At 57.9% G+C, this 57546-nt stretch carries 49 protein-coding genes and 2 pseudogenes (2 of these 51 running past the window's edge); 29 read left to right on the forward strand and 22 right to left on the reverse strand.

Going from position 1 to position 57546, the window contains the following annotated elements; translation table 11 throughout:
- Positions 1-254: the end of an SDR family NAD(P)-dependent oxidoreductase gene (locus ACZ9IM_RS11210; RefSeq protein WP_427623882.1), read on the forward strand. 514 nt of this gene lie to the left of the window's left edge; 254 of the gene's 768 nt are visible here — the last part of the coding sequence; the start codon falls outside the window, past its left edge; its stop codon occupies positions 252-254.
- A gap of 35 nt (positions 255-289) precedes the next feature.
- Here the strand turns inward: ACZ9IM_RS11210 and ACZ9IM_RS11215 are convergent, their stop codons facing one another.
- Positions 290-1168 carry a LysR substrate-binding domain-containing protein gene (locus ACZ9IM_RS11215; RefSeq protein ID WP_476223914.1) on the reverse strand — a complete coding sequence of 293 codons (879 nt, stop codon included), beginning with the start codon at positions 1166-1168 and terminating at the stop codon, positions 290-292.
- A gap of 181 nt (positions 1169-1349) precedes the next feature.
- Between ACZ9IM_RS11215 and ACZ9IM_RS11220 the strand changes: the two genes are divergently transcribed.
- The 13 genes and pseudogenes from ACZ9IM_RS11220 to ACZ9IM_RS11280 all read left to right on the forward strand — a co-directional run bounded on the left by ACZ9IM_RS11220 (position 1350) and on the right by ACZ9IM_RS11280 (position 17204).
- Positions 1350-2627 (forward strand): ribulose-bisphosphate carboxylase large subunit family protein, encoded by a 1278-nt coding sequence (locus ACZ9IM_RS11220; protein WP_476223915.1) that lies wholly within the window; start codon positions 1350-1352, stop codon positions 2625-2627.
- A gap of 3 nt (positions 2628-2630) precedes the next feature.
- Positions 2631-4019: a four-carbon acid sugar kinase family protein gene (locus ACZ9IM_RS11225; protein WP_476223916.1), complete on the forward strand. Its 1389-nt coding sequence runs from the start codon at positions 2631-2633 to the stop codon at positions 4017-4019.
- A gap of 67 nt (positions 4020-4086) precedes the next feature.
- Positions 4087-5430, forward strand: a complete 1344-nt coding sequence (locus ACZ9IM_RS11230) for an MFS transporter (RefSeq protein WP_427623888.1) — start codon at positions 4087-4089, stop codon at positions 5428-5430.
- Positions 5431-5585: 155 nt separating this feature from the next.
- Positions 5586-7052: a pyruvate kinase gene (gene pyk, locus ACZ9IM_RS11235; RefSeq protein WP_476223918.1), complete on the forward strand. Its 1467-nt coding sequence runs from the start codon at positions 5586-5588 to the stop codon at positions 7050-7052.
- A gap of 34 nt (positions 7053-7086) precedes the next feature.
- Positions 7087-7779, forward strand: a pseudogene (locus ACZ9IM_RS11240) (diaminopropionate ammonia-lyase); the annotation flags it as partial.
- Positions 7780-8501: 722 nt separating this feature from the next.
- Positions 8502-9911, forward strand: a complete 1410-nt coding sequence (locus tag ACZ9IM_RS11245) for a circularly permuted type 2 ATP-grasp protein (protein WP_007902297.1) — start codon at positions 8502-8504, stop codon at positions 9909-9911.
- Between the two features lie 3 nt (positions 9912-9914).
- Positions 9915-10865: an alpha-E domain-containing protein gene (locus ACZ9IM_RS11250; protein WP_007902296.1), complete on the forward strand. Its 951-nt coding sequence runs from the start codon at positions 9915-9917 to the stop codon at positions 10863-10865.
- The gene (locus tag ACZ9IM_RS11255) at positions 10862-11659 is read left to right on the forward strand and encodes a transglutaminase family protein (RefSeq protein ID WP_008013249.1); all 798 of its coding nucleotides are present in this window, start codon (positions 10862-10864) and stop codon (positions 11657-11659) included. Before ACZ9IM_RS11250 ends, ACZ9IM_RS11255 begins: the two co-directional genes overlap by 4 nt.
- 80 nt (positions 11660-11739) lie before the next feature.
- Positions 11740-12477, forward strand: coding sequence for a proteasome-type protease (locus ACZ9IM_RS11260; protein WP_476223919.1), 738 nt, complete (start codon positions 11740-11742; stop codon positions 12475-12477).
- Positions 12478-12670: 193 nt separating this feature from the next.
- Entirely contained in the window at positions 12671-13978 is a 1308-nt protein-coding gene (locus tag ACZ9IM_RS11265; RefSeq protein ID WP_008013247.1) for a dicarboxylate/amino acid:cation symporter, read from the forward strand.
- Between the two features lie 234 nt (positions 13979-14212).
- Positions 14213-15178, forward strand: a complete 966-nt coding sequence (locus ACZ9IM_RS11270; RefSeq protein ID WP_476223920.1) for a tripartite tricarboxylate transporter substrate binding protein — start codon at positions 14213-14215, stop codon at positions 15176-15178.
- Between the two features lies 1 nt (position 15179).
- The gene (locus ACZ9IM_RS11275; RefSeq protein WP_476223921.1) at positions 15180-15671 is read left to right on the forward strand and encodes a tripartite tricarboxylate transporter TctB family protein; all 492 of its coding nucleotides are present in this window, start codon (positions 15180-15182) and stop codon (positions 15669-15671) included.
- 24 nt (positions 15672-15695) lie between these two features.
- On the forward strand, positions 15696-17204 hold the full coding sequence (locus tag ACZ9IM_RS11280) for a tripartite tricarboxylate transporter permease (protein ID WP_427623899.1): 1509 nt from the start codon (positions 15696-15698) through the stop codon (positions 17202-17204).
- 190 nt (positions 17205-17394) lie between these two features.
- Here ACZ9IM_RS11280 and ACZ9IM_RS11285 read toward each other — a convergent pair whose 3' ends face one another.
- Positions 17395-17826: a nuclear transport factor 2 family protein gene (locus tag ACZ9IM_RS11285; RefSeq protein WP_427623901.1), complete on the reverse strand. Its 432-nt coding sequence runs from the start codon at positions 17824-17826 to the stop codon at positions 17395-17397.
- Positions 17827-18175: 349 nt separating this feature from the next.
- On the opposite strand from ACZ9IM_RS11285, the gene ACZ9IM_RS11290 reads away from it, so the two are divergent.
- Genes ACZ9IM_RS11290 through ACZ9IM_RS11300 form a run of 3 tightly spaced genes read left to right on the forward strand, consistent with a single transcriptional unit; the run spans position 18176 to position 20072 of the window.
- Positions 18176-18817 (forward strand): hypothetical protein, encoded by a 642-nt coding sequence (locus ACZ9IM_RS11290; RefSeq protein ID WP_427623902.1) that lies wholly within the window; start codon positions 18176-18178, stop codon positions 18815-18817.
- A complete protein-coding gene (locus ACZ9IM_RS11295) occupies positions 18817-19260 on the forward strand; it encodes a phage holin family protein (protein WP_008072202.1) in 444 nt (147 codons plus the stop codon). The genes ACZ9IM_RS11290 and ACZ9IM_RS11295 overlap by 1 nt, the downstream gene beginning before the upstream one ends.
- Positions 19257-20072: a DUF3618 domain-containing protein gene (locus ACZ9IM_RS11300; protein ID WP_476223922.1), complete on the forward strand. Its 816-nt coding sequence runs from the start codon at positions 19257-19259 to the stop codon at positions 20070-20072. Before ACZ9IM_RS11295 ends, ACZ9IM_RS11300 begins: the two co-directional genes overlap by 4 nt.
- 86 nt (positions 20073-20158) lie before the next feature.
- Here the strand turns inward: ACZ9IM_RS11300 and ACZ9IM_RS11305 are convergent, their stop codons facing one another.
- Positions 20159-20716: an ATP-dependent Clp protease proteolytic subunit gene (locus tag ACZ9IM_RS11305; protein WP_427623904.1), complete on the reverse strand. Its 558-nt coding sequence runs from the start codon at positions 20714-20716 to the stop codon at positions 20159-20161.
- Positions 20717-21003: 287 nt separating this feature from the next.
- On the opposite strand from ACZ9IM_RS11305, the gene ACZ9IM_RS11310 reads away from it, so the two are divergent.
- Both ACZ9IM_RS11310 and ACZ9IM_RS11315 read left to right on the forward strand, forming a co-directional pair.
- Entirely contained in the window at positions 21004-21303 is a 300-nt protein-coding gene (locus tag ACZ9IM_RS11310) for a con-10 family general stress protein (protein WP_476223923.1), read from the forward strand.
- 236 nt (positions 21304-21539) lie between these two features.
- Entirely contained in the window at positions 21540-21881 is a 342-nt protein-coding gene (locus tag ACZ9IM_RS11315; RefSeq protein WP_476223924.1) for a hypothetical protein, read from the forward strand.
- A 143-nt stretch (positions 21882-22024) separates the two neighbouring features.
- On the opposite strand, the gene ACZ9IM_RS11320 is transcribed toward ACZ9IM_RS11315, so the two are convergent.
- The 3 genes from ACZ9IM_RS11320 to ACZ9IM_RS11330 all read right to left on the reverse strand — a co-directional run bounded on the left by ACZ9IM_RS11320 (position 22025) and on the right by ACZ9IM_RS11330 (position 25671).
- Positions 22025-23446 (reverse strand): amino acid permease, encoded by a 1422-nt coding sequence (locus tag ACZ9IM_RS11320; protein ID WP_476223925.1) that lies wholly within the window; start codon positions 23444-23446, stop codon positions 22025-22027.
- A gap of 112 nt (positions 23447-23558) precedes the next feature.
- Positions 23559-24584 carry an ornithine cyclodeaminase gene (locus ACZ9IM_RS11325; RefSeq protein WP_476223926.1) on the reverse strand — a complete coding sequence of 342 codons (1026 nt, stop codon included), beginning with the start codon at positions 24582-24584 and terminating at the stop codon, positions 23559-23561.
- A 52-nt stretch (positions 24585-24636) separates the two neighbouring features.
- Positions 24637-25671, reverse strand: a complete 1035-nt coding sequence (locus ACZ9IM_RS11330; protein ID WP_476223927.1) for a histone deacetylase family protein — start codon at positions 25669-25671, stop codon at positions 24637-24639.
- Positions 25672-25791: 120 nt separating this feature from the next.
- On the opposite strand from ACZ9IM_RS11330, the gene ACZ9IM_RS11335 reads away from it, so the two are divergent.
- The gene (locus tag ACZ9IM_RS11335; protein WP_427623913.1) at positions 25792-26289 is read left to right on the forward strand and encodes an Lrp/AsnC family transcriptional regulator; all 498 of its coding nucleotides are present in this window, start codon (positions 25792-25794) and stop codon (positions 26287-26289) included.
- A 57-nt stretch (positions 26290-26346) separates the two neighbouring features.
- On the opposite strand, the gene phaC is transcribed toward ACZ9IM_RS11335, so the two are convergent.
- The 3 genes from phaC to phbB all read right to left on the reverse strand — a co-directional run bounded on the left by phaC (position 26347) and on the right by phbB (position 30117).
- Positions 26347-28047 carry a class I poly(R)-hydroxyalkanoic acid synthase gene (gene phaC / locus ACZ9IM_RS11340; RefSeq protein WP_476223928.1) on the reverse strand — a complete coding sequence of 567 codons (1701 nt, stop codon included), beginning with the start codon at positions 28045-28047 and terminating at the stop codon, positions 26347-26349.
- Between the two features lie 87 nt (positions 28048-28134).
- On the reverse strand, positions 28135-29313 hold the full coding sequence (locus ACZ9IM_RS11345) for an acetyl-CoA C-acetyltransferase (protein ID WP_123722767.1): 1179 nt from the start codon (positions 29311-29313) through the stop codon (positions 28135-28137).
- Positions 29314-29370: 57 nt separating this feature from the next.
- On the reverse strand, positions 29371-30117 hold the full coding sequence (gene phbB, locus ACZ9IM_RS11350; RefSeq protein ID WP_427623916.1) for an acetoacetyl-CoA reductase: 747 nt from the start codon (positions 30115-30117) through the stop codon (positions 29371-29373).
- Between the two features lie 257 nt (positions 30118-30374).
- Here phbB and ACZ9IM_RS11355 point away from each other — a divergent pair, with 257 nt between their 5' ends.
- Positions 30375-31412, forward strand: coding sequence for an AraC family transcriptional regulator (locus ACZ9IM_RS11355; RefSeq protein ID WP_427623917.1), 1038 nt, complete (start codon positions 30375-30377; stop codon positions 31410-31412).
- A 25-nt stretch (positions 31413-31437) separates the two neighbouring features.
- Here the strand turns inward: ACZ9IM_RS11355 and ACZ9IM_RS11360 are convergent, their stop codons facing one another.
- Positions 31438-33903: a DUF3141 domain-containing protein gene (locus ACZ9IM_RS11360; protein ID WP_476223929.1), complete on the reverse strand. Its 2466-nt coding sequence runs from the start codon at positions 33901-33903 to the stop codon at positions 31438-31440.
- 255 nt (positions 33904-34158) lie between these two features.
- On the opposite strand from ACZ9IM_RS11360, the gene phaP reads away from it, so the two are divergent.
- A complete protein-coding gene (phaP, locus tag ACZ9IM_RS11365; protein WP_038983296.1) occupies positions 34159-34728 on the forward strand; it encodes a TIGR01841 family phasin in 570 nt (189 codons plus the stop codon).
- 91 nt (positions 34729-34819) lie between these two features.
- On the opposite strand, the gene ACZ9IM_RS11370 is transcribed toward phaP, so the two are convergent.
- The 10 genes from ACZ9IM_RS11370 to ACZ9IM_RS11415 all read right to left on the reverse strand — a co-directional run bounded on the left by ACZ9IM_RS11370 (position 34820) and on the right by ACZ9IM_RS11415 (position 47980).
- A complete protein-coding gene (locus ACZ9IM_RS11370; protein WP_427623920.1) occupies positions 34820-36841 on the reverse strand; it encodes a nitric oxide reductase activation protein NorD in 2022 nt (673 codons plus the stop codon).
- Entirely contained in the window at positions 36842-37657 is an 816-nt protein-coding gene (locus tag ACZ9IM_RS11375; protein WP_427623922.1) for a CbbQ/NirQ/NorQ/GpvN family protein, read from the reverse strand.
- Positions 37657-39027: a cbb3-type cytochrome c oxidase subunit I gene (locus ACZ9IM_RS11380; protein ID WP_403140962.1), complete on the reverse strand. Its 1371-nt coding sequence runs from the start codon at positions 39025-39027 to the stop codon at positions 37657-37659. Before ACZ9IM_RS11380 ends, ACZ9IM_RS11375 begins: the two co-directional genes overlap by 1 nt.
- 15 nt (positions 39028-39042) lie before the next feature.
- Positions 39043-39903 (reverse strand): c-type cytochrome, encoded by an 861-nt coding sequence (locus ACZ9IM_RS11385; RefSeq protein ID WP_476223930.1) that lies wholly within the window; start codon positions 39901-39903, stop codon positions 39043-39045.
- A gap of 378 nt (positions 39904-40281) precedes the next feature.
- Positions 40282-40824, reverse strand: a complete 543-nt coding sequence (phaR, locus tag ACZ9IM_RS11390) for a polyhydroxyalkanoate synthesis repressor PhaR (protein WP_427623925.1) — start codon at positions 40822-40824, stop codon at positions 40282-40284.
- A 178-nt stretch (positions 40825-41002) separates the two neighbouring features.
- Positions 41003-42271 (reverse strand): OprD family porin, encoded by a 1269-nt coding sequence (locus ACZ9IM_RS11395; protein WP_476223931.1) that lies wholly within the window; start codon positions 42269-42271, stop codon positions 41003-41005.
- Between the two features lie 127 nt (positions 42272-42398).
- Positions 42399-44171: an acyl-CoA dehydrogenase C-terminal domain-containing protein gene (locus ACZ9IM_RS11400; RefSeq protein ID WP_476223932.1), complete on the reverse strand. Its 1773-nt coding sequence runs from the start codon at positions 44169-44171 to the stop codon at positions 42399-42401.
- Between the two features lie 65 nt (positions 44172-44236).
- Positions 44237-45907, reverse strand: coding sequence for a cation acetate symporter (locus ACZ9IM_RS11405; RefSeq protein WP_476223933.1), 1671 nt, complete (start codon positions 45905-45907; stop codon positions 44237-44239).
- Positions 45907-46233, reverse strand: a complete 327-nt coding sequence (locus tag ACZ9IM_RS11410; RefSeq protein ID WP_008146418.1) for a DUF485 domain-containing protein — start codon at positions 46231-46233, stop codon at positions 45907-45909. The genes ACZ9IM_RS11405 and ACZ9IM_RS11410 overlap by 1 nt, the downstream gene beginning before the upstream one ends.
- 124 nt (positions 46234-46357) lie before the next feature.
- Entirely contained in the window at positions 46358-47980 is a 1623-nt protein-coding gene (locus ACZ9IM_RS11415; protein ID WP_476223934.1) for an acyl-CoA synthetase, read from the reverse strand.
- A gap of 230 nt (positions 47981-48210) precedes the next feature.
- Between ACZ9IM_RS11415 and ACZ9IM_RS11420 the strand changes: the two genes are divergently transcribed.
- From ACZ9IM_RS11420 to ACZ9IM_RS11430, 3 genes are all read left to right on the forward strand, one after another.
- Complete coding sequence (locus tag ACZ9IM_RS11420) at positions 48211-50487, forward strand: PAS domain-containing sensor histidine kinase (protein ID WP_476223935.1); 2277 nt, start codon at positions 48211-48213, stop codon at positions 50485-50487.
- 4 nt (positions 50488-50491) lie between these two features.
- Positions 50492-51127: a response regulator transcription factor gene (locus ACZ9IM_RS11425; protein ID WP_074876618.1), complete on the forward strand. Its 636-nt coding sequence runs from the start codon at positions 50492-50494 to the stop codon at positions 51125-51127.
- Positions 51128-51324: 197 nt separating this feature from the next.
- On the forward strand, positions 51325-52509 hold the full coding sequence (locus ACZ9IM_RS11430; protein WP_427624008.1) for a patatin-like phospholipase family protein: 1185 nt from the start codon (positions 51325-51327) through the stop codon (positions 52507-52509).
- Positions 52510-52518: 9 nt separating this feature from the next.
- On the opposite strand, the gene ACZ9IM_RS11435 is transcribed toward ACZ9IM_RS11430, so the two are convergent.
- Positions 52519-53172 (reverse strand): MliC family protein, encoded by a 654-nt coding sequence (locus ACZ9IM_RS11435; protein WP_427623931.1) that lies wholly within the window; start codon positions 53170-53172, stop codon positions 52519-52521.
- 86 nt (positions 53173-53258) lie between these two features.
- Positions 53259-54236 (reverse strand): AraC family transcriptional regulator, encoded by a 978-nt coding sequence (locus ACZ9IM_RS11440; protein WP_476223936.1) that lies wholly within the window; start codon positions 54234-54236, stop codon positions 53259-53261.
- A 181-nt stretch (positions 54237-54417) separates the two neighbouring features.
- On the opposite strand from ACZ9IM_RS11440, the gene ACZ9IM_RS11445 reads away from it, so the two are divergent.
- The 4 genes and pseudogenes from ACZ9IM_RS11445 to ACZ9IM_RS11460 all read left to right on the forward strand — a co-directional run.
- Positions 54418-56199 (forward strand): alpha/beta fold hydrolase, encoded by a 1782-nt coding sequence (locus tag ACZ9IM_RS11445; protein ID WP_476223937.1) that lies wholly within the window; start codon positions 54418-54420, stop codon positions 56197-56199.
- 185 nt (positions 56200-56384) lie between these two features.
- Entirely contained in the window at positions 56385-56840 is a 456-nt protein-coding gene (locus ACZ9IM_RS11450) for a hypothetical protein (protein ID WP_476223938.1), read from the forward strand.
- A gap of 46 nt (positions 56841-56886) precedes the next feature.
- Positions 56887-56961 (forward strand): annotated as a pseudogene (locus tag ACZ9IM_RS11455) (hypothetical protein); the annotation flags it as partial.
- Between the two features lie 28 nt (positions 56962-56989).
- Positions 56990-57546 carry the 5' portion of a DUF3300 domain-containing protein gene (locus ACZ9IM_RS11460; RefSeq protein ID WP_476223939.1) on the forward strand. Its footprint extends 922 nt past the window's final position, so only the first 557 of its 1479 coding nucleotides appear in the window; it begins with the start codon at positions 56990-56992; the stop codon falls past the right edge of the window.

Raw genomic sequence — 57546 nt, forward strand, 5'->3', positions numbered from 1 at the left:
TAGAGCTGAGTGAGTATGGCATCACGGCTAATGCTATTGCCCCTGGGCCGGTTGATACCCCCATGACCAAGGAGCTACACAGCGATGCTTTTCGGCAGGCATACAGCAATGCCATCCCGGCCAAGCGATACGGAACTACTCAAGAGATCGCAGGTGCGGTGAGTTATCTTGCGTCTGATGTAGCAGCTTATGTGAATGGCATCGTGTTGCCAGTTGACGGTGGATTCCTCGCATGGGGTGCGGGTGATCTTTAATCGCCGTCATCGCGAGCGCCCATTAGGGCGCTCGTTCAACTGTCAGACATTTCCTTCCTGATCCACTTTTCGAGATCTGCAGTGTCAGACCGCAACCTCGCGTTGGGAGAGACCCACAAAACCAGCTTGGCCTCGCCTTGAACGAAGCCAAAAGGTGCTACCAGTGCGCCACTCTCAAGCTCCGCCTCAACCAGCATGCGGGGTACGCAGGCAAATCCCAGTCCCACCTTGGCCGCCTGTATCAACAGATAAAAGTGTTCAAAGAACTCCATCTCCAGTAAGTCACTGGCATCTAGCTGTAGCGATGAGTACCAGTCTTTCCAGGCCTGAGGCCGGGTTTTGGTGGTCAATAGTCGCTCTTTACTGAGGTCGCTCGCATCTCGAACACCTGACGTAGCGAGGTAATCAGGTGAACAAATAGCTCCCACCCATTCATTGGTAAGCGCTATAGGCTCGATACCTGGAGGGGGTTCAATGCTATCCAATCTTATCGCGACACTAACTCCCTCCTGAGCGAAGTCAATTGGGCCGTGCCCCGTTCTTAGACCCAATTCCATGGTGGGAAAACTACTGTGAAGTTTTGCCAGCCGAGGCAGCAGCCAGTGCATCATGATCGACGCAGAACAAGAAAGCTCCAGGGGGCGTGGGCGAACCTCGTCAATGCTTTCCTGGATTAGAGAGAACGCCCTGCTTAGCCCAGCTGCAAGTCTGGCCCCCTCAGGTGTAAGTCTGGTGCCATGGGCATTCCGAGTGAGAAGAACGACGCCTAACGAGTCCTCCAAGCTTCGGATGTGTCGACTGATAGCACCATGAGTCACGCATAGCGCGTCTGCCGCATCACTGAAAGTTCCTTTGCGCGCGATCATCTCAAACGCCCTCAGGGCATTGAGCGAAGGCCTAGCGGGCGATGACATCTCCAGTACCTCTCCGAAGGCGAGGCGCTCTCGTTGGCCTCAGCGGTTATTGTGAGTTTTACTCACGCTCGCTGGAAATCATATCGATTGGATCGGCGTGGGGTCAATGTATATTGGTTTGAAACTGCTTAGGACATAGCCGAGCAGATTCACAATAACAACTAAAGTCGAGGCAACCATCATGGTCGATCATAAGGCCGGGCGAGAGGAATTTTTTGCCCGTTTTTTTGTGGAGAGCAGCTACCCAATTGAGCGGGTGAGTGAGGTGATCGCAGGTGAGCAGTCGAGCGGCACCTTCATTTCTCTTCCAGGTGAATCGGCAGAGCTCAAAGAGCGCTCCCGCGCGCGTGTTGTATCCATCGATCCCCTTCCAGAAACTACAGGTGCATCGCTTTATAGCGAATTTTTGTCCAGGCATAACCCTTCTGATAAGTGTTACCGTGGAGAAGTTACCATCGCTTTTCCAACGGCCAACATCGGGAATAACATACCCGCCTTGTTGACTACCATTGCCGGTAATCTATTTGAAATCGGCGAAGTAAGCGGTCTCAGAGTTCTCGACTTGGAACTCCCTGAGCGATTTGCAGCTGGGTTCCAAGGGCCACGATTTGGTATAGAGGGCACGAGGGCGTTATGTGGTGTGCATGACCGTCCCATTATCGGCACTATCATCAAACCTAGCATTGGGTTAACCCCAGAGCAAACTGCATCTGTGGCCGATGAACTCTGCGCAGGTGGCATCGATTTCCTCAAAGACGATGAGTTGCTCATCGATCCTACTTATGCCTCGTTTGACGCACGCTTGAAGGCTGTGATGCCGATCCTTCATAAGCATGCCGACCGGCTGGGTCGCATGCCAATGTACGCGATCAACATCTCAGGCAGCATCGACGAAATGTTACGCCGGCAAGATGCTGTGTTGGAGGCGGGCGGCACATGCGTGATGCTTTGCCTGAACTGGGTCGGTCATTCTGCGGTCGAGCACATCCGCAAGCATGCACAGCTCCCGATCCATGGTCATCGTGCCGGCTGGGGTGCATTAACCCGCTACCCTCAACTTGGCTTATCGTTTGAGGTCTATCAGAAGATTTGGCGACTGGCCGGAATTGATCATCTCCATGTCAATGGGATTCAAAGCAAATTCTGGGAGCCGGACGATTCTGTCATTTCATCTGCTAAAAGCTGCCTGGCGCCGTTCGCTGGCATGCAACCCTTGATGCCGGTGTTTTCCTCCGGTCAATGGGCAGCACAGGCGCCAGTGCTGTTCAACAAGCTGAAGTCAGTCGATCTCATGCACCTCGCTGGTGGCGGCATCATCGGCCATCCGTTGGGTATTGAGGCAGGTGTGCAAAGCATGCGTGAAGGCTGGGAGGCCGCCGTCCAAAACGTACCGTTGGAGCACTATGCAGAGGGTAAGCCTGCTTTATCCGCCGCCTTGCAAAAATTCGGAGGCGCGTAACTCATGGGCTCCTACCAAGCATCCAATCTTTCCCTGGTATTTTATGGAGATGATTTCACTGGTTCGACCGATGCGTTGGAGGTTCTCACGGCAGCTGGGCTCAAGTGCGCATTGTTCTTGACTCCACCTACCCCGGAACTGCTGGCCGAAATGGGTGGATTCGATGCTATCGGAATCGCCGGAGACAGCCGTGCGTTGTCCAACTCGGAGATGGATGATGTGCTGCCTGAGATTTTCCAGGCGATCAAGCGTCTGTCTCCATCGCTCGTTCACTACAAGGTCTGCTCCACATTCGACAGCGCGTCGACTGTAGGCAGCATCGGTCATGTTATTGAGCTGGCTGCACGTACCTTCGGGACAAAAGGCATCCCGATCATCGCGGGCAATCCGGCACTGGGTCGTTACTGTGTCTTCGGTAACCTGTACGCGCTGTCTAAAACTGATCATACGGTTCATAGGATCGACCGCCATCCGATTATGCGTGCTCACCCGATCACGCCGATGCATGAGGCCGACCTGAGTATCCATATCGGTCAACAAAAAAACTTGTCGATCAGCAAGATCGATATTCGTCAGATGGAGCAAAACTCCGACCTCCCCAACTTGGTGCGAGAACTGGCTGGCCAGCACGATGCCGTATTGTTTGATGGCACAACTGAAGCGCACATGACGACTGCTGGCCGAGTGCTAACTGAGCTGTCATCGAGCGATGCGCCTTTGTTTGTGGTCGGCTCTTCGGGTGTCGAATACGGGCTGACACAGCACTGGCGTTCAGCCGGCCTGATGGAGACGCGCGAAGCGAAGGTGGAGCCATTGAAGTCGGTGGAGCAGGTGCTGGTTATTTCTGGTAGCGCCTCACCCTTGAGCCAAGCGCAGATCGACGCCGCGATTGATTATGGATTCGTCGAACTTGAAGTTGATGCTGCTGCGTTGATTGTTGACGCTCGCCGAAGTGCAGCGGTACGTGACGTAGTCACTGCTGCAGTATCGCACCTTGAAAAAGGGCGATCAGTGTTGATCCATACGGCCAAGGGCCCGAATGATCCGCGAATTGAGCAGATGATTAAGGCAATGCTTCTCGAAGGCTTGCTTCGTGATGAAGCGAGAGTTCAAGGCGGCAAAAAACTCGCTGTAGAGCTCGGGCGCGTTGTGCTTGAGATTCTTAAAGCATTTCCGTTGAAGAGACTGGTTGTATCAGGAGGAGATACCTCTAGCCAGGTTACTAAGATCCTTGCCCCTGATGCTCTGGTCATCAAGTCTGACATTTCGCCTGGAGCTCCGTTGTGTCAGATGCGTTCTCAAAAGCCGTATCTCGCAGAGTTGGAGGTTGCCCTGAAGGGCGGTCAGATGGGAGATCGAGATTACTTCATTAAAACTTTGAGAGGCTCTTAGTAATTTATCTGAATGCTCACACCAACAAGAAAATACTTGCATATTTACAATAACAAAAGGTGAAATCATGCAAACCACTATATCGAGTCCTGTCGAACAAGATCTTGAATATTTGGACGATGGCGAGAAAAAGTCCATGAAGAGCGTAGTTGCCGGAAGTCTCTTCGGGACAGCGCTGGAAACTTACGATCTGTATCTCTATGGGACTGCCGCCGCACTGATCTTCGGCCCGCTGTTTTTCCCCGGTAGCGATGAGGCTGTTTCTCGTCTTGCATCGCTTGCGTCTTTTGCCATTTCATTTGTGGCTCGTCCACTAGGGTCGCTAGTACTAGGACATTTCGGAGATCGTATTGGCCGCAAGAAACTACTCTATCTCACCCTTATTATCATGGGGTTGAGCACTGTTGGTATCGGCCTTCTGCCAACTTATGCGAGTATCGGTATCTGGGCGCCAATCATGCTATGCGTACTGCGCTTCATCCAAGGCTTTGCCTTTGCTGGTGAGTATAGCGGGGCAGTATTAATGCTTTTGGAGCACGCACCTAAGCGGAGACGAGGGTTTTATGCTGCTATCAACAACATCGGCCCAGTGTTTGGTTTCATCGCCTCCGCAGGCATGCTGCTGATTGTTAGCGCGTTGTTGTCCAAAGAAGACTTCTACTCTTGGGGATGGCGCATTCCATTCGTCGCAAGTATCGTCTTATTGGCTGTCGGGGTCTTCGTGCGTTCGAAAGTGCCCGAATCGCCCGTGTTCGAGAAAACCGCTAAGAAGCGAGCAGTAACCTCGGAACCATCGCAGTCGCCTGCCATGCGGTTGTTCACCCGATATCCAAAGCAATTGCTGTTGGTTGCAGGTGCGAACATCTGCCATTTCTCCACCTTCTACCTCTTCACAGTTTTCGCACTCAGCTACGGTCAACGGGAGCTTGGATTGTCCAATGCTTTCGTGTTGTCGGTCGCGATGGTTGCTATTTGTACCCACCTGGTGGTGGTGCCATTTGCCGGTGCCATGGCTGATCGAATCGGTCGACGCACGATGATGCTCATCGGTTTTGCCGTGACCGCCCTCGCTGCGTTTCCATTCTGGCACCTATTCTCCACCGGCGAGTTTTGGCCGATGGTCGCAGGCTCCTGCCTATTCATGACTGGCTATGGCTTGGTCTACGGCGCTGTGCCGTCCTTCACTGGCGAGGCGTTTGGGCCAAGCGCCCGGTTCACCGGCTTTGCAATGTCCACCAACCTCGGTGGAATCATTGGCGGCGGCACTGCGCCAATCCTAGGAGCATTCCTGCTTAGCCACTATGGTACGCCCTACGCTATTTCCGTACTCACCATAGCGCTTGCAGCGTTCTCTGCACTTTGCGTTTTCCTGTCCGCTGAAACCAGGGACGTGGATATCGTGGACGAATGACAAGCATGTGTACGGCATGCCCGGCTGCGGCGTGTCGTACGTCCTCTGAAGTGTATTGAGCGGCTGTGCTGTTCCATCTCCAGCAAATAGCTCTCGAACTTTATTTATAAAGGGACGCTGAGAATTTGCCTCAGCCCCACTGGAAGGAACTTCGTATGACCATCCGCAGAACCAAGATCGTTGCAACCCTCGGGCCGGCTAGTAGTTCCCCACAAGTGATTGAACAGTTGATACTCGCAGGTCTGGATGTTGCGCGATTGAACTTCTCTCACGGTACTCCCGCCGAGCATATCGCGCGGGCCCGTATGATTCGTGAAATCGCTGCACAGCATGGTAGGCACGTTGCTTTGCTAGGCGATTTGCAAGGGCCAAAAATCCGCATCGCCAAGTTCACCAACAAGTGTGTTGAGTTAAAGGTCGGAGATAAGTTTTCATTTTCTATCACTCACCCACTGACCGAGGGTAATGAAACGGTTGTGGGCATCGACTATCCAGACCTGGTGCAGGATTGCGGGGTAGGTGACGAACTGCTGCTCGATGACGGCCGAGTGGTAATGCGGGTTGAATCCACAACTGCTGATGCCCTGCACTGCGCGGTGACAGTGGGTGGGCCTCTATCGGATAACAAAGGTATCAATCGCAAAGGTGGGGGGCTGACGGCTCCGGCTTTGACTGAGAAAGACAAGGCGGATATCAAGCTGGCTGCAGAGATGGATCTGGATTATCTAGCAGTGTCCTTTCCAAGAGACGCGAGTGATATGGATTACGCCCGCAAGCTGCGTGACGAATCGGGCGGTAGTGCCTGGTTGGTTGCAAAAATTGAGCGCGCCGAGGCTGTTGCTGACGACGAGACGCTTGATGGTCTGATTGCAGCGAGCGACGCAGTGATGGTCGCCAGGGGGGATCTAGGCGTCGAAATCGGTGATGCCGAGCTGATCGGCATCCAGAAAAAGATCATTCTTCACGCTCGTCGCAATAACAAAGCGGTAATCGTTGCGACGCAGATGATGGAGTCGATGATATCCAGCCCGATGCCAACGCGTGCCGAAGTATCTGACGTAGCGAACGCGGTGCTGGACAACACCGACGCGGTGATGCTGTCCGCTGAGAGCGTGGCCGGCGCTTATCCGATCGAAGCCGTACGTGCCATGGCGCGAATTTGCTGTGGCGCCGAAAAGCATCCAACCAATCTGAAGTCCGGCCACCGCCTGCATACCAGTTTTGATCGCTGCGATGAGAGCATCGCCCTTGCCGCGCTGTACACCGCTAATCACTTTCCAGGCGTTAAGGCGATCATCTCTCTGACAGAAAGTGGCTACACGCCATTGATCATGTCCCGCCTACGCTCGCATGTGCCGATCTATGCCATGTCGCCGCATCGGGCTACACAGGCCCGCACATCTATGTTTCGTGGCGTTTACCCGATAGCGTTCGATCCACTTTCGCTCCCCCTGGAAAGCGTGAGCGAGGCAGCAATCAATCAGCTGCTCCGGCGTGGTCTTGTTGCTCCCGGCGACTGGGTGATTCTCACGAAGGGCGACAGTTACAGCGTCGCGGGCGGCACCAATGGTCTGAAGATTCTTCAGATTCCTACTTCCGTGAGCTATTCGAGCGCCCCCTAACATCTCTCCTCAAAACAGTATCTCCATAAACGATCTAGGCGCTTTGGATCAATGGCGGGTTGTTTCTGACACTTCCTATGATGGCTACGAAGAGATCCCGCGGGACGTCATGCAAGGTTACGGCACCATGGCCGCAGAAATCATTGAGGCGTCGACTGGATGGCATGGCAGCGGGTGTGCATTCACCCATGTTTTTCTGCAAGGCGGGGTCGGCGGACTGGCAGCGGGGATTGCCAGTTATTTCTGGGAGCAGTATGGCGAGCAGCGACCTGTGCTGATTGTCGTGGAGCCTGAGCAAGCCGATTGCTTGTATCAAAGTGCGCTCAACGGTAAAGCCGCGAAGACAACGGGCTCGGTAGACTCGGTGATGGCCGGGTTGGCCTGTGGTGAAACCTCGCCACTGGCGTGGAAGTTTCTTCGTTCCAGCGTCGATTTTTTCATGACTGTCCAGGATCAGGATGCCGTGGACGCCATGCGTAAGCTCGCTACCGGTAGCCCACAAGATATCCCGGTGGTCGCTGGAGAATCCGCCGTTGCCGGGCTGGCCGGGCTTACGCAGATCATGTCGACGCCAGGCCTCGCCTCAAAAACCGGTATCAATCGGCAATCGAAAGTCCTGTTGATCAGCACCGAAGGGGCGACCGCACCCAATGTGTACGCTGAGCTGGTCGGTGAGACAGCGACATCGGTTTTAGCCCGTCAAAAAGAATGGTTGGCGGCCGTTTGACCGGATAACCGGACGGCCCGCTCGCAGTCTGTCTCGACCTCTTTCGGCCACGGATCAGGCCCTCTTTGCTCTCTCTTTTTTTTGCCTCACTACTTGGCACTTACGTTCTTTCTGAAATCTCTTGGTGCATTTTTTTGAGCATTAATAGTGCGTTCGATATTTATCGAGACACCGGGTGAGATGCTTTGTATTACAAGGACAATAAAAATAATGAGTAGAAATTTCCCGCTTATAGGGCAAAAAACGCCCTGGAGTGGCTAATCGCACCATTTTTGCCCGCTCCAGAGTTGTGCAAGTTACAAGTGGGAAAAACGTTTCAGCGATCGCATCTGTTTCTGTCTCAAAAATGCAATGAAATGTCTCTCTGGTGTCTTTACGGAGGGGTTTTTCGTTTTTTATCAGCAGTAACAATACTTGGGCACAGCCCTTGCAAAAGTACTTTCCAACCACCGCAAGTGTGGTTTTCAACGAAAAAAGATAATGGGGAACGTTATAAATGGGGCGCCAGAAATCAAACCGCAGAGGCCGAATCTCTGGCGTCGGGACGCGTCAAGAGATTGCCGGAGTCATGAGGAAATTATTTCCGAATGTGACAGGAAGTTAACGACGCACACTGAGGTGCTCAACAGAAACAGTACTCACTAAAACAACGTAAGGCCTTATTTTATTGAAATAGCAAAGTGATAAGAAAATGCCGTCTGTATCGCGGCAAGGAGTAGGGTATGTCCCGAGCTTTTTTTAACGAAATGTATGATGCGAGTGGTGGCTGCCGCCCACATTACCAGGAGTTCGCGCGTTGGTTGGCGGACACACCTCTGGAGTTGCTGGATCAACGTCGTCGCGAAGCCGACCTGTTGTTCCACCGAGCCGGCATCACCTTCACTTTATACGGGGACGAGCAGGGCACCGAGCGGTTGATTCCGTTCGACATCATTCCACGCAGCATCACAGCCCGCGAATGGCAAACGGTGGAGCGTGGCTGTATTCAACGGGTCCAGGCATTGAACATGTTCCTGGCCGACATCTACCACGGGCAACGCATTCTCAAGGAGGGCATTATTCCGGCCGAACAGGTGTTGGCCAACGAGGGTTATCAGGTCGCCATGCAGGGCCTGAATCTGCACCGCGGCATCTATGCCCACATCTCCGGGGTCGATCTGGTCCGCGACGGGGATGGCAGTTACTACGTACTGGAAGACAACTTGCGCACCCCCAGCGGTGTGAGCTACATGCTCGAAGACCGCAAGATGATGATGCGCTTGTTCCCCGAACTCTTCGCCGCCCAGCGTGTGGCACCCATCGATCACTACCCCAATCTGCTGCTGGACACCCTCAAGAGCTCCAGCCCCCTGGACAACCCGACGGCCGTGGTATTGACCCCGGGTCGCTTCAACAGCGCTTACTTCGAACACGCATTCCTGGCCCGTGAAATGGGCGTGGAACTGGTCGAAGGCGCCGACCTGTTTGTCCGCGACGATCATGTCTACATGCGCACCACCGCCGGCCCGAAACAGGTGGATGTGATCTATCGCCGCCTCGACGATGCCTTCCTCGATCCGCTGTCCTTCAATCCAGACTCCATGCTGGGTGTCCCGGGACTGGTGGCGGCCTATCGCTCGGGGAACGTGGTCCTGGCCAACGCCATCGGCACCGGTGTGGCCGACGACAAGTCGATCTACCCCTATGTCGACGACATGATCCGCTTCTACCTCAGCGAGGAACCGATCCTCAAGAACGTGCCGACTTGGCAATGTCGCAAACCCGAAGAGCTGTCCCACGTGCTGGCCCATCTTCCCGAGTTGGTGGTCAAGGAAACCCAGGGGTCCGGCGGCTACGGCATGCTGGTTGGGCCCGCGGCCACGGCGGCGGAAATCGAGGACTTCCGCGCGCGCCTCAAGGCACGCCCCGAAGCCTATATCGCCCAACCCACCCTGTGCCTGTCGACGTGCCCGACCTTTGTCGAAAACGGCATCGCTCCACGCCACATTGATCTGCGCCCGTTTGTATTGTCGGGCAGCGAAACCCGTCTGGTGCCCGGTGGCCTGACCCGCGTCGCATTGCGCGAAGGTTCGCTGGTGGTGAACTCGTCTCAGGGCGGCGGCACCAAAGACACTTGGGTAGTGGAGGACTAAGACATGCTTTCAAGAACCGCTTCGGACCTCTACTGGATGTCCCGTTACCTGGAGCGCGCCGAAAACCTGGCGCGCATGCTCGAAGTCAGTTACTCGCTGTCGCTGATGCCCCACGCCGGGCGCACCGATGGCCGCGCCGAGCTGGCGATGTCGCTATTGGCCGCCGGCACGCTGGACGACTACAACGAACGCTACGGCGAACTCAACACCGAGCGCATGCTGCACTTCTTCGCGCTGGATGAAACCAACCCCGGCAGTATCTATTGCTGCCTGCAGGCCGCTCGGGCCAATGCTCACGCAGTGCGTGGACGCATCACCGCCGACATGTGGGAGAACATCAACGCCACCTGGCTGGAGATGCGCAATATCGCCAGCAATGGCCTGGGTCGCTACGGCATCAGCCATTTCTGCGAGTGGGTCAAGGAGCGCTCGCATCTGTTCCGTGGGGCGACCTCGGGCACCATCATGCGCAACGATGCCTACTGCTTTATCCGCCTGGGCACTTTCCTTGAACGGGCCGATAACACCCTGCGCCTGCTGGATGCGCGCTACGAAATGTTCGGCGAAGAGTCGGAGGAGGTGAGTGACAACTCTGCGCGAGGCTACTACCAATGGAGCGCCTTGCTGCGCGCCTTGTCGTCCTTCGAGGCGTTCAACGAGATCTACCGCAATGCGCCCGGCGCCGAGCAGGTTTCAGAGATGCTGCTGTTGCGTGGCGATGTGCCGCGTTCGCTGCACGCTTGTATCGAGGAACTGGACCAGATCCTCGCCAGCCTGCCGGGCAACAACGGCCGACCAGCCCAGCGCCTGGCAGCAGAACTGAATGCGCGGCTGCGTTATACCGGGATCGACGAGATTCTCGGCTTCGGTCTGCACCTGTGGCTGACTGATTTCATCTCCCAGGTTCGCCATCTTGGTCAGACCGTGCACGAGTCCTATCTGGAGGTCGTATGAAACTGTCCATACGCCACGACACCACCTACAGCTACGCCGATGAAGTCTGCACCAGTATCCAGTTCCTGCGGCTGACACCGCAGAACAGCGATCGCCAGCGCATCCTCGAATGGCACCTGGAATTGCCGCGCCTGGTCCGCAGCCAGTTCGATCCTTACGGCAACATCCTGCATGTGTTGACGATGGACGAGCCCCACGGAGCTCTGGTGCTGACGGCTTATGGTCAGGTGGAAATCGATCCGGACCGTGAGTTTGAACGCGACAGCCAATCGCCTTTGCCATTTTTGCGCACCAGTCACCTGACAAAACTGGACGATGCCCTGAATGCCTTTACCGTGCAGCACTGCGGTACGCGGCGTGATCGGACGGCGCTGATCGACCTGATGAATGGCCTGGCCGACCACATGGTCTACAACCCGGGTGCGACCACGGTCGATACCACCGCAGCCGAGGCGTTTGCAGGCGGAGGAGGGGTGTGCCAGGACCACACCCACGCTTTCCTGGCCTGCGCCCGCAGCCTGGGAATTCCCGCACGTTATGTCTCTGGCTACCTGTGTACCGAAGATGAAAATCACTTGGCCAGTCATGCCTGGGCCGAAGCGTGGCTCGACGATGGCTGGTACAGCTTCGACGTGACGAATCGGTTGGCCCGGCCCGAACGCCATCTGAAACTGGCGGTGGGTCTGGACTACCTGGACGCCTGTCCGGTACGCGGTATGCGTCGTGGCGGCGGGGCTGAGTCGATGCTGGCTCGGGTACAGGTAACGTCCCTGTTTCAGGTTCAACACCAATAACCCCGAGTCAGTCGCAGCAACTGGCCATACCGTCGTGGAGACGGTATGGCCTCTCATCTCTAATTCACGAGTTAACACGAATGACTTATTGCGTCGCTATGCACCTGGCCGACGGGCTGGTGTTCATCTCCGATTCAAGGACCAATGCCGGTATCGACCAGATTTCAACCTTCCGTAAGTTGTTTATTTTCAGCACGCCAGGAGAGCGGCTGATCGTGCTGCAAACCGCGGGCAACCTGGCCACGTCGCAATCGGTGGTCAACCTGCTTAAGCAACGTGCGAGCGGGTCGGGTACCCATCTGTTGAATGTCCGCACGCTCTATGACGCCACCGTGCTGGTGGCCGAAACCGTTCGCGAAGTCGTCGCCCGGGATCGTACCAGGTTGTCGGGCAAGACCGACTTGAGTTGTTCCTTTCTGGTCGGTGGGCAAATCGCGGACGGGCCCATGGACGTGTACAGCATTTACCCGCAAGGCAACTTCATTCAAGCGACGGAGGACACGCCGTTCCTGCAATTGGGTGAAAGCAAATACGGCAGGCCGATCCTGGATCGCAACCTGAAGTTTCGCACCTCACTCGACGAAGGCCTGCGCTGCGGGCTGATCTCGTTCGACTCGACCATGCACAGCAACCTGTCGGTAGGCATGCCGCTGGACCTGCTGGTGTACCGCAAAGACAGTTTTACCCGCGCGAAAAGTTACCGCATCACAGCCGACGACCCTTACTTCAATCGTATCCGTGCGCAGTGGGCTGTCGGACTGCAAGACATGCTCGCTGCTCTGCCGGAGCCTCCCGACGTGTACATGATGCCTGCATGACGTAGTCGGCTGATAACAAAAATAACGATTCACCTCTTGTTCAAGCACCGCCCCGATTCAAGGGCGGTTTGCTTGCTGCCCGGTTCAGCGCACTTGAGCGGATAAAAGTCGTTCAGTGCATGGATCAACCTATTGCGAATGAATCGCTGCCATTGAGGCAATTGGAACTGGGTTAAACCCATGGAGGTGTTTTATGAAGAGCAAATTACCGGCTGCGGCATGGATTCTGATCGCCATGACCCTGGGGATCCTTATCGGTTACATGGTGTTCATCAACTTTCCGGACAAGGAGTCGGCGACCAAAGTAGCGGGGTACATCTCCATTGTCTCGGATGTCTTTTTGCGTCTGATCAAAATGCTGATCGGGCCGCTGGTGTTCTCGACGCTGGTGGTCGGTATCGCGCATATGGGCGATGCCGCGTCGGTCGGGCGCGTATTTGCCAAGGCTCTGGGTTGGTTCGTGACGGCTTCGTTGGTGTCTCTGGTGCTGGGACTGGTCATGGCCAATCTGCTACAACCTGGCCACAACCTCGGCCTTCCACTGCCCGATATCGGTGCCCACACTAACCTTGCGACGTCAGCCTTCACCCTGAAGGATTTCGTCGTCCACCTGGTACCCAAATCCTTCGCCGAGGCGATGGCCAACAACGAAATCCTGCAGATCGTGGTGTTCTCCATGTTCTTCGGCGTCGCGCTGGCGGCGCTGGGCAAAAAGGCCGAGCGCCTGGTGGGTCTGATCGAAGAGTTGTCCCACGCGATGCTGAAAATCACCGGTTACGTGATGAAGTTGGCACCCATCGCAGTGATGGCCGCCATGGCCGCGACCGTGTCGGTGAACGGGTTGGCAATCCTGTTGAAATTCGCCGTCTTCATGGGCGATTTTTACCTGGGGCTGTTCTTGCTGTGGGGGCTGCTGGTGCTGGCTGGCCTGCTGTTTCTCGGACCGCGGGTGTTCAAGCTCGTGGTGTTGATCAAGGAAGCCTTCCTGCTGTCTTTTGCCACGGCGAGCTCCGAATCGGCGTATCCGAAAATTCTCGAGGCCCTCGATCGCTTTGGTGTAAAGCGCAAGATCTCCAGTTTTGTCATGCCGATGGGGTACTCGTTCAACCTCGACGGCTCGATGATGTATTGCACGTTCGCAGTGCTGTTTATCGCCCAGGCTTACGGCATCGAGTTGTCCATCGGTACCCAGATCACCATGTTGCTGATTCTGATGCTGACCTCCAAGGGCATGGCCGGTGTACCGCGGGCGTCCCTGGTGGTGATTGCCGCGACGCTGAACCAGTTCAATATTCCCGAGGCAGGGCTGTTACTGATTCTGGGGGTCGATACGTTCCTCGATATGGGGCGCTCGGCAACCAATGCGGTGGGCAACTCCATTGCCACTGCCGTGGTCGCCAAATGGGAAGGCGAACTGATGAGCGAAGAAGAGGCCCAGGCTCACGCCAGAACGCTGGATCTTGAGGACGCGGTGGTATCGGCGGTCCCGGTAAAGGCCTGAAACGCGGGCGTGCAGCCTAATAGAATAATGCCCCTGCGTTTCTGATCTGCTTTTGGTGCCAGCCCCGCGGGACATCAGCTCATTGCGCGGGGCTATCGGTCATTGCCATCCGGTTGATTGAAAGGACACCAACAAACACTACTATGACCTACGCTTATTCCCAGACGCATGTTCAACCAACAGGGGCTCCCCCCCTGATCGAAAACAACAAGAACAGCTATCCGGAGACGACTCATGTTTGCATTGGCCCGTCGATTCAGCAGCAACCTCGCCGTTTTAGTTACCGCCGCCGCGCTCGCCTCACCGGTTTTTGCGCTGGATACCGTCAAGTTCATGGCCCCAGGTTCAGTCGGTGGTGGTTATGACCAGACTGCACGCGTCCTGGGCAAAGCCATGGTCGAGGCGAAAACGGCAAAGTCCACAACCTTCGAGAACAAGGGTGGCGCTGGTGGGACCCTGGGGTTGGCGCAATTTGCCAATGGCACCAAGGGCGACGCCAATGCCCTGATTGTGGTCGGCGCGATCATGGTCGCGGCCATCGAGCAGAACAAACCGCAAATCACCTTGAAAGATGTGACACCGATCGCCCGGCTGTTTACCGAATACAACGTGATTGCCGTGCGTGACGACTCGCCATACAAAACCCTGGCCGACTTGCTCAAAGACTTCAAAGCCAACCCGTCCAGTATCAAATGGGGCGGTGGCTCCAAGGGGTCGATCGACCACATTGGCATCGCCGAACTGGCGAGCAAAATGGACGTCCCTGTCAACAAAGTGAACTACGTCGCCTTCGCCGGTGGCGGCGAAGTCGTCGCTGCGGTGCTGGGTGGACATATCACGGTGATCACCGGCGGCTACGCCGAGCTTGCCAAATACGTCCAGTCCAAACAGTTCCGCTTACTCGCGATCGGCGCGCCCAACCGCGTTGAAGGCATCGATGCGCCGACGCTCAAAGAAAGTGGCTATGACGTGACAATCGGCAATTGGCGGGGCGTTTACGGCGCCGCGGGCCTGACGCCTGAACAGCGCAAAGAACTGACCGAAGCCGTCCTGACCGCCACCAAAAGCACTGTCTGGCAAGAAAACGTAAAAACCAATGCATGGTCACCCAGCATTTTGACCGGGGATGACTTCGGCAAATTCGTCGAAGAAGAGCATGGGCGCCTGCGCGCGATGCTGGTCAAGGTCGGGCTGCTTTGAGATGGCCGGGCGCTGGAGAGTCATGCCGACCCAACTGGCGATTGGTTTAGGTGTCGTCGCCATCAGCGCGGTATTGGCGTTCGGCGCCTCGCGGTTTCCTCCCGAGATGGGCTTCGTCATCATGGCGGCCTATGTCTACCCCTATGCCGTCGCGATGTTTCTCGGCGTCGTCGGTCTGTTGATGTGCTATCAGGCGCTCACCGGTGGTTTTCGCAACCTTGGCGACGACCACGAAACCACCCAGGCTCAGCCCGGCGGCAAGGCCGGGGCGACTTGGGTCACGGCGGGGCTTGTGGGCGTTGCCTTGCTCATTACCTACATCGGCTTCGTATTGGCCGCCTCATTGCTGTTTGCCTGTTCGGCACGGGGCTTTGGCAGTCGCAGCCCGGTGCGGGACCTGGCCATAGGCATCGCCCTGACGCTGCCGATTTACTGGCTTTTCACCGCCGGGCTAGGGGTTTCCCTTCCGCCCCTGGTCAACGCCTGGATCTGATCCGGGCCGAAGGAGGTCGACAAGGTGGACATTCTCGCTAGTCTGGCAAGCGGCTTCGGGGCCGCGCTGGCACCGATCAATCTGATGTGGGGCTTTATCGGCTGCCTGCTGGGCACCGCGATCGGTGTTTTGCCGGGGATCGGACCGGCGCTGACAGTCGCCTTACTGCTGCCGATCACCGCCAAGGTCGATCCTACCGGCGCGCTGATCATGTTCGCCGGCATCTATTACGGTGCTCAGTTTGGCGGCTCTACTACCTCGATTCTGCTCAACACCCCGGGGGAGTCGTCTTCCATGGTCACGGCCCTGGAAGGCAACCTCATGGCCCGTAACGGACGGGCCGGGCCGGCGCTGGCGACGGCCGCTATCGGTTCATTCGTGGCCGGCACCATCGCGACGATTTTGTTGACGTTGTTCGCTCCACTCGTGGCCACGCTGGCACTGAAATTCGGGCCGGCGGAGTATTTCGCGATACTGGTGCTGGCCTTCACCACGGTGTCGGCGGTGCTCGGTGCGTCGATGCTGCGCGGCTTTGCCTCATTGGGCATCGGGCTGACCATCGGCTTGATCGGCCTGGACTCGACCTCAGGCATTGCCCGCTACACCATGGAGGTGCCCGAGCTGGTCGATGGCATCGAAGTGGTGCTGGTGGCGGTCGGCTTGTTTGCCGTCGGTGAGGCCTTGTACAGCGTGCTCTACCAAAAGGAAGAGACGGGCAGCCGACATCGCCTGACCTCGTTGTGGATGACCCGCGCCGACTGGAAACGCTCGATCCCCGCGTGGCTGCGGGGCACCCTGATCGGTTTTCCCTTCGGGTCGATTCCGGCCGGTGGCGCGGAAATTCCGACGTTCCTGTCTTATTCGACCGAACGCAAACTCAGCAAATACCCGAAAGAGTTCGCGGCCAGCAAAGGCGAGGGCGCCATCGAAGGTGTCGCCGGCCCCGAGGCGGCCAACAACGCGAGCGCCACCGGTTCTCTGGTGCCATTGCTGACGCTGGGCATCCCGACCTCCGCCACGGCGGCGATTCTGTTGGCTGCGTTCCAGAACTACAACCTGCAACCGGGGCCGCTGCTGTTCCAGACCTCGGGTGAGTTGGTCTGGACGCTGGTGGCTTCGCTGTATATAGGCAACGCCATCCTGCTGGTGCTGAACCTGCCGTTGGTGGGCCTGTGGGTCAAACTCTTGCAGATTCCACGGCCGTACCTGAACGCCGGCATTCTGGTATTCGCCACCATCGGCGTATACGGCATGCGCCACTCGACGTTCGACCTGTTTCTGATGCTGGGCATCGGCTGGGCAGGGGTGTTGATGCGCCGTTTCGATTTCCCCGTCGCCCCGGTGATCGTCGGCATGCTGCTGGGCCCGATGGCGGAAAAACAACTGCGCAACGCCTTGTCTATCAGCCAGGGCGACTGGATGGTATTTGTGACGCAACCCATCGCGGCCTCGCTTCTGGTGCTCACGCTGTTGGTGTTGCTGGTTCCGTACGTGCTGCATAAACGCGGCATCAAATTGCATGAGGATGATTGAGGGCTTCGCGAGCCGGTTTGATGATGCTTTGCCCTAGGAGCATGGCTCAAGAATCCCCACGTAGATCGTTCCCATGCTCCGCGTGGGAATGCCTCAACGGACGCTCCGCGTTCGGCTCCGGAAGGGACGCGGAGCGTCCCGGGCTGCATTCCCACGCAGAGCGTGGGAACGATCATCGACATCCTCAATTTCAGAAGCGGAACGCTTGTCGTCCTACCAGTAGCCATTTGCCTTTCTGTTTCTGCCAGATCTGGAAGTTCTCGATTTCCGTGGGAACGATCTCTTCACCCTTGATGGCTTGGGCCGAAAAATGATGCCGGACCAACGCCACATCACCCGACAGCGTGATGGTCTGGCCCTGCATTTCGAGTGTCTTGAAAGCGCTTTTTCCGGTTTCGATGTCGGCGATGAACGCTTTCTTGTCCTGGATTTTCCCGCTGGAATGGCCATAGGTGAGGTTTTCAGCGGTGAGCGCATTCAGTTGGGGAATGTTCTTGGTCAGCATGGCTTGAGTCAGATGGTCTACCGCTACGGCGACATCCTTCTCGCCCGATGAAGGGGCCGCCAATACATAGCTGCTGAAGAGGCACAAGAAGCCGATAAGCAATTTCGTTTTTTTCATGGGTATTTTTCCTTGTTGTTATAGGGATGACAGAAGAGAGGTACGCATCTCGTCTGTCATCGTACAACATAGCAGATTTTTATTGCGAGATGCATCCACTCAGTCAATGAAACGCAATCCTGTGGGAGCGGGCTTGCTCGCGAAGACGGCAGCACATTCAACATTGATGTCGCCTAACACATCGCTTTCGCGAGCTAGCCCGCTCCCACAGGTTCTGCGGTGCATTTTTTATCACTTCATCATCTGCTTGGAACTCCCCGCCAGACACCCTCGTCATCTGCAATGAAGCACCACCGCGGGCACACCGCGGCCACTTCCTGACGTGTTCATTACGAAGGCGAGGGATGACATGACTATTCCAGACAGCAGAACCGGACAACCGGATACCCCTCGGGATCCCCCAGGCTCCGAACAAAATTTTCAGCATTTAAAAGAGGAGGTTACCGAAGCGATAGGCGGTGCGCGGCATCAGGCCGATGAGCAGTTCGGCCAATACCGCGATACCGCAGCGGATCAGATTGAAGCATTGGCCAGAGGCGCCCAGTCAGTCGTTTCCGAGATCAGGACGAACGATACGTTCGGGATGTCCGACTACCTGGCGAACATGGCCGACAGCATGAGCAGCCTGGCGGGAAAACTGCGCAGCAAAAGTGCCGAAGAACTTTTGCACGATGGCGCTGACCTGGCGCGGGACAATCCGGGGTTATTCATTGTCGGCAGCATCGCGGTGGGGTTCGGTCTGTCGCGGTTCCTGAAAGCGGGCGCGGCGACTCTGCCGACAACCACCGACCGTGAGTTCGCCGCGCAGAGCAGCACACCCACCTTCACTGGCGATGGCTCGCAAGGACTTTATGAAACGTCGATGCCGCCCGGAGGCGAGCTGTCGCCCGGGTTGGCCTCTAGCATCACGCCGTCCTCGCCGAGCGCGCCCGACCATCGTGGCGACAGTTCCTCAATGCCAGGGTCCAGCCCCTTCTCAGGAGAACGGTGATGAACAGAAACGATCCAGAACTGCAACCCACACCACCCGTCACACCGTCTGTCACGACGGTTGATCATGACGCTTCCGTGGTCGGTTTATTGCGGCAGTTAACTCGGGAAGTACCGGCGTTATTCACCAAGGAACTGGCGTTGGCCAAGGTGGAATTGCAGGCCAGCCTGACGACGTTGAAAGCAGGGATTGCCGGTGTCGCCGGCGGCGCCATTGTGCTGCTCGCCGGGTTCATCATTGTCCTGATGGCGGTCGTCTATGCCTTGAGCCTGGTGATGGCGCCCTGGCTGGCAGCACTGATTGTCGGCGTCGTGGTGATGGTCATCGGGTTCGTGATGCTGCAGGCAGGCAAAAAACAATTCGAGCCTTCCCACTTCAAGCCTGATCGCACCCTGGGCGCGCTGAATAAAGACCAGGAAGCCCTGCGGAGGAAAGTGTCATGAAGCGAGAATTCGAAACCGAAGCGGCCAAGAGCCCGGAAACCATCGAGCGTGAAATCGATGCGCAACGGGAAAACATCGGGCATATCGTCGACGCGCTGGAAAGCAAGTTTACCCCTGGCCAGATGTTCGATCAGGCACTGCTGCTGATGCAAAGCAACGGCTCGACCTTCCTGACCAACCTGGGCACCAGTGTGCGCAACAACCCCGTGCCCGCGGTGCTGACCTCGGTCGGGTTGATGTGGTTGATGATGAGCCAGAATCGCCCGCCAACGCCGCGGGAATATCGCGTCGAGCCGGATGTCGACTGGGCCGATGACTTGGCCGAAGGGCTCGCCGATGGCATGGACAACGCCCGACAGCGTCTGCACAACACCACTGATTCGCTCAAGGACAGCTATCAGGCAGTCAAGGGTAAGGCCGCGCACCTGAGCGATAGCCTGCATGCGAAGACCGATCACCTCAGTCACGCCGTCCATGACACCAGTGATCGCCTGGCGCGCAGGACTCATGAAATGGGCGACCAGTTCAGTCACCTGCTCAAGGAGCAACCACTGATGATGGCTGCGGTCGGTATAGTGGTGGGAGCGTTGCTGGGCGCAGCGCTACCGACCACCGCGACGGAGCGTCGCTATCTGGGCAGGACCAGCGCAAGCCTCACCGACAAGGTCAAACAGCAAGCACGGGAGGGCTATGAGGCGGTGCGCGAAAAGGTGATGGAGCCCCACGCGTCAATCACGGGAGAAACGGGCGAGATGCGCAAGACCGCGTCCGAAACCCCGGCCGATCTGTCACGTGGCTTAGGGACTTCTTGACAGGTATCAGGGCAAGGCGGGAGGTCTGATACACAGACGTCCCGTCGAGCCCGGTTTATCGGTATCGGAACCATCTGGAGCATGCGTCAGCCGCCACTGATTTTCCAGTGTTTGACGTTATCGGCAAACACCATCTGATGCATTTCGTGGGCGATTCCGTAGGCCAGGGATTCATGCGCCGCAATGACCTTCTCTTCCGCTGAAAGGCAATGAAAAATGTCCAGTTTGGTATCCGCGCTGGCGGTTTCCAGGGCAAAGATTTGCACATAACGAGCGAGGTCGTTATCCAGGCTCAAGAGGTATTCGCGCAGGCGTTGATGGTCGACCGAGCTTTGGGGGAAGTACCAATTCATTGGGTGAATCAGAAACCGCGAATGGGGCGCGGTGATCCGTCGGCCGGCGGCCAGGTACATGATGATGCCCATCGACTCGATGTTGCCGGCATTGATCGCGCACAGCGGCACCGGCAGGGATTTGAGGAAGGTGTAGAGGGCGAAGCCGAAGTTGGTGCTGCCGCCGCTGGTGGAAAGATTAAGCAGTAAGGAGGAGGCGCCCTGGTCGATGGCGTCGAGGCAGCAGTCCCTGAAGCGTTCCATCGTGCCCTGATCAATCTGGCAATGAAAGTGGACGATGTGCTCTGTCATCGACGTACCTCCACACAGGATAAATTAGAGAGCTGACAGTTCAGCGTAACTGCTTGAATGATGCCAGACCTCGACGCGCTTTTCTTTCATCAATTTATATAAGCGGACCCCACTTTTATACTCGTTTTACTCACACCCATTAGTCGCCGCATCAGGAGTTTTCTGGAACTAATCATCCCGATCCGCTTGTCGCAAGAACGACAGATCAGTTCAAACTTTCAATGACAGAAAACCTCGGAATTAGACGAGCCCACGAAGGTTCGCGAGAAACAATGAGGAGAACGAAAATGGCTAACACCGGTGACAAAAAACCTGGCAATTTTGCCAACGACCCTGATAAAGCCTCCGAAGCAGGCAAAAAAGGCCGGGAGTCGGGCGGCGGTATGATGAACGATCCGCAACGCACCCCCGACGCCGGCAAAAAAGGTGGACAGGCCTCAGGGGGCCGTCAATCCAGCGATACCAATCGTTCCGGCAGCGGACAGGGAGGAGGACGCCCAGACAACTTTGTCGAAGACAGAGAGAAAGCATCTGACGCAGGCAAAAAAGGAGGAGGGCAAAATCCCGGCGGCGGGCGTAAACCCTGATGCCGAGTGAAATACATCAAGCCCCGCTTATGGCGGGGCTTGGTTTTATCCAGGTCAGAATCCTGTCGCCGCCAAGTTTCCTGAAACCATCAGGAGTGATCTGGCCGCAACTATCGGTTCAAGTAATAGTGACAATCAAGAAACGCAAATTCTGGTTTGTTGGGCAAAGGTGGAAAATCGCCCCCATCGAAGACGCTGCTCAATGAACCAGACTTTTTATTTTCAGGACTTCACCGATGCGCCCTTTATTTGTTCCTGTCATGACTCTCGCCTCCTTGCTGCTGGCCGGTTGCGCCTCCGCGCCGAACGACCCGACGCTGACCTTCCAGACGAAAAAAACGCCTGCCGAGTACGCCGACTGCGTGATACCGAAGCTGCAGGGCAGCACACTGAACCCGACGGTCTCGCAAACCCAGCGCAGCTACCGGATCGTGGTGCCGAGCAAAGTCGCGGCAGACAACGTTCTCGAAGCCTACAAGGCACCGAATGGCGGCAAGGTGTTTTTGTATGAGCGCCACTTGCTGGCATCGAACTTCATGCCTTCGAGTTTCGAACGTGCCGCGCAGGAATGCCTGTAACCGGTAACCGCTTTTAAAAGTGCTCCTTTGGTTGGCCGCAACCAACCAATATTTTGTCCCGTGCCGCATTCGGTCACGGGACTTTTTTTTGCGTGCTGGTTTTTGCGTGCAGGTTTTTGCATGCAGGTTTGGTGTGCAATGGATCATTCTTTGAGAAGTGACCCAGCCGCGTGGCTGGCCTGGTTCCTGCTCCTGAAATGTGAGAATTGGTAGGCGATGGCCAACCAAATGAACCATGCAGGCATCACACACAGTGCAAGACGGGTGTCTGGCCGAAGAGCAAGCAGGCACAACACAAATGCGAGAAATGCGAGGGAGAACCAGGCCATCGGCACGCCTCCAGGCATTTTGTACCGGGATTGCGCATGCAGGTCGGGCCTTGCTTTGCGATAAGCAATGTAAGACGCCAGGATGGTCGACCAGGTAAAGATCACCAGGATGGCCGACACCGTCGACACGATGGTAAAGGCGGTCATGACTTCAGGGATGATGAACAGCAGCAGCACCCCCAGCAACATCAGAAAGGTCGTGAAGGCCAGGCTGATGAGCGGAACGCTGTTTTTCGACAGCCGTCTGAAAATACCGGGTGCGTTACCCAGGTCGGCCAGGCCGAACAACATGCGGCTGGACGAGAACACGCCGCTGTTGGCGGAAGATGCCGCAGAGGTCAGCACCACAAAGTTGACAATGCCGGCCGCCGCTGGAAAACCCGCGATCAGGAACAGTTCGACAAAGGGACTTTTGTTGGGCGATACCTGCTGCCATGAGGTCACCGCGATGATGCAGACCAGGGACAGAACATAAAAAAGGATGATCCTGAGCGGTATGGAATTGATGGCTTTGGGCAACGTCTTTTCGGGCGACCTGGTTTCGGCGGCCGCGGTGCCAATTAACTCCGTGCCCGCGAACGAAAAGATCGCCATCTGAAAGCCGGCGAAGAAGCCGAACAGGCCGTTGGGGAAGGCGGCTTGCTTGTCCAGCAGGTGCGTCAGGGAAGCCGTGACTCCCGTGGGTGAGACAAAGGAGCTGGCAATCAGCAGCACACTGACGGAGATCAGCGCGACGACTGCGATTATCTTGATGATCGCGAACCAGAATTCAACCTCGCCGAACAGTTTGACGGTGAGCACATTCAAGGCGAACAGGGTCAGCATCATGCCGATGGCGGGGATCCAGGCCGGTACATCAGGGAACCAGTATTGAAAGAACCCCCCGACGACCACTGCATCTCCCACAACGGCCACGCTCCAGCTCAACCAGTATGACCAACCGAGAAAGAAGGCCGCACGAGGGCCGAGGTAGGCCCCGGCAAAGTCAGCAAAGCTTTTGAAGTTCAGGTTAGATAAAAGCAGCTCTCCCATGGCACGCATGACGAAGTAAACAAAAAGACCGATGATCATATAGATAAGTATGATCGAGGTACCGGACAGGGCGATGATCTTGCCGGAGCCCATGAACAGCCCCGTACCAATGGCGCCGCCCATGGCCATTAGTTGAATGTGACGATTGCTGAGCGTGCGCTGTAATGCGGGTTGTTCAGCTATTTCATGCATATCTGAGTTCATCACAAAACCTCTTGATTTTATGTTTTTGAGTTTTGGCAGATAAATAGTGCGTGTGTTTTATTGTTGTAGGTATTGCGCCTTGCAGGGGTCGCACTCTTGCAGTAGCGGTTAATCAGTTAGAGTTGCCCTCAATCAGTTGATACAGGTTTTTTATATTGGCTGGCGTGGGGACAAGATGGATTTTTTCACCGATCCCGTATTTGTCAGCTTGGTCATGCAAATAACGAAGTGAAGAAAAGTCTTCAAGCGCAAACCCTACCGAGTCGAATACCGTGACTTGCGTGTCATTTTCTCGGCCTGGTTCGTTATCCCGAACGATGCGGAAATATTCGATGACAGGATGGTCAGCGTCCAGTTGCTGAATGTCGCCTTCAATGCGTGTTTGCGGTTCAAACTCGACAATGATCCGGGCGTTGCGCAGGATATCGGCATGAAGTTCGGTTTTCCCGGGACAGTCACCGCCAACCGCGTTGATATGCATGCCCGGTTCGATCATGCCGGGCGTCAAAATTGTCGCGTAGGCTTTGTCCGCGGTGACGGTGGTGACGATATCGACGCCTTTGACGGCTTCATGCACGGAGGAGGCTACGGTGACATTGATGCCGGTATAGCTTTCCAGATTTTGTTTCAGTTTCAATGAAGCGCCACTGTCGATATCGAATATCCGCAGCTCGTTGATCCCGAGCATTTCATAAAAGGCAATGGCCTGGAATTCGCTCTGGGCGCCATTTCCGATAATCGCCATGCGTGTCGAACCCTTGCGCGCCAGGGACTGGGCTACCAGGGCGGACGTTGCCGCTGTGCGAACCGCGGTGGTCAGGGTGAGTTCGCTGAGGACTGTGGGGTATCCGCTATCAACGTCCGCCAAAACACCAAAGGCCATGACGGTCAGCAGATTGTTGCTGGCATTGGCGGGATGGCCGTTCACGTATTTGAATGAATATTGCTTGCCGTCGTCGGTCGGCATTAACTCGATGACCCCGGAATCGGAGTGATTGGCCGTACGTGGGGACTTATCAAAGTCAGCCCAACGGCAATAGTCGGCTTTGATGTAGAGCGCCATTTCCCTGATGGCATTACCGATTCCGATTTTTCGAAAAAGCGTCGCAGCATGATCAACGTCTATGAATAGAGTCATATGTGTTTTCTCTGAGTTGTAAATCCAGGGGGGGTATATCGGTCTTCAAAACTCAGGATTGTTTGCTCTCATATCCATGAAGTACGTTGACCGCATTGATACCGATTTCATCGACCATGTATCCACCTTCCATGACGAAGAGCGTAGGGGCGCCAACAGTGGCGATAATTTCACCCATGCCAAAGAAGTCATCACTTTCCAGAAGAAAATGGCTGATCGGATCGTCCTTGAAGGTATCGACGCCCAAGGAAATAACTAGCAACTCGGGCGAGAAGTTCCTGAGTTTTTTACAGGCATGCATCAGGGCGTTCTGGTAACTCTGCCATGTGGTATTTTTCGGCAACGGATAATTCAGGTTATAACCTTCGCCAGCACCTGTACCGCACTCGGAACTGAAACCTGAATAGTAAGGATAAGAAACCGACGGCTCTCCATGCAGAGAGGCAAACATCACATCATTGCGGTTATAGAAGATGTTTTGCGTTCCGTTACCATGATGGAAGTCGACGTCCAGCACCGCGACACGTTTAGCACCTTGGGTGAGTGCATGTTGCGCGGCGATGGCCGCGTTATTCAGGTAGCAGTAACCTCCCATGTATTCACGAGCGGCGTGGTGTCCGGGTGGACGACACAAGGCAAAGGCGCTGTTGTGGCCTTCGTTGATCAACGATAGGCCGGTGAGTGCAATGTCCGCGCTGGTTTTAACTGCTTCCCAAGTGGTCGCGGTGATCGGCGAGCCGGCATCCATGGCAAAGAAACCGAGCTTGCCATCAATGAAATCCGGGACTTGTTCATTGGCCAAGTCGCGTACCGGCCAGACCAGGGGCAGGGCGTCATGCTCCCGTCCGGTTGCCGTCCATTCAGACCACGCGCTTTCCAGAAAGGAAACATAGCGCTCACTGTGTGCATTGACGTAGCACGCCCGGTCAAACGTTCGCGGGACGATGATATCGCCGAGCCCGACGTGCTGGACTCGGTCGCGAACGGTATCCGCTCGGCTTGGCTGTTCGAAAGAAAGTTTGAGAACGCCGTCCTTTAGTTCAGAGCCATGGTGCAGTCCATGAGAATCGCTAAAAATTGTAAGCATTAAAACGCATCCGTCATTGTGGTCCAGTGCCAATAGTTTGTTCTGGTTCGGATGCACTTTCTTTGCTTTTTATTCTCGTTCTGCTAGCGTAATCGGGATTATTTACCCTTGGATGGCGTCATGCAGAAAAAAATTACTCATCGCGCATTGCTAGACGATACCGACCTTTCCATCCTTGCCTTGCTGCAGGAAGACGCCAGCATTTCCAACGCCGAATTGAGTGAACGGCTGTCGCTAAGCCTGACGCCATGCTGGCGGCGACGTAAGAGATTGGAAGAGGAGGGAGTGATCAAGGATTACCAGGCAAACCTGGACCGGCGCAAGCTGGGGCTGGACATCATGGCGTTCGTGCATATTCGCTTTACCACGCACACTGACCACACCCCCGAGGCCTTTGAAGCCGTCATCATGCAGCTCCCCGAGGTCTTGTCTTGCCACAAGATCACTGGGGATGCCGATTACCTTTTGCAAGTACTGGCCCAGGATCTTGATAGCTACAGTGACTTTGTCGAGAGCGTATTGAGGCGACAACTCGGTATCGCCTCTATCCAGTCAAGTCTTGCGTTGCGTGAAGTCAAAACGACCAGTCGTATCGCCATTCCGGGGCGGGCAAAGTAGTAAACCGGCGTTCTGAAACGTTCGTCCCCTGAGCCTGGCTGTCCGGACGGGTTCCTCTCATTGCATCACATAACGCCCCGGTGCCGACTCAAGTGCCGGGTGTTGCGCGTTCCCGGTGCTCAGCACTGAAGGCTGGCGTTCCCCTGCGTGTTCGGCCAGCCAGACGAACCAGTCGTTCCACCAGCTGCCCGGATGCTGCTGGGCATTCTTGAACCAGATTTCAGGGTTCTTGGTGACGCGATTGTTGGTCCAGTAATGGCGTTTTTCCTTGGCCGGTGGGTTGATCACCCCCGCGATATGCCCTGAGGCGCCGAGCACGAAACGCTTGGTACCAGACAGTAGCTCGGTGCTGGCGTAAGCGCTTTTCCATGGAACGATGTGGTCGTCATGGGTGGCGAGGATGTACGCCGGGGCATCGATGGCGCGCAGGTCCAGCTTGACCCCGCAGCAATCCAGTTCGCCGGATTTAAGATCGTTTTGCAGATAGGTATGGCGCAGGTACCAGCAGTACATCGGTCCGGGCAGGTTGGTGCTGTCGTTGTTCCAGAACAGCAGGTCAAGGGGTATCGATTTCTGCCCCTTGAGGTATTTGTCGACGTTGTAGTTCCACCACAAGTCGTTGGGGCGCAGCAGCGAGAATGTATTGCCCATGTCCTCGCCCTTGAACAGGCCGATGGGGCCGTTGAGGCCGCCGATGGTGCGCTCGCGATAAGCCACCAATTGCTCGTCGACGAAGATGTCGATGGGGCCGGTATCGAGGTAGTCGAGGAAGGTGGTCAGCAGGCTCACGCTGGCGATCTCTTTGTCGCCACGGGCCGCCAACACGGCCAGCGCCGAGCTCAACAACGTGCCACCAATGCAGAAACCCACGCAATTGGGCCGTTGCTCGCCGCTGATTTCACGGGTCAGCTGCAGCCCTTTGATAATCCCGGTTTCAATCAGGTCATCCCAGGTGGTGCCGGCATGTTCCTGGTCGAAGTTGCGCCACGACATCAGAAATACCGGGTGGCCTTGCTGCAACAGGTGGCGAACCATCGAATTGTCGGGACGCAGGTCGAGGATGTAGTACTTGTTGATTGACGGAGGAACGATAAATACCGGGCGCCGGTACTGGGTTTCGCTTTGCGGATAGTACTGGATGAGCTGGAAGAGTTCGTTCTCGAAGACCACTTCACCGGGGGTGTTTGCCAGGTCGACACCCACTTTGAACGCGCCGGCATCGCACTGGCGCATCTTGCCTTCCTGCAGGTCGCTGGCCAGGTGCATCAGGCCTGTGAGCAGGCTGCTTCCTTGGGTGTCAACGACCCGTTGCAGCGCATCGGGGTTACTGACCAGAAAATTACTCGGCGCGCCGGCAGCGATGGCTTGCTCCGCCAGATAGAGCAAGCGTTGACGCGGTTTCTTGCCGTCGATCGGCAACTGATCGAGCAGCTTCAGCAGAAAGCCGGCATTGAGCAGATAAAACGCCGCGAGGGAACCGAACAGCGGTTGGCTCCAGTTGCCGCTGGCAAAACGCCGATCTTCGAAGCTGAAGGGCTGACCGGTCAACAGACGCTGGCCGAGTTCACACCATTGTTGCTGATAGTCCGATTGGAGGCTGTCCAGGGTTTCGCGTGGCAGCTCGAACCAGGCGTTGTAATCCTGCCCGGTAAACCAGGGATTGGTGCTGACCCAGAGCCTTAATTGTTGCACTGCAAAGGACGCAATGAACGGAACCTGGCCCGACCAGAGTGTGTTTAAGGTATGCGCGTTGTCCATGGAACTCCTTGCCCACTTGAATAAACCGGACGGAAAAAAACGCGGCGCCGGACGTCGGCGCCGCGTCTGACAACTCAGCCTGTGTTTCTAGCGCTCGATGACCAGGCTGACGCCCTGGCCGCCACCGATGCACAAGGTGGCCAGACCTTTTTTGCCATCGCGACGAATCAGTTCATGTACCAGCGACACCAGAATCCGCGCGCCTGATGCGCCGATCGGATGACCGAGGGCAATGGCGCCACCGTTGACATTGACCTTGTTCATGTCCCAGCCCAGTTCCTTGCCGACGGCCAGTGACTGCGCGGCGAACGCTTCGTTGGCTTCGATCAGGTCCAGGTCGTCCAGGCTCCAGCCGGCTTTGGTCAAAACCAGACGGGTAGCGGGCACCGGGCCGATGCCCATGATCGACGGGTCCACTCCGGCGCTGGCATAGGCCTTGATGCGCGCAAGCACCGGTAAGCCCAGAGCCAGGGCCTTGGCGGCGCTGGCCAGCATCAGCACGGCAGCGCCGTCATTGAGGGTCGACGAGTTGCCCGCGGTGACGCTGCCGTTTTTCTGGAACGCGGGTTTGAGGTTGCCCAATGCCTGGAGCGTGCTGTCCGGACGCGGTTGTTCATCGGTGTCGAAGACCAGCGGCTCGCCCTTGCGCTGGGGAATCAGGATCGGGGTGATTTCACCCTTGAAGTAACCCGCCTCGATGGCCGCGGCGGCTTTCTGTTGCGAGGTCGCGGCGAAGGCGTCCTGATCTTCGCGACTGATACTGTATTGATTCGCCAGATTCTCGGCAGTGATGCCCATGTGGTAGTCGTTGAAGGCATCCCACAAACCATCCTGAATCACGCTGTCTTGCAGTTGCGCATGACCCAGGCGCAGACCGGTGCGCGCCTTGGGCAGAACATAGGGCGCCAGGCTCATGTTTTCCTGACCGCCGGCAATCACCAGTTCGGCGTCGCCGCAACGGATCGCCTGAACCGCAAGCTGGACCGCCTTGAGGCCTGAACCGCAGACTTTGTTCAGGGTCAGGGCGGGGGTGGTATGGGGCAGGCCGGCCTTGATCGCGGTCTGGCGTGCAGGGTTTTGCCCGGAGCCTGCAGTCAGCACCTGACCGAGGATGACTTCATCAATCTGCGCAGCGTCGATCCCGGTCTGTTCGAGCAGGCGACGAATCACCGCCGCACCCAACTCGGTGGCTGGAATGGCGGACAGTGAGCCTTGAAAACTGCCAATGGCGGTGCGAGTAGCGGCAACGATTACGACTTCGTTCATGCATGACCTCATTAGGATTCTGTCGAGCGGGAGCAGGGCATCCATGCCCTGACAGGCTTACTGCATGTTCATGCCGCCGTTGACCGAGAAGTCGGCACCGGTGCTGTAGGCCGATTCATCGGACGCCAGCCAGGCGACGATCGAGGCGATTTCTTCGGGTTGACCAAGACGCCCCACCGGTGTGGCTGCGATCATGGTGTCGAGAATGTCCGGGCGGATGGCCGCGGTCATGCTGGTCTGGATGTAGCCGGGCGATACGGTATTGACGGTCACGCCTTTGCCCGAGACTTCCCGGGCCAGTGCCATGGTGAAGCCATGGATGCCGGCTTTGGCCGCGCTGTAATTGGTCTGGCCGAACTGGCCGCGCTGACCGTTGATCGACGAAATGTTGATGACCCGACCCCAACCCTTGGCCAACATGCCTTCAATCACCTGTTTGGTGGTGTTGAACAGGCCGCTGAGGTTGGTCCCGATCACCGCGTTCCAGTCTTCTGGAGTGAGTTTGCGAAAGGAGGCATCCCGAGTGATGCCGGCATTATTGACCAGCACATCGATCGGGCCGAATTGCTCTCGTGCCATCTCGAAGGCCTTGCGGGTCGATTCCCAGTCGGTGATGTCGCCGAAGATACATTCGAACTGATAACCCGCCGCCAGTTGGGTCGCTATCCATTCGTTCTTGCGGGCGGAATCCGAGCTGCAGCCGACGATGACCTTGAATCCTTCCTTGTACAGGCGTTGGCTTATCGCAGTGCCAATCCCACCCATACCACCCGTGACCAACGCAATACGACCAAGCGACTTCATACAATCCCTTCCTTTCTTTGTTTTGCGTTGCAAGATGGGTGGATTGTTCGGTATTGACCGGGCGTGCGGAAGTGTTGAGAGGTGACTGTCTGGTGTCCAACGGTGCCATGCCCCGGTTAATGACGGGTGGCGAAAAACGCTGGTTACCTATACTGGGATCAATATTGGCCACTGAAGAACCCGTTAGTCTTTGATTCATCGCAGATCAGTTATGGCTCCGGACAGGATGTTCGGTTCCACAGGTCATTGAGGACGCCATGTATAGAATGAGTTCAGGCTATGCCAGCGTGCTGGTAAATACGCTCTCGGCTCAAGGACTGGATGTTGCCAGTCTGTGTCGGGAGGCTGGACTAGACATGAAGCTTGCGAACAAACCAGGAGCGTTTTGCGAGCGAAGGGCGATTTATCGATTATGGGATCTGGCCGCTCAGGCCTCGGGCGATCCGGACATCGGCTTGAAGGCCTATGGAAGTTTCCACCCCGGTAGCTTTCAGATCGTCGGCTACACCATGATGTCCAGCCTGAATCTGAAAAAAGCCCTTGAGCGCCTGGTCCGTTTCAGTCCGTTGATTGGCACCGGATTCAGCCTTTTCTTTACATCGGAACTGCAGAGTTACCGACTTTCCGGCCTCGATCATCACCAAAAAGGTTCGGTCAAGCCTCGCCAATACACCGATGCGGCGCTGGCTTCGTTGCTGGGCTTCTGCCGTAAACTGGCGGGCGGTCACTCACCGCAACCCTTGAGTGTGGAGTTCACCTATCCCGAACCTGAAGACACCTCCGAGCATCGACGGTTGTTTGGCTGCGACCTGCGTTTCGACGCGGCTTACGACAGCATTTTGTTTGATGGGCAGGAGCTGCTGCGTCCGTTGAGCATGGCCAACGAAGCGCTGGCGGTGCTGCATGACAGTTTTGCCGAGGCGCAACTGGATCTGCTGTTTGGTTTTTGCATCGTCGGCAGGATTCGCGCGCTGATTACCGAGCGCTTGAGTCAGGGCCAGGGGCAATGCGATATGGAGTCGATCGCGGCGGCATTGAACGTTAGCAAGCGCACGCTGCAACGCGCGCTGGAAAAGGAAGGGACGCAATTCAAGGACGTGCAGAACGCTGTGCGCCGGCAATTGGCCGACTTCTACCTGCGCCATTCTCACTTCAACATGAAGCATGTCGCGTATCTCCTTGGTTTTCATGATCACAGCAGCTTTAACAAAGCCTGTAGCCGCTGGTTTGGCATGACACCCGGTCAGTATCGGGCCGATGAATCGTTGGCAATCGAGGAGGCCGCGCCGGTCTGACACGGCCTCCCGTCAGCGTTCAACGCTATTTCATCGGAGGTTTTTTTACGGCTTTCTTGCCCTTGGCAGGTTTGCGCACCGGACTCGCCACCTTGGCGATGGGGTCTGGGGTCACTGCGGGGATTTTCTGCCTGATCGGCTCAGGGATGAGCACCGGGATGGCTTGCTTGATCGGCTCTGGCGTTATCGCCGGGGCTTTCACTTCGATGGCATCGGCTGCACCGGGTGGTTGGGTCAGGCTGAAACCTGGCAGCGGAACGTCGAGTAGCGTGTGCAGCTCACACCAGCATGGGTTGTTTGCGCCGCTGGTCAGCAGTTCCGGCAGCAAACTGGCGACGGCCGCCAGCACTTGTTGACGCTCTTCGACTTCAACCACCATCAAGGGCAGGCTGTGCAGGCTTTCTTGCGGGTGGGTGGCGACCAGCAGTTTTTGCAGGCGCAGGGTTTCGCGCAGATCAAGCGGCTTGGCACTGTAGTCCTGGAGCAGCACCTGCAGTTGCAGGATCAATTTCTCGACGCTTTCCTTGCCCGGTTCGTCGCTGTCGCGGCCCAGCAGGAACAGGATCCGTATCAAGGCTTCCATCAGACCGCCAAGGGGCAGGGCATCCTGCAGGCGCTCGGTCAGAACCTGGTCGTGCTGCTTGGCGTGTTCCTGCAGATTTCGCCCGGGTGCATTGCCGGCGAGGCTATTGAGCACGCCATACACGCCGTAGAAACACATTTCGTGAGCCGCATCACGCAGATCCCGATAGCCGTTCAAGGCGTCCTGCACCTGGTTGGAAAACAGTTCTTGCCAGAGCAGCAACGGGTTGTTCTGGCTGACGGGATAACGATCCTTGCTCACTTGGGCGGCACTGCCAGCCAGCCACCACAGCGCCGGGTTCAAACTGCTCCAGGCCACTTGCTGCTGATGGAAAGGGTGCGCGCGGCGCAGCAGTTCGGCGCTCGGTTCGTTGATCAGCTGGCGCAACCATGGGCGTATGAATTCGTCGTACGCGCTGTTGTTGATGGCGGATGCGCGCTGCACCAGTGCGAATTCGCGATCGTCATCACGGGGCGGCTTCACTTCGCCATGGATGTCGGCGATACGCCGGCGCTCGAAACGCACGGCATACGGCGTCGCCGAGTGCTCCGGCAAGTCTTCGATCAGCATTTCATAGAGCCCGGACGGCAGCGCATTGATCGCATCGACCGCACCCAGCAGCTCACGGTGCTCACGCCGCGCCACTTCGCCGGACACGAAGATGCCCAGGTGACCGATGCTCGCATGTCGCAGGTAAACGATGGTGCGTCCGGCATTTTGCAACGCGAGATCGCTGGGGTAGACGTCGGTGATCCAGTCCAGCGCCTGCTGCGGGGAGGTGATGTTGTCGCCATAGGAACAGAACACCACCACCGGCACTTCGATCAATTTGAGGTCAAGCCCGCTGCTCTTGCGTCCCAGGCCACCGGACAGCTGATTACCGATGAACAGGTCGTCGACAATCATCTCGATTTCTTCGCTATTGAGCAGGGTCGGGCTGCCCCACCAGCGTTCGAAATCCAGAAAGCGTGCGGCCTCGCTGTCGACTTCACTGAACAGATGGTAGTACTTGCCCCACCAGGTGTTGGCCGGGTCCAGGTTTTCGAAATTGCTCACCAGCCAGGTGCCGTCGAAGCGGTCATTACCGAGGTCGCTCCCCAGGCGCGCCATCCAGCCACCGCCCAGCAAACCGCCGGTGTAACGCATCGGATTGCGACCATTGACGCCGGCCCAGTACGACAACGGCGCACCGTTGACGATGATCAGCCCCGGCAACTCTGGCCGAGTGGCCGCCAGGCCCATTAACGCCCAGCCCGCTTGGCAGTTACCAATGACGACAGGTTTGGCGCTGTCCGGATGCCGGGTGCTGACGACCTCGATGAACCGTGCCTGGGCGTCTGTGATATCGGCAAGGGTTTGCCCCGGGCGTGGCGAGTGACTGAAGGCGATGAAGTAGGTGGGATGGCCAGCTCTCAGGCTTTCGCCGATGACCGAATCCTGTTTGAAACCGCCGATCCCCGAGCCGTGACCGCCGCGGGGGTCAATGATGATCACGGGCTGTTTTTTGCTGTCGATCTGTTGCCCCGGGCCACCGAGGATTTGCAACAACGAATAGTTGACCGCACGGGGCAGGTCTTCACCCGCGACCAGCGTTTCATGATTGAACTTGAGCAGCAGCGGATACCCGGCGCGTTCGTGGGCCAGGGTGTTGTCGCCGCGCTGACGCAAGGTGTCCCAGAACAGCACACTGCGCTGGCCAAGGTCAGTGAAGTATTCCTGCCAGTCAGCGGGTGTCGGCTGTCTGAGTTGCCCAAGGCTTAAAGGCGCGAAGGTTTTTGCCTGGCGCTTCTGCACGGCGTCGAGGACGTTGTGGGTATTGAGGCGTTGCAGATGATTAAGGTGTTCGAACAAGCCGGTGGGTTCGCTACGCGCTTCATCTTGCAGCGCAATATATGCTTCCTGACCCATGGTGATCTCCTGCCGCTATGCATGGGAACCTGCGCATCTGAACCCTTTAATTAAAGAGGGTCAGGCGGGCCGTTCGATGAGCAGGAGTCTACAGCGAATAAGGATGGCGTTAGCAACGTTTATTTTGCACCGCACAAAAATAGGCGTTGCCAAATGATTTTGTGCACTGCAATATCAAGGCTAACGCGATGACTGGCCGGATCGCTATCGCGTCCTCAGGCCCATAAGGGCCTTCCAGTACCAGGAGATTCAAGCATGTCTTTTTTCAATTCGGAAAAACTGCAAACCGCTCAGAAAGCCAACCTCGACCTTTTGCAGCAAATCAGCGGCAAAGTGTTCGCCAGCGTTGAACAGCTCAGCCAGTTGCAGTTCAAGGCACTGCGCGACTCCACCGAAGAGCACTTCGAAGGAGTTCGCAAGCTGCTGGCCGTCCGTGATCCACAAGGTTTCGCCGAGCTGCAGGCGTCTTTCACCCAGCCGAGCGCGCAAACCGAACGTCTGGCCGAATTCAATCGTCAGGTTCAAGCACTGATCGTGGGTACTCAGTCGGACATCGCCAAATTGACCTCGAGTCAGGTCGAAGCGGGCACTCAGCAGATGCATGAGTTCGTTGAAACCATCAGCAAGAATGCACCGGCCGGCTCCGAGCCTGTTGTGGCCGCGTTCAAGTCGGGCCTGGCGAATGCCGGTACTGTGTTCGAAAGCGCACAGAAAGCCGTAAAACAGGCTGCCGATGTGGCTCAGAGTGGTTTCGATGCAGCGACTGCCGCGGGCACCAAAGCTGCCCCGGAAGCTAGCGCCAAGCCTAACAGCGGTAACAAGTAAGTCACGTCAGGCCAGCAGCACCAACGGCGATGGGTTTATTCCCCATCGCCATTTTTTTGTGCCGCGAAAACCTGGGCGGGGCGGCTCAGGTTCACGCTGATACCAGTCGTCTGATCCAGTCCAGCAGTACGCTGGGCAACAATTCTGGTCTGTGCAGCAAGGCATATTGCCGCGAGCCGAATACCGCCGGCAGGTAATTCGCCGCCTGGCGGTCGATGGTCAGACAGAAGGGATAGATGCCTTGGAGCTTGGCTTCGGTCACGGCCTGACGCATGTCTTCTACGCCATAGCGGCCTTCGTACTGGTCAACATCGTTCGGCTTGCCGTCGGAGAGCAGTAACAAGAGACGGTGCGTGGCGGCTTCGCGCATCAGCAATGTGCTGGCGTGGCGCAGGGCGGTGCCGGCCCGGGTATAGCGTTCCGGTTCGAGGGCGGCAATGCGCCGACCGACTTCATCGCTGTAGCGCTCATCGAATGCTTTCAGCATGCGGATCGTGACCCGCTGCGGCCCTTCGCCGGAAAACGCCAGCACGCTATAAGGCTCGCCCAGGCTCTCCAACGCCAGACAGACCAGTAGCAACGCCTCGCGCTCGACATCAATGACCCGGCGATGGTGCGACAGCCAGCTGTCCGTGGAGCCGCTGATGTCGATCAGCAACATGATCGCCATGTCGCGTCGTCCACGGCGCTGGGTCTGATACAGCGCCTGCGGCATGCTCAGGCCGGCGCGGGACTCGGCACAACCGTCGATATACGCCTCCAGATCGATATCGTCACCTTCCCATTGTTTGCGCAGCCTGACGCGTTGGGCTCGCAGGCTTTCGAACTGCCGGCGGATCGCATCGAGCACCGGACGGTGAGTGTCGAGGGTTTGCTCGACCCACTGTTGCGGGCCTTGCAGGGAGGGACACAGTTGCAGAGTCGCACCCGGATCACGGTAGGCCTGGCGACGGTAATCCCACTCGGGGTAGCTGATTGCATGGTTGGCCAGATCCTGTGCACCGCGCTGAGCGCGGGTCTGTGGCGGGTCGTCGGACAACAGCACCTCTTTCGGGCGACCTGCCGTAATCACCAATCGGGCTTCGTTGAGTTCAGACAATGACTCGGCAAAATCAGCCGCCGGGGTGTCGGTATCCCGGTCGGCAGGGCGCTGCATTCCCATGGGGTCTTCGGCCTTTTCCAGCGGTTCGGCGGGCTGCACCATCCACAGGCCTTGTTCCTGATCGTCGTCCTCGTCGGCACAGGCCTCGCGCACAGTGGGCTGACGGGCGAGGCGGGCGCTACGGGGCAGGTTGTCGGTGGTGTCGATTTCGTCGGGCAAGGGTGACACCTTCATACCCACCGGCGGCTCGCGCAGGTCGCCGGTCCAGGCATCGAGCAGCAACAGATGAGCGCCGAGACCGTGAGATTCGTCGACGGACAAGAGGCGTCTTGCGAGGGTTTCTGAATGTTGTACCGAGTCGACCGTATTGGCGGGTATCTCCAGCCCTTCCAGAGGCGTGCCGCATTCGCTACTCAGCAGTAAACGAAGGACGTTTTCCAAGGGTTGTCGATGATTGGGAAAAGCGTGAAGCGGCGGGCGAGTCGCCAGGGCATGTCGGCGCAAACCATGGATCGATGGCGCCAATCCCGGCAACAGTCGCCCCAAATCCGTATCGGCGGCCCAGGCTTCCAGAAGCAGATAGACGCTGCGCTGCATCGGGTTGTCGAGGGCTGACAGGGCGCTGGCACTGCCTCTGTGGGCACGCATCGCCTGTTGCAAGGCCAGGGTTTTATAGCGTTGCAGCGTGAGCGGACCCTCGTGGCTGCCCAAGTCCTGCGGCAGCCAAATAGTCACGCCATCGGTCGCCGGGACAGCGCTTTGCCGACACGGCTTTTCGTGACGCAGCAAAAACTTTTTCAGCAGCGTGGGGGGCGAGGGTGGTTGCGCGACGCGCAGCGGATAGTGGGTGTCGAACACGGCCTTGATCAGTAAATCGAGGTGTTGTGCGACATCCCCGAGGGTGATGATTTTTGCAGCGTCCGAGGGGGGCCGGTGACGACGCCACAACGCCTGCGCATACACCGTCGCGTGGCGTGCGACGTCAGTGATGAGGTCCTCGGCTTCGGCCATCTAGATAAACGTCAGGTCAACGAGATCGCGCATGGCCGCGACCAGCACCGCGTCATCGGACAGCGGCGAGATCAGCGCGACCCGGCAGGCGATGGGTGCAGCAATGCCGTGGGTGATCAGCCGTGCGGTGGCGATCAGCAGACGGGTACTGGGGACTTCCGCCAGGCCCCGGTCCTGCAAGGCACGTAACCGGTGAGCGAGGGTGACCAGGGCGTGGGCGGTGGCGTAGTCGGTTCCACCCTCATGGATGACGATGGCGATTTCGCGCTCGGCCGGCGGGAAGTCAAAATCCAGCGCCACAAAGCGCTGTCGAGTACTCGGTTTCAAATCCTTGAGTATTCGTTGGTAGCCGGGGTTGTAGGACACCACGAGTTGAAAGTGTGGTGAGGCTTCGAGGATCTCGCCGATTTTGTCCAGTGGCAGAATCCGCCGGTGGTCGGTCAGCGGGTGCAGGACGACAATCGTGTCTTGCCGTGCTTCGACCACTTCGTCCAGGTAACAGATAGCGCCTTCGCGCACGGCTCGGGTCAGAGGGCCTTCCGTCCAATGGGTGCCCTGGTGACCGATCAGGAAACGCCCGACCAGGTCGCTGGCACTCAGATCGTCATGGCAGGAAATAGTGATCAACGGGCGTTTGAGTCGCCACGCCATGTGTTCGACAAAACGGGTCTTGCCACAACCGGTGGGGCCTTTGAGCATGACGGCCAGTTGCTGCGCATGGCATTGCTCGAAGATTGCCACCTCGTCGCCGCTGGGCTGGTAATAGGGTTCAGCTTGCAGCGCTGCGGGTTCGGCGTGCATCAGCGAACGTTCCATCACAACGCCGCGCCTGAGGCTTGAGGTGTGGCCAGGACCGGATCGGCTTCATCGACATTGAAGTCCGGCGCATGGCGGAAAAATTCGAAGATGAACAGCCCGGCACCCAGGCTGAACATCGAAGCCGTCGCCACCAGCATCAGGAAGTGCACCTGAATTTTCAGCTGCACGTCCAGGTAACCCAGGCCGAGAATGCGCTCCAGGTACACCTGACCAATGCCCGCCGTGGCAAATGACAGGGTCATGCCGAACATTCCTCCCAACTGCAGCCAGAACGCCCAGTAACCGATACTGCTTTCCTCCACCGGACGACGGGTCATGCCGGGTAACGCATAGGTGATCATCGCCAGGACAATCATGGCGTAGGCGCCATAGAAGGCCGCGTGACCATGCATGGCGGTAATCAGGGTGCCGTGGGTCCATTTGTTGACGTCGGGAAAGGTATGAGCCAACCCCAGCAGGCCGGCGCCGAACATGGTGAACACGGCGCTGCCCAAGGTCCAGTGCAAGGCCAGTTTGTTAGGGTGAGAGAGGCCGGAGCGGCGCATCGCGTTGTAGGCATAGATCGCCATGCCAATCAGCGCCATCGGCTCAAGCGCACTGAAGAAACCGCCCAGTGGCAGCCAGTAATGGGGAACGCCGATCCAGTAATAATGGTGTGCGGTGCCCAGAATACCGGCAATGAACACCAGCCCGACGATCACGTACAGCCACTTCTCCATCACCTCGCGGTCAGCACCGGAGAGCCGGATCAGCAGATAGGCAAGAAAGCCGCCCTGGATCATCTCCCAAACACCTTCGACCCACAGGTGGATGGTCCACCAGCGGTAATAGATCGACACCACGTAATTTTCATAGTGCAGCAGCGCCGGCAGAAAGAGCACGGCGGCGCTGGCCAGGCCTAGCAGCAGGACGCCCTCGGTGGCGGTGAAACGCCCGGCTTTCTTGATCGTCATGCCAATGTTGTAGAGGAACATCAGCATGCAAATCACGATCACGATCTTGTGGGGCAGCGGCTGTTCGAGCAGCTTGTTCCCGGTGCCATAACCGAACAGGTAACCCAGAACGGCGGTGACACCCATGGCCGTCCACAACCCGAGCTGGATGTAGGCCAGTTTGGTGCTGTGCAACTCGCCACGGGATTCATCCGGCACCATCCAGTAGGTCGCCCCCATGAAGCCGGTCAGCACCCAGACGATCAACAGATTGGTGTGAATGGACTTGGTGACATCGAATGGCAAGAGGTTCAGCAGCGGATCCGGCCCGAGGTATTTGGCCGCCGAGAGCAGGCCGAAGACCAGTTGCAGGCCGAACAGCACCATGGCAACGGCGAAATACCAGTAGGCGACGGATTGAGATCTGTAGCGCATGGTCATCCCCTGCGGTTACTGGAACGACGCCAGATAGGCGACCAGTTGATCGATCTGTTCGGGCGTTAGCGATTCGGCGAAGGTGTCCGGCATGAAGGACATACCGTTGGCGGAAAACATGTCGCCCGGATGCAGGTAGGCACTCGGCGTGACGATGGATTCGCGGATGAAACCTTCGGCGTCCTTGGCCTTGCCCTTGTAGTCAGGCGAGGCGATGACCTGTTTGGCCCGACTGGCCAACCCGGCCAGTGATGGCCCGGCGAGGTTGACGCCTGGCGCAATCGAGTGGCAAGCGCTGCACACCGGCGTTGCGGTCGTTCGAAACAACGCCTCGCCCAGGGCGATCGGGTCTTCCTTGCCGGACACCGGGCGGGCGGCGGGAGGTGGTTGGTCGCCGCCGGTGGCATTCTGCTGTGCCACGGTGAGGTCCATGCCGGGGATCGACGCACCGGTCACCAGAATCGGGCGCGGTGGCCAGCCTTGATTGTCGACCTTGCTCACCCAGTCGAGGAAGGCGATCAAATCGGCGATTTCCCCATCGCCGAGTTTCAGGTTCGGCATCAGACGACGATGGCGTTTCTCGTCATAGAACTTTGAGGGGTCTTTGAGGAACGCAGTGAGATAAGGGGTGCCGCGCTGCTGGGTGATTTTCGTCAGGTCCGGGGCGTAATAAGCCCCCTCGCCGAACAAGGTGTGGCAATTGATGCAATTGTATTGATGCCAGACATCCTTGCCGCGAGTCACCTGGGGCGTGATCTGTTGAGCGTTGGTCAGTGTGGGAAATTGCCGGTGACTATCAACGGTCATGCCCAGAAACACCACAGCGGCGATCGCTGTCGATATCAGCGCGAATGAGCGTGTCTGGCGTTTGTTCATTGCGAACTCCCTATACGCCGATGCCGGTCCAATAGGTGATGCCGATCACTGCGGCATAGACGACCGCGCTGGCCATCAGCACGAGCACTGCATAGCTGACGAGCTTCAAGACTGTTTGCACGACTGCCTCCCAATGTGAAAGTGCAGGTGGAAAGTGCAGGGTCATTCGCGTTACGCATCAAGTACTAATGCGCGCGAAAGAGCGTTAGCCCGCTGCACTGACGATTGCTTGAAATCCGCATTCGAACAACTGCGAACAGGCGCTAAAGATTGACGACTTCACCAAGCCTTGCGTTCAAGTGCCATGGTTCAGTGGGGGAGGCAGGATGACTGTGAGCCTAGTAGACGTCGCGTGACTGTCAATGACTGGGGTGTACTTCATTCACCGTCTTTTTTCTTTCCGCCATCAGCGTCTGGCTTGCCGCCGAACATGCCGAACAGGTTCTGGGTGTTCAGGTACAGCGCCTTCGACTGATCGACATACTGACGCATCAAATCCTGCATCACAGGCGCTTGCTGATGCATGAAGGTGCTCCAGGCCTCGGATGATTGCGCACCGGTCTGGGACTGGATGTCGATTACGGTCTGAATGCTCTTGTCCAGGTAACTGCCGAGTACGCCCTGATAAGGGCCGTAGAACTGGATAATCCCCATCAGCATCTCGCTGGTGAAGATCGGCTCACCGCCGCTTTCGGCTTCCAGAATCACTTGCAGCAAGATGCTGCGTGTCAGGTCCTCGCCGCTCTTGGCATCGACCACCTGAAAAGCAATTTTGTCGACCACCAACTGGCGTATGTCCGCCAGCGTCAAATGACTGCTGGTGTGGGTGTCATACAGTCGGCGATTGGGGTACTTCTTGATCAGGCGTGGGGTGGTATCAGTCATGCGGGGCGTCTCGCGGCGGGCCTGGTTTGCAGGCATCTTAACCTACTCTGGCCCACTGCCGAGGATGATCGTTCCCACGCTCTGCGTACCGATAGTTCCCACGCTCCGCGTGGGAATTCATCCTCGGACGCTCTGCGTCCGCTCTTGGGACGCGGAGCGTCCCGGGCTGCATTCCCACGCCGAGCGTGGGAACGATCAGGAGAGGAGGGCTTGCTTACCAGATCGGCAAGGTGTAGCTGACGATCAGGCGGTTTTCATCCAGGTCGCTGCCAAAGTGGGTCGAGCGAACTGTCGCGTTACGCCATTTCACCCCGACATTCTTCAGCGGTCCGCTCTGCACGACATAACCAATGTCGGTATCACGTTCCCATTCCTTGCCTTGCGGGCGGTTGCCACCCAGATCGATGTTGTCACCGGTGAGGTAGCGGGTCATGAAGGTCAGGCCCGGAATGCCAATGGCCGCAAAGTTGTAGTCGTAGCGCGCCTGCCAGGATTTTTCATCCTTGCTGGCGAAGTCGCCGATCTGCACGAAGTTCACCAGGAACGCATCGGTGCCGTTGACGTAGGCGTAGCCGGTGTCGCCGCTCATGCCTTGATAACCCAGACCCAACCCATGCCCGCCGAGGCTGTAGGTGAACATCGCGCCAATCGCATTGTTATCGACATTGCTGCCGCCATCATCCGTGGAGCGGGCGAAGCGCAGATCCGTCTTCAGCGACTGGCCGGTGGTGACTGGCAACACGTAGGTCAAGTTGACCAGGTGCTGGCTGTAGAAGTTATCGAGGTGACCATAGCTGTAACCGGTGGCGAGGTTGCTGGTCCATTTGTAGTTCAGGCTGGCGAAATCGAAGCTGTTGCTATCGAGATGACGCGTGGTGATGCCCTTGGCGCCGGTGCGGGTGATGCCCATGTCCTCGTAGTCCGAGGAGTCGCGCTGATTGACCTGTGTCAGTCGCCCGGCATCCACCGTCAGGCCTTCGATTTCCAGCGACGTCAGCTGACCGCCTTCGAAGGTTTGTGGCAACAGCCGTGAATCGTTGGCCAATACCGTCGGCAGTTTCGGCAACAGCGTGCCGAGTTTCAGCGTACTTTTCGAGGCACGCACTTTGGCCGTCAGGCCCAGTTCGCCGTACTCGTCCTGTGCACCTTTTCTCGTGTCGCGGTGACGTTTGAGCAGGCCGGAGCCTGCGCGATCAGGGCTGGAATCGAGCTTGACGCCGAGCAGGCCAATGGCATCGAAACCCACGCCGATCAAACCTTCGGTAAATCCCGATTCGTAGCGCAGCAGGAAACCTTGCGCCCATTCCTCTTGTTTGGATTGCGCAGCGTTGTCTTGGCGATAGTCGCGATTGAAATAGAAGTTGCGCAGCTCCAGACTGGCCTTGCTGTCTTTGACAAAGTCAGCAGCGGCGGGGGCCGAGAGGCTGATGACGCCGCCGGCCAGCAATAATCGGGTAGCGAGGATGCGGGTGTTGCGGTCCATGGTGAAGCCCCTTTGTTTTTATTATGGAAAGACAGGTCTCGCGGCCCTCGCCGGGTGGGCGAGGGCTTATCAATAAAAAACGCGAACGCCAAAAAGAGAGGAGCGTGGCGCCGCGTGGGTTCAATCGTTAGAACTGTTCGGCGCTCAGGCCAAACAAGGAGGCACTGCCCGCGCGGATGGATTGCTCCAGGCTCAAAATGCGCGGCAGCAAGCGGTGAATGTAGAAGTCGGCGGTGGCGATTTTCGCGCCATAAAACCCTGCATCTTCGGGCAGCTTTTGCTTGGCAACCTGTGCCATGCGCGCCCAGAGCCAGGCGTAGGCGACGTAACCGAACAGGTGCAAATACTCCACCGAAGCAGCGCCGACTTCGTTGCGATTGGTGGTCGCCTGGTCCTGCAGCCAGTCGCTCAGGTCTTCCAGACGCTGCACGGCATCGAACAGTTGAGCGGAGTAGGGCGCGTCGGGCTGATGGGCGAAATGACGGATCTCACCGGTGAACTGGCGCAGCGCGGAGCCCTTATCGCCGAGCACTTTGCGTCCAAGCAAGTCCAGGGCCTGAATGCCATTGGTGCCTTCGTAGATCTGCGCAATGCGCACGTCGCGGACCAATTGTTCCTGGCCCCATTCGCGGATGTAGCCATGGCCGCCGAACACTTGCTGGCCGTTGATGCAGCTTTCCAGGCCGGTGTCGGTGAAGAACGCCTTGGCCACCGGCGTCAGCAGCGCAACCAGGGTTTGCGCGTTGTCCCGTTCCTGGACGTCATCGGAAAACTTCGCCAGATCGAGTTGCTGGCCGACATAACTGGCGAACGCGCGGCCGCCTTCGGTCATGGCTTTCATGCTCAGCAGCATGCGGCGCACATCGGGGTGGACGATGATCGGATCGGCCACTTTGTCCGGGGCAATGGCACCGGTCGGCGCGCGGCTCTGAACCCGTTCACGTGCATAGGCGACAGCGCTCTGATAGGACGCTTCGGCGCAGCCAATGCCCTGAATGCCGATGGACAAGCGCTCGTAGTTCATCATGGTGAACATCGCCGCCAGGCCTTTGTTGGCTTCGCCGACCAGCCAGCCGCTGGCGCCGTCGAAGTTCATCACGCAGGTGGCCGAGGCCTTGATACCCATCTTGTGTTCGATGGAGCCGCAACTCACGGCATTGGCATCGCCGAGGGAGCCGTCTGCATTGACCAGCACTTTGGGCACGACGAACAGTGAGATGCCTTTCGGCCCCGCCGGTGCGTCCGGCAGTTTGGCCAGCACCAGATGGACAATGTTTTCAGTCAGGTCCTGATCGCCACCGGTGATGAAGATCTTGCTGCCGGTGATGTTGAAGCTGCCGTCGGCCTGAGGTTCGGCGCGGGTGCGGATAATCCCCAGGTCGGTGCCGGCGTGGGCTTCGGTCAGGCACATGGAACCGGCCCAGCGGCCTTCGTACATCGGCGGCAGGTAAAGGTTTTTCAGGGTGTCACTGGCGTGGGCATCCAGCGCCAGGCAGGCACCGGAACTCAACGCCGAATACAGCGCGAAGCTGGAGTTGGCGCCATAAAGCATTTCTTCGAACTGCACGGCGAGCATCTTCGGCATGCCCAGACCGCCAAAATCAGCGTTGCCTGACAGGCCCACCCAGCCGCCTTCGATGTAGGTGGCATAAGCCTGTTTGAAACCGATTGGCGTGCTGACCTGGCCATCGACCCACTGGGCGCCTTCCTCGTCGCCGCTGCGATTCAATGGCGCAATCAGGTGCGAGGTGACTTTGGCCGCCTCCTCAAGAATGGCGTCAGCGGTGGCGGCGTCGACACTGTCGGCCAGGGCTGGCAGGCGTGCCCACAGGGCCGGGGCGTCGAACACTTCATGCAGCACAAAGCGCATGTCGCGCAGCGGGGCGTTGAATTCGGGCATAACGTGAACCTCAAAAGGTTGTGCGATGGGCACGGCGCCGCTTGAAGCGGGCCGCGCCCTTTCAATCAATGAGCGGAAGCGCTGGCGGCCCCGAGGCCGGTCTGGGCGCGGACAAACTGGTCGGCGTAAGCGTCACGCTCCTTGTCGGCCCGCACGCTGCGGTCGAGTTTGGATACGGCGACGATCACGAAGAACGCCAGTGGCATGGAGAACAGCGCCGGGTGGTCGTACGGGAAGATCGCCTGTGCATGGCCGAGCACGGTGACCCAGACCGCTGGCGAGAGAATCACCAGGACCAGCGCGCAGATCAGCCCGGCGAAACCGCCGATGATTGCGCCTTTGGTGGTCAAGCCTTTCCAGTACATGGCCATGATCAGCACCGGGAAGTTGGTCGACGCGGCGATGCCGAAGGTCAGGCCTACCAGGAACGCGACGTTCATCTTCTCGAACAGAATGCCCAGCAGAATCGCGATGATGCCAAGACCCACGGTGGCCATGCGGGTCACGCGCATTTCCTGTTTCTCGCTGGCTTTGCCCTTCTTGAACACCGTGGCGTAGAGGTCGTGGGAAATCGCCGAAGCACCGGCCAGGGCCAGCCCGGAGACCACCGCAAGGATGGTGGCGAAGGCCACGGCCGAGAGGAAACCGAAGAACAGATTGCCACCGACCGCTTTGGCCAAGTGCATGGCGACCATGTTGCCGCCACCAATCAAGGTGCCGCCGACTTCGCCATTGACGTAGTACTGCGGGTCGGTGCCGATGATCACCATCGCGGCGAAGCCCAGGGTGCATACCACCAGGAAGAAGAAGCCAATGAAACCGGTGGCGTAGAACACCGATTTACGCGCTTCCTTGGCGTTAGGCACGGTGAAGAAACGCATCAGAATGTGCGGCAGGCCGGCAATCCCGAACACCAGGCCCAGCGACATTGAAGCGGTGTTGATCGGGTCGGCGAGCATTGAGCCTGGGCCCATGATGTTCCAGCCACTGGCGTGCGCCTGGACAGCTTTGTCCGCGAGGGTTTCGTAGCTGAAGCCGAACTGCGACATGGCCATGAATGCCAAAGTCGTGCCGCCGGCAAGCAGCAGCACGGCCTTGATGATCTGCACCCAGGTGGTGGCGATCATGCCGCCGAAAATCACATACACCAGCATCAGCGCGCCGACGATCACCACGGCTACCGGGTAGTCGAGGCCGAACAGCAACTTGATCAACTGACCCGCACCGACCATCTGCACGATCAGGTAGCAGCACACCACCGTCAGTGAACCGAAGGCGGCGAAGATCCGCACTTTGTTCTGGTCCAGGCGATAGGACACGATGTCGGCAAAGGTGTAGCGCCCCAGGTTGCGCAAGCGCTCAGCCATCAGGAAGGTGATGATCGGCCAGCCAACAAAGAAGCCGATGGTATAGATGAAGCCATCGTAGCCCTTGGCGAATACCAGGCTGGACAGCCCCAGCAGCGTGGCGGCGGACATGTAGTCACCGGCAATTGCCAGACCGTTCTGGAACCCGGTGATGCCACCGCCCGCGGTGTAGAAATCAGACGTGGATTTGGTTTGCCGTGCGGCCCACCAAGTGATGGCCAATGTGCCCAGTACGAAGACGAAGAACATGCCGATCGCATGCAGGTTGAGCGGTTGTTTTTCCACTGCACCCAGCGTGGGCGCAGCCAGCACAATGGAAGCCGGCAATAGCCCGGCAGCGGCGAGGAGAAGTTTACGCAGCAGAGTCATCACTTGCTCTCCTCGAGAATGGCGGCGCCCAGTGCATCGAAACGCGTGTTGGCGCTGTAGACGTACCAACCGGTCAGTAGCCAGGAAAAAATGATGATCGCCGCGCCAACCGGCATGCCCAGGGTCAACATCCGATGCTCGGCGAGCGGCGCATGCAGCCACTGCGGGGCAAACGCCACCACCAGCATGAACGCGTAGTAAGTACCCAGCACCGCAGCGCTGAGTGACCAGGCCAGACGCGAACGGCTGCTCACCAATTGAAGGAATTTCGGGTTGGACCGAATGCGTTCACAGCGTTGGGTATCGGTTGAATGGATGTCGATCATGGGTGGCTCCACATTGTTTTTGTTATCAGTGTGTAGGGGCAGGGCAGCGCCGAATTCGGCGTGCACGAGCCCGAAACGGCAGGTAAAGGCACCTGCCGCTTGACGGGTACAACATTGGTTCGGGTTAGAGCGCTTTAGCCCTGTCGCGCAAAACGTACTTCTGGATCTTGCCGGTCGAGGTCTTCGGCAGCAGGGTGAAAACCACCGTGCGCGGGACTTTGAAACCGGCCAGGTGTTCGCGACAGAAACTGATGATGTCGGCCTCGCGAACGTCCTGGTGATCAGCCTTCAATGTGATAAAGGCGCAGGGCGTTTCACCCCACTTCTCATCAGGGCGGGCGACGACGGCCGCTTCCATGACGGCTGGATGGCGATAGAGCACACCTTCCAGCTCGATGGTGGAAATGTTCTCACCGCCGGAAATGATGATGTCCTTGAGTCGGTCCTTGATCTCGACATAACCATTCGGATGACACACCGCCAGGTCGCCGGTGTGGAACCAGCCGCCGTCGAACGCTTCGGCTGTGGCGGTCGGGTTCTTCAGGTAGCCCTTCATCACGGTGTTGCCACGCATGAAGATCTCTCCGATGGTCTGACCGTCTCGCGGGGTCGGCTCCAGCGTCTTCGAATCGCCAACCATCACGCCTTCGAGCGTCGGGTAGCGCACGCCCTGACGGGATTTGATTTGCGCCCGTTCGTCCAGCGGCAACTCATCCCACTCGGCATGCCAGGCGCAGAGCGTCACCGGGCCATAGGTTTCGGTCAGGCCATAGACGTGGGTGACCTTGATGCCCATTTGTTCCACGGCACCGATCACTTTGGCCGGTGGCGCGGCACCGGCGACCATCGCGTTGACCGGATGATCGATCGCCGCTTTAGCCGATTCCGGCATGTTGACCAAGGCATTGAGCACAATCGGCGCAGCGCACAGATGGGTGACCTGATGCTCGCGGATCAGCGTGAGAATTTTCTGTGGATCGACGCGGCGCAGAAACACATGCACACCGGCCATGGCGGTGATGATCCACGGGTAGCACCAACCGTTGCAATGGAACATTGGCAAGGTCCAGAGGTACACCGGATGGTTACCCATGGCCCAGGTCATCTGGTTGCCCAATGAATTCAGGTAAGCACCGCGATGGTGGTAAACCACGCCTTTGGGGTTGCCGGTGGTGCCGGAGGTGTAATTCAGCGAGATGGCTTGCCATTCATCATCGGGCCACTGCCAGGCGAAAGCAGGGTCGCCTTCGGCCAACAGCGCTTCATAGTCCAGATCGCTGACAGCCTGGCCTTCGCCGTATTCCAGATCATTAACGTCGATGACCAATGGCGGGTGATCCAGCATGCCGATCGCCGCGTGAATCACATCATGGAACTCACGGTCGGTAATCAGCACCTTCGCTTCGCCATGCTGCAGCATGAAGGCAATGGCTTCGGCATCCAGACGCACGTTGAGCGGGTTGAGCACCGCGCCAATCATCGGCACGCCGAAATGCACTTCGAGCATCTCGGGAATGTTGGGCAACATCACCGCCACCGTGTCGTTCTTGCCGATGCCGCGACCGGCCAGCGCCGAGGCCAGACGGCGGCAGCGGGTGTAGGTCTGCGCCCAGGTGCGGCGGATCGAGCCATGGATGACGGCGGGATAGTGTGGGTAAACGCTGGCGGTGCGCTCGATGAAGCTGAGCGGAGACAAGGCAATATGATTGACAGCCGCAGGGCCTAGCCCTTGTTCATAGATCGACATGTACGGGTACTCGGTGGCTGATTGTTAGCTCTATAGGTGACCTTGCAGCGTAGCCGCTGAAGTCGCCTTTTATGTCCGGCCTGCTTTATATAACATTCAGCTAGTGATATGGAAGTACAACCTACGTCATATAGGATATGTACTATATTTGATTCTTGCAGGTCTAAATGAATACAGTGACACCGCCAAGGCCGGTATATCCTTGGCTGCCCCAACGAAGCGGATCTGTGATGACCCTGACTCCCGTTCGATTGCACAGCTGGTTGCGCCTGCAGCGCGAGGGTGTGTCTCTGGCCGCCCGGGCCGATGCGTTGTGCCGTGCGCTGCAGGATTGCCCTGAGGTGCGCCGGGCGGTTTATCTGAGTTGGCAACCCAATGCGCGGATTTACAGCCACGAGGGCGCTGCCCAGCATTTTCCACCGGGGCTGGGCGACCCTTCGCTGGCTAGCGATCAGCGGCTGTTTGATCGGCTGGCCGAAGCGGGGCGGCTGGATCTGGCGCAAGTACGTCAACTCGATTGCTGGTTGGCCGGCCGACTGCGCCGGGCCGCTATCAGCCATGGCCAGGTGTTTGATCTGGCGTTGCAACCGGGGCAGGCGGGTTTGTTGCTGGTGGAAGTGTGCGAGGGCGTGAGTCTTGATTGGCTGGGCTGGGTGCAGGACTTGCTGACGACCTTGCTGAGCAGCGTCAACGGCATGCTGCGCGGCTCACCGCTGTTGGGGCACGACCCGCAACCGAGTCTGTTGCTCGATGCGCAGGGCAAGCCGCTGGAGTTCAATGCGGCGCTGCTGGCGTTGCTGGCCGAAAAACCGCTGACCGATGTGCTGGGTTTTTTACCGGTGAATCACCGGGTGCTGGTACGCGCCTGCCTGGACCAGCAACGCGCCATCGAAGGGGTCGAAGCCCAATTCGAAGCACAGATCCTGATCTGGACGTTTATCCCCGATCCCCAGGACAACCGTGTGCTCGCCCGGTGTCGCGATGCCACGGCACAAGTGCTGGCCGAGCGTGAAGCGGCCACGGCACGGCGGCTGTACCGGCTGATCATTGAAAACACCACCGACCTGATTTCCAGGCATACACCGGACGGGCGCTTTCTGGATGCCTCGCCCGCGTCCTGGACATTGCTCGGCTACTGGCCGGAGGAGTTGCGCGGGCAAATGGCCCAAGGCTTGTTCCATGGACAGGACCTGGCCAGCCTGGTGCAGCGCGCGAGGGATGCCCTGGAGCAGGACGGTTATCACACGATGACCTATCGGATTCGCCATCGGGATGGGCATTACCTGTGGTTTGAAACCGCCAGCCGGGCGATTCGTGAAACCTATACCGGGGCGGTGGTGGAAGTGGTCAGCGTGTCCCGGGACATTACCGCCCGGGTGCACGCCGAGGAGAACAAGCGGCGCCTGGCGGAAGTCGTCGAGGCCAACACCGATCCTGTGTTGTTCATCGACCCCGAGGGGCAAGTCACTTACCTCAATCCAGCGGCGCGGCGCATCCTGGGGATCGACGAGCAACAACCGATGCCAGCCCTGGCAACGTTGTTCGCCAGCAGCGACCTGGCACGCCTGCAGCGTGATGGCTGGAGCAGTGCCGAGCGCGACGGTGTCTGGAGCACCGATGCGCGATTGCAGCCACCGGCAGGCGGCACTTCAGTGCCGGTATCGCTGGTGCTGCTGGCGCACCGTTCGGCCGGCGGCGAGCGCTATTACTCGTTGGTGGCGCGGGACATGACCGAGCGTGAACTACGTGAAGTGCAACAGCGCCGCCATCAGGACGAACTGGCGCACACCGCGCGGTTGGTCACCCTGGGTGAATTGGCCTCGGGAATTGCACACGAAATCAACCAGCCGTTGGCGGCGGTGGTCAATTACGCCAATGCCAGCCAGCGCTATTTACAGACACTGAATTCCAATCCCCAGGCTGCCGCCAAAGTGGCGCAAGGCCTGGAGCGCATAACCCATCACGCCACGCATGCTTCAGAAGTGATCAGACGTTTGCGGGCGTTTCTGCGCAAGGGGCAACGCCGGATGCAGGCCTTGAATTTCACCGACGTCGCCCGCGAGGCCGTGCGTTTATGCGCCTGGGAGGCGAGCAATTGCCAAGTGACAATCGAGGATCGCCTACCGGATAATCTGCCGCCGATTTATGCCGACCGAGTGCTGCTGGAGCAGGTCCTGCTCAATCTCTTGCGAAATGCCATCGATGCCAACCGCGAACAACATCCAGGGCAACCCTCGCTGATCGTGATGGCTGCGGGGCAGGGCGCTGGTGCCACCGTGGAAATCAGTGTGCAAGACCAGGGGCCAGGCGTCAGCGAGCCCGAACTGGAGCAGATATTTACCCCGTTCTATACCAGCAAGGCCGATGGCCTGGGGCTCGGCTTGTCCATGAGCCGCAGCATCATCGAAGGTTTTGGTGGCGAGTTACAGGCCCGACGCCAACCTGTCGGGCTGCTGATGTGCTGCCGTTTGCCGCTGGCCGGCCCAACAAAACAACAACAGGAATAACGTAATGGCAGGTGTGACGGAGCACGTGGTGTATGTGGTCGACGATGACCAAGGCATGCTCGATTCAACCGTCTGGTTGTTGGAATCGGTAGGGCTCAAAGCCTTGCCGTTTACCAGTGGCGTGGCGTTTCTCAATGCCTGTGATGCCAGTCTTGATGCTTGCGTGCTGCTCGATGTTCGTATGCCCGGCATGGGCGGTTTGAACGTGCAGGAAGAAATGCGTGCACGTGAGCTGAACCTGCCGATCATTTTCGTCAGCGGGCACGCCGATGTGCCGATCGTGGTTCGCGCCTTCAAGGCGGGCGCCCATGACTTCATCGAGAAGCCCTACAACGAACAATTGCTGCTGGACAGCGTGCAACAGGCGCTCAGCAACTGCGCGGCAAACCGCTCGGGCAATCAGGGGCACGAAGCCTTGCAGGCGCGCTTGCTGACACTGACCCCACGGGAGCGCGATGTCTTGCTGCCGCTGGTCCAGGGTTACACCACCCGCGAGATCGCCGAGCAACTGGGCGTCAGTGCGAAAACCGTCGATCTGTATCGTTCGCGGGTGATGAAACGCATGCAGGCCAATACCTTGCCGGACCTGGTGGGCATGGCCATCGCCGCTGAACTGGTCGATCCGCTGAAGCTGCGCTGATTGCTGGCGTTTCTAATGATCGTCTATGGGGGGGAGGATCATCCGCAGGGCAGACCGGACGTCCCACTAACGTTATGACTGCCTGAGCTTGCGCTAGCATGAAAGATGTTCAGGCCACTCGCCATTGAGAGGTTGGTCACGGGTGTGTCGAGTGTGCGTGACGGGCTCTGTCAATTGCAGAGGCCGGAGGAGGCGTGTTGAAACCATTCCAGCTCAGACCTAGCGCCTCAACCCTGAACATGTTGCGTCAAGCGTGCCTGCAACGCCGTGATGCGGTGCCGCCAACGTTAACGGAAAAAGCACTCATCCCGGGCATTCCAGATGCTCGCTACTGGCTGGACCAGGACCTGACGCCGTTCATTCGGGATGTGAGCCAGGCCAACCTTCGAGAGGCTGAGGCGCTCGCCAGCGCAGGGCTACCGAACGACATCCTGCCGCGGGCAAATATGCTGGCCGTTTCGGGCGGCGGTGATGCCGGCACATTCGCCGGGGGCATCATTGCGGGATGGACCCGGCATGGGTCTCGACCCGTGTTCAAAGTCGTCACCGGCATTAGCGCTGGCGCCCTGGTCGCCCCGTTTGCCTATCTGGGGCCCCAGTATGACGATGTCATTGTGCGTATCTGCAATGCAGTCGGTCCAAAAGACATTTTCCATGCGCGCAATATGCTGACCCGTCTCACCAGCGATGGCATGGCGCACAGCAAGCCACTGTCGCGGCTCATTGCACAGCACATCACCGCCGAGATTCTTGCGGCGATCGCGGCGGAATACGCCAAGGGACGGCTCCTGATGATCGGTACCACCGACCTTGATTCAGGGCGCCCGGTCACCTGGAACATGGGGGCTATTGCCTCCAGCCAGGCACCGGGAGCGCTCGAGCTGTTTCGCAACATCATGGTCGCGTCGATGAGTATTCCCGGTGCCGTCTCACCCGTCATGATTGATGTGGACGTTAACGGCCACCCGTTTCAGGAAATGCACGTGGACGGAGGTGTCCTTACGCAGGTGTTCCTTTACCCACCCGGCACCGTGATGGCGCTGAACCAGGTGCCGGGGGCGCGTTTGCGCCGTGAACGGCATTTCTATGTCATTCGCAACGGCAAACTGGAACTGCAATGGTCCGGAACGAAGCGCCGAACCTTGAGCATCGGCGGTCGAGCCATCAGCGCATTGATCCAGACTCAGGGGATCAGCGATCTGGACCGAATTTACCGAATTGCCCAGCAAGATGGGGCGGACTTCAATCTGGCGTACATCGGCTCCGACTTCCGCATTTCTCGCCTCCATAAGTTCGATGGCGAGTACATGAAGCGCTTGTTCAAATACGCCTTTGAACTCAGTGCCAAAGGCTATCCGTGGCATAAATCGCCGAGTACGTGAGAGACGGTCTCAGCCGATCGGCTCGGCCGTACAACTCATTTCCCCTGAGCCTGGCTTCTGGAAAAGCACCGCGTTGCCGTCTTGCCAGAAGCTGTAGTTCCCTTGGGAATCCTTGCCGGTGTATTGGGTTCCCGAATCATTCTGAACCTGACTCAGGGTGATCGAGGAGTTCGCCCACTTCAGGTACACGACACCAGGCTGCGTGTTAAAGAAAGTGGCGGCAATCAGCGCGTTTAACCCTGTACACCGAAACGCCAGGGGGCCTTCGGTGAGTCTGTCCGGATCCTTGGTTCTCGCAATGGCCGAGCCTTGGCGTAGCTGGTGCGCGCGCTCGGCATAATGGCGGATCGTACACGCCTTGGGCGCAGGGTCGGAGGCACACTGATTGCGGGCGTCGATCCAGAACTGCTGGTCGATCATGATCTTGTCCGGACGCGGTACTGCATGATCATCCGTGAGCGCCAGGCGATAAAGACGCGTCAGTTCGATATCCATCTGCATCAGTTGTGGGTCGCGACAAATCAGCTTTTCGACGGACGCCCTTGCCGTGGCGCAGTCGAAACTGGTGTGGAAGATGGGCGAAGCATTTGCACAGGTGCTCGTCGCCGCGCACACGCTGACAGCGAACAGACAGGTGAGCGTTTTCATGTTGGGTTGATTCATTACCTGATACCCGGATTGCTGTGGGATCTATTGATCCGTTGAACAGTCATTTGTTCGCATTGGGTGTATCGCAGTATAAGGCTGTATTACAGATTGGACTGGCGAGCTCGCCAGGTTGATGGACTGCAATCGAAGTGCCGGCTGAACCAGCGGGAGAAGGCGCTAAGTTCGGAAAAACCCAGAACCCCGGCGATCTCACTCAAACGTTGACTGGAATGTGCCAGGTGACGCATTGCCAGCTCTGCACGCACCTGATCCAGCAGCGAGGAAAATGTTTCGCCCTCCTGCGCAAGCTTACGATGCAGTGTTCGCCTGTCCCATCCCAAATTGGCCGCCACTTGCTCCACCGAGCAATGGCCCGTGGGCAGCACTATCCAGATCATCTGGCGCACCTTTTCAAGTAAAGCTGTTTTGGATTCTTCGCGGATACTGTCCAGATACTGATGAACATAACGGGCCATGTCCGGATCGGCACTGGGCAGTGCCTTGTCCAGATCGGTACTGCGGCAAACGATGCCATCCATCAGACTATTGAACTGCACGGAGGTGGCGAATATGCGGCGGTGTCGACTGTCGTCCATCGGCGCTGCGTGACGGAAGCAAACCATTGAAGGGTGCCAGTGGTTCCCCAGCAAGGTTTTCAGCAGGCGGTGGGTCACCCCCACTGACAGTTCCATCGCCTGACGCACCGGCAGGTTTCCCACTGTGACCTGTTCCATGCGCAAAACCACCACGCCGCCACTCTCCTCGATATTCAGCACCAGCCCCTGATTGTGGAGGAAAAGGAAGTCGCGGAACGCTTCCATGGCCGAACGGATCGTCTGTTCGTCACGCCACAGCAGCGCCAGAGGCCCCAGATTGGAGAGCTTGCGGGTTTCGGCCATGCGCAAGCCAAAATCGTCCACACCCGCTTCACGCGCCGAATTTTCGAGCAGACGTGCTACAGCTTCGTTGGGAATCTTCAAATCCGGTTGAAGCAAGCATCGGTGGTCGAGGCCGACGAGGCGCAATTGCTCCAGGTGATCAACGTGTAGCGATCGGGTTATTTCAACGTAGTTGGTCAAGCTGGCACTGCGAACAAGGCCACTCATGAATGATGATTTCTCAATTCGGGACAGCGATTTATCAGCTTAGCAGGTGGATGTCCCGCAAAGTCAAGGTGAACGCCGGCAGCTGCGCGACACTGCGTCACGTCCCATCGTGCCTGCATCGTCAGATGGGGATTGCTCGTTGCCCCCAAGGCTTGTGTACAAAAACAAGAGAATGGCTATGAATAAAACACCTCGTATCACTCGATCAACGGATACGCCTGCCAAACGTCGCCGCGCGCCAAAAGCTCTTCAAAAGCAGCAGAAACAGGAGTTAGCGGTCAAGACAGCACAGGTTGCTACACCATTGCTCAGGGTGCGCCCGGTCGATCTGCTTAGCGCCTCCGGTACCCTGTTCAAGGCCGTGGGCAAGACGCCAGTCAAGGCCGCGCGGCATGTTGGCAGTTTCTTCAAGGAACTGGGCAATATTGTCGCCGGCAGCTCCAGCGTGGCACCGAATCCCAAAGACAAGCGTTTTTGCGATCCGGCCTGGCAATCCAATGCCTTGTTGCGCGGCCTGTTGCAGAGCTACCTGGCTGGCAATGACGAGCTGAGCCGTTTTATCGAGGAGGCCCATCTCGATGCCAGAGACAAGGGCCGCGCCCGGTTCATTGCCGCACAGGTGTTTGATGCACTGGCGCCGAGCAACCTGCTGCTGACCAATCCGGCAGCGTTGCGCAAGTTGCTCGATACGGGTGGCATGAGCCTTGTCAAAGGTATCGGGCAGTTCTCCCGTGACCTGCGCCACAACGGCGGGATGCCGATGCAGGTGGACAGCGCGCCATTCAAGGTGGGAGAAAATGTCGCCACGGCGAAGGGCGAGGTGGTGTTGCGCACCGAGATGTTCGAACTGCTGCAATTCGCCCCAACCACGAAGAATGTACATGCCCGCCCGTTAGTTATGTCACCGCCGCAGATCAACAAGTACTACGCCATTGACTTGTCGCCAGACAAGAGTCTGATCAAATGGATACAGGACAGCGGTATACAACTATTTGTCGTCAGTTGGCGCAATCCGACCAGCATGCACCGCGACTGGGGCTTGTCCGAATACGCACTGTGCCTTGACCAGGCGGTGGATGCCGCGCGGGAAATTACCGGTAGCGCGGATGTCAACATGTGGGGTTCCTGTTCAGGTGGCCTGACGCTCGCAGCCTATCTCGGCTGGCTGGCGGCGCGCGGTGAAGGCGCCAAGGTGGCGAACACCAATTGGGCGGTGTGCGTGCTCGATATGCCCGCGCTCTTTGGTGACACCTCGATCGGCCTGTTTGCCACGCCGGCGGTACTGCGCGCGGCGAAGACCAGCTCGCAGTGCAAGGGAACACTCAGTGGCCAGGACATTGCGCGCATGTTCGCCTGGATGCGACCCAACGATCTGATCTGGAATTATTGGGTCAACAATTATCTGCTGGGCAACAAGCCGCCGGCATTCGACATTCTGGCATGGAACAACGACTCCACGCGTCTGCCGGCAAAGCTGCATGCCGACTACCTCGATCTGGCCCAGCACAATCCCTATAGCAACCCGGGGGTATTGCAGATTGCTGGCGAGTCGATCGACATGAGCAAAATCAAGGTCGGTGCCTATGTGATCGGCGGCACCACCGACCACATCACACCGTGGCAGGGCTGCTACGGCACCGCCCGACTGTTCGGCGAGGACAGCACCTTCGTTCTCTCCAATGCCGGCCATCTACAGAGCTTGATCAATCCGCCGGGCAACCCAAAGTCGTATTTCTACGCCGCCGCTGCCACCGCCTCAGATCCAGAAAGCTGGCTGCAAGACGCAGGCGAGAGCCACACCGGCAGTTGGTGGCCGCATTGGCGGCAGTGGATTGAACAACGGTCGGGCGCTAGCCGGCCAGCACCACGCAAACTTGGCTCACGCAAATATCCGCCGTTATATGCAGCCCCGGGCCATTACGTCCTGGAGCGTTGAGATTATCCGGCGCGTATTGGCTGTATAGCGGTGTAAGTCAGTGCTCAAAACTTGCCACCCATTCGAGGGTGCACAAGTACAAAAGGAATTAGAAGTTGCACCCTAAGAACATTGTTCCAGGGCTAGTCGCCAAACGCTGAACTAGACTCAAAGATCCAAAGCACACTGATAGCAGTGGAGGCTTTATGAAGAAATCCATCCCCCCCTGTCTGGCTACGATTGTCTCGGTATTCTGCCTTTGCGCTTCAGCCGAGACCGTAACGCCGCTCAAAGGGCAGTCCTCCGAAATGATTCAGCAGGACATAAGCTCATGCCAGGCTCAGGCCGGGAACGCAGCAAGCACCAGCACAACGCCTCAATCAGGTGGACGTGCCCGTGGTGCCGCTACTGGCGCAGTAGCAGGTGCGGCGGTTGCCGGAGCGCGCGGTCGTCAGTATGACGAGGTTTATGACAAGGTAGACGACGACGTTAAACAGGAATATCGACAGAACAAGGCCAAGGATGCTGCTGTGGCAGGTGCGGTTGTAGGCGGATCTCGGCAACGTCAGGATCGTCGTCAGGATCGCCGGGCAGAACCGGCGGCTACTGCTTCCGCCTACAGCAGTTGCATGCAGCAACGGGGCTATCAGATCACCCCTTGAACTTGCGTTAAAGACTTCTTGAACTTGCGTTAAAGGCTTGAAGAAAGCCAAGAGCATCAAGATCTGTATCGTCTTTGACGGGCGCGACGGTGCAGGGAAGGGCGGAACGATCAAGGCGCTCAAGCCTGCCTGACCACATAGGGGGTGCAATGCGCATTCCATTGTTCTACGCGGTGTCAGCTGTATTGTTTTTGAGCGGATCTTCCTGCCTGGCGCAGCCATTGGATGCGAGCGCGACCACAAGCACTGTCGATACAGCGCCCGTCACCGCGGCGGCCAAAGATGCCGTGTTCACCCAGGAGCAGCTGGATCAAATGCTGGCTCCTATTGCGCTTTACCCGGACCCACTGCTGGCCCAGGTGCTGATGGCCACCACCTACCCCGGGGAAATCGCCGAAGCGGTCACCTGGTCTAAAGCACACCCGGACGCCAAGGGCGATGATGCGGTCAAACAAGTGGCCAACCAGCCCTGGGATCCGAGCGTGCAGGCGCTGGTTGCTTTCCCACAAGTCATGGCAACGCTGGGACAGGATCCCGTCTGGGTGCAACGCCTGGGTGATGCCTTCCTGGCGCAGCCCGACGATGTCATGGGGGGCGTGCAACGCTTGCGTCATCAGGCCCAGGCAGCAGGCAACCTGCAGAGCAACCAATATCAGAACGTGACGGTGCAGGCGGCTGCGGCACCGACACCGGCAGCTCCGGCTCC

Source organism: Pseudomonas sp. TE12508 (assembly GCF_056279485.1).

What these genes read in the sequence shown, in the direction of transcription:
- ACZ9IM_RS11270 (WP_476223920.1), top strand. Translation starts at nt 14,213, where the DNA reads ATGTTTGCATTGGCCCGTCGATTCAGCAGCAACCTCGCCGTTTTAGTT.
- ACZ9IM_RS11370 (WP_427623920.1), bottom strand. Translation starts at nt 36,841, where the DNA reads ATGGCCGAAGCCGAGGACCTCATCACTGACGTCGCACGCCACGCGACG.
- ACZ9IM_RS11385 (WP_476223930.1), bottom strand. Translation starts at nt 39,903, where the DNA reads ATGAACAAACGCCAGACACGCTCATTCGCGCTGATATCGACAGCGATC.
- ACZ9IM_RS11400 (WP_476223932.1), bottom strand. Translation starts at nt 44,171, where the DNA reads ATGCCCGAATTCAACGCCCCGCTGCGCGACATGCGCTTTGTGCTGCAT.
- ACZ9IM_RS11215 (WP_476223914.1), bottom strand. Translation starts at nt 1,168, where the DNA reads ATGTCATCGCCCGCTAGGCCTTCGCTCAATGCCCTGAGGGCGTTTGAG.
- ACZ9IM_RS11330 (WP_476223927.1), bottom strand. Translation starts at nt 25,671, where the DNA reads ATGCTTACAATTTTTAGCGATTCTCATGGACTGCACCATGGCTCTGAA.
- ACZ9IM_RS11265 (WP_008013247.1), top strand. Translation starts at nt 12,671, where the DNA reads ATGAAGAGCAAATTACCGGCTGCGGCATGGATTCTGATCGCCATGACC.
- ACZ9IM_RS11425 (WP_074876618.1), top strand. Translation starts at nt 50,492, where the DNA reads ATGGCAGGTGTGACGGAGCACGTGGTGTATGTGGTCGACGATGACCAA.
- phaR (WP_427623925.1), bottom strand. Translation starts at nt 40,824, where the DNA reads ATGCCTGCAAACCAGGCCCGCCGCGAGACGCCCCGCATGACTGATACC.
- ACZ9IM_RS11420 (WP_476223935.1), top strand. Translation starts at nt 48,211, where the DNA reads ATGACCCTGACTCCCGTTCGATTGCACAGCTGGTTGCGCCTGCAGCGC.
- ACZ9IM_RS11220 (WP_476223915.1), top strand. Translation starts at nt 1,350, where the DNA reads ATGGTCGATCATAAGGCCGGGCGAGAGGAATTTTTTGCCCGTTTTTTT.
- ACZ9IM_RS11335 (WP_427623913.1), top strand. Translation starts at nt 25,792, where the DNA reads ATGCAGAAAAAAATTACTCATCGCGCATTGCTAGACGATACCGACCTT.
- ACZ9IM_RS11250 (WP_007902296.1), top strand. Translation starts at nt 9,915, where the DNA reads ATGCTTTCAAGAACCGCTTCGGACCTCTACTGGATGTCCCGTTACCTG.
- phaC (WP_476223928.1), bottom strand. Translation starts at nt 28,047, where the DNA reads ATGGACAACGCGCATACCTTAAACACACTCTGGTCGGGCCAGGTTCCG.
- ACZ9IM_RS11375 (WP_427623922.1), bottom strand. Translation starts at nt 37,657, where the DNA reads ATGGAACGTTCGCTGATGCACGCCGAACCCGCAGCGCTGCAAGCTGAA.
- ACZ9IM_RS11225 (WP_476223916.1), top strand. Translation starts at nt 2,631, where the DNA reads ATGGGCTCCTACCAAGCATCCAATCTTTCCCTGGTATTTTATGGAGAT.
- phaP (WP_038983296.1), top strand. Translation starts at nt 34,159, where the DNA reads ATGTCTTTTTTCAATTCGGAAAAACTGCAAACCGCTCAGAAAGCCAAC.
- ACZ9IM_RS11320 (WP_476223925.1), bottom strand. Translation starts at nt 23,446, where the DNA reads ATGAACTCAGATATGCATGAAATAGCTGAACAACCCGCATTACAGCGC.
- ACZ9IM_RS11275 (WP_476223921.1), top strand. Translation starts at nt 15,180, where the DNA reads ATGGCCGGGCGCTGGAGAGTCATGCCGACCCAACTGGCGATTGGTTTA.
- ACZ9IM_RS11245 (WP_007902297.1), top strand. Translation starts at nt 8,502, where the DNA reads ATGTCCCGAGCTTTTTTTAACGAAATGTATGATGCGAGTGGTGGCTGC.
- ACZ9IM_RS11295 (WP_008072202.1), top strand. Translation starts at nt 18,817, where the DNA reads ATGAACAGAAACGATCCAGAACTGCAACCCACACCACCCGTCACACCG.
- ACZ9IM_RS11410 (WP_008146418.1), bottom strand. Translation starts at nt 46,233, where the DNA reads ATGATCGACATCCATTCAACCGATACCCAACGCTGTGAACGCATTCGG.
- ACZ9IM_RS11380 (WP_403140962.1), bottom strand. Translation starts at nt 39,027, where the DNA reads ATGCGCTACAGATCTCAATCCGTCGCCTACTGGTATTTCGCCGTTGCC.
- ACZ9IM_RS11260 (WP_476223919.1), top strand. Translation starts at nt 11,740, where the DNA reads ATGACTTATTGCGTCGCTATGCACCTGGCCGACGGGCTGGTGTTCATC.
- ACZ9IM_RS11230 (WP_427623888.1), top strand. Translation starts at nt 4,087, where the DNA reads ATGCAAACCACTATATCGAGTCCTGTCGAACAAGATCTTGAATATTTG.
- ACZ9IM_RS11290 (WP_427623902.1), top strand. Translation starts at nt 18,176, where the DNA reads ATGACTATTCCAGACAGCAGAACCGGACAACCGGATACCCCTCGGGAT.
- ACZ9IM_RS11285 (WP_427623901.1), bottom strand. Translation starts at nt 17,826, where the DNA reads ATGAAAAAAACGAAATTGCTTATCGGCTTCTTGTGCCTCTTCAGCAGC.
- ACZ9IM_RS11415 (WP_476223934.1), bottom strand. Translation starts at nt 47,980, where the DNA reads ATGTCGATCTATGAACAAGGGCTAGGCCCTGCGGCTGTCAATCATATT.
- ACZ9IM_RS11345 (WP_123722767.1), bottom strand. Translation starts at nt 29,313, where the DNA reads ATGAACGAAGTCGTAATCGTTGCCGCTACTCGCACCGCCATTGGCAGT.
- ACZ9IM_RS11360 (WP_476223929.1), bottom strand. Translation starts at nt 33,903, where the DNA reads ATGGGTCAGGAAGCATATATTGCGCTGCAAGATGAAGCGCGTAGCGAA.
- ACZ9IM_RS11405 (WP_476223933.1), bottom strand. Translation starts at nt 45,907, where the DNA reads ATGACTCTGCTGCGTAAACTTCTCCTCGCCGCTGCCGGGCTATTGCCG.
- ACZ9IM_RS11300 (WP_476223922.1), top strand. Translation starts at nt 19,257, where the DNA reads ATGAAGCGAGAATTCGAAACCGAAGCGGCCAAGAGCCCGGAAACCATC.
- ACZ9IM_RS11325 (WP_476223926.1), bottom strand. Translation starts at nt 24,584, where the DNA reads ATGACTCTATTCATAGACGTTGATCATGCTGCGACGCTTTTTCGAAAA.
- ACZ9IM_RS11435 (WP_427623931.1), bottom strand. Translation starts at nt 53,172, where the DNA reads ATGAATCAACCCAACATGAAAACGCTCACCTGTCTGTTCGCTGTCAGC.
- ACZ9IM_RS11395 (WP_476223931.1), bottom strand. Translation starts at nt 42,271, where the DNA reads ATGGACCGCAACACCCGCATCCTCGCTACCCGATTATTGCTGGCCGGC.
- ACZ9IM_RS11255 (WP_008013249.1), top strand. Translation starts at nt 10,862, where the DNA reads ATGAAACTGTCCATACGCCACGACACCACCTACAGCTACGCCGATGAA.
- pyk (WP_476223918.1), top strand. Translation starts at nt 5,586, where the DNA reads ATGACCATCCGCAGAACCAAGATCGTTGCAACCCTCGGGCCGGCTAGT.
- phbB (WP_427623916.1), bottom strand. Translation starts at nt 30,117, where the DNA reads ATGAAGTCGCTTGGTCGTATTGCGTTGGTCACGGGTGGTATGGGTGGG.
- ACZ9IM_RS11450 (WP_476223938.1), top strand. Translation starts at nt 56,385, where the DNA reads ATGAAGAAATCCATCCCCCCCTGTCTGGCTACGATTGTCTCGGTATTC.
- ACZ9IM_RS11315 (WP_476223924.1), top strand. Translation starts at nt 21,540, where the DNA reads ATGCGCCCTTTATTTGTTCCTGTCATGACTCTCGCCTCCTTGCTGCTG.
- ACZ9IM_RS11355 (WP_427623917.1), top strand. Translation starts at nt 30,375, where the DNA reads ATGTATAGAATGAGTTCAGGCTATGCCAGCGTGCTGGTAAATACGCTC.
- ACZ9IM_RS11310 (WP_476223923.1), top strand. Translation starts at nt 21,004, where the DNA reads ATGGCTAACACCGGTGACAAAAAACCTGGCAATTTTGCCAACGACCCT.
- ACZ9IM_RS11305 (WP_427623904.1), bottom strand. Translation starts at nt 20,716, where the DNA reads ATGACAGAGCACATCGTCCACTTTCATTGCCAGATTGATCAGGGCACG.